General features: G+C 52.1%; 33 protein-coding genes and 1 pseudogene. 9 read left to right on the top strand and 25 right to left on the bottom strand.

Translation table 11 applies throughout. From position 1 onward, the window contains the following. Positions 1–294: 294 nt before the first annotated feature. From ACY1JZ_RS25860 to ACY1JZ_RS25850, 3 genes are all read right to left on the bottom strand, one after another. A complete protein-coding gene (locus ACY1JZ_RS25860; protein WP_462631645.1) occupies positions 295–1,917 on the bottom strand; it encodes a response regulator transcription factor in 1,623 nt (540 codons plus the stop codon). Between the two features lie 136 nt (positions 1,918–2,053). Then, the gene (locus tag ACY1JZ_RS25855; RefSeq protein WP_462631643.1) at positions 2,054–3,352 is read right to left on the bottom strand and encodes an ABC transporter substrate-binding protein; all 1,299 of its coding nucleotides are present in this window, start codon (positions 3,350–3,352) and stop codon (positions 2,054–2,056) included. Between the two features lie 148 nt (positions 3,353–3,500). Further along, positions 3,501–5,252: a cache domain-containing sensor histidine kinase gene (locus ACY1JZ_RS25850; RefSeq protein WP_462631641.1), complete on the bottom strand. Its 1,752-nt coding sequence runs from the start codon at positions 5,250–5,252 to the stop codon at positions 3,501–3,503. 178 nt (positions 5,253–5,430) lie between these two features. Here ACY1JZ_RS25850 and ACY1JZ_RS25845 point away from each other — a divergent pair, with 178 nt between their 5' ends. Then, complete coding sequence (locus ACY1JZ_RS25845) at positions 5,431–6,696, top strand: TraB/GumN family protein (protein ID WP_462631640.1); 1,266 nt, start codon at positions 5,431–5,433, stop codon at positions 6,694–6,696. A gap of 316 nt (positions 6,697–7,012) precedes the next feature. On the opposite strand, the gene ACY1JZ_RS25840 is transcribed toward ACY1JZ_RS25845, so the two are convergent. Together ACY1JZ_RS25840 and ACY1JZ_RS25835 are read right to left on the bottom strand one after the other, a co-directional pair. Beyond that, the gene (locus ACY1JZ_RS25840; RefSeq protein WP_462631638.1) at positions 7,013–7,855 is read right to left on the bottom strand and encodes a carbohydrate ABC transporter permease; all 843 of its coding nucleotides are present in this window, start codon (positions 7,853–7,855) and stop codon (positions 7,013–7,015) included. Next, complete coding sequence (locus ACY1JZ_RS25835) at positions 7,852–8,811, bottom strand: carbohydrate ABC transporter permease (RefSeq protein WP_270169039.1); 960 nt, start codon at positions 8,809–8,811, stop codon at positions 7,852–7,854. The genes ACY1JZ_RS25840 and ACY1JZ_RS25835 overlap by 4 nt, the downstream gene beginning before the upstream one ends. A 177-nt stretch (positions 8,812–8,988) precedes the next feature. Between ACY1JZ_RS25835 and ACY1JZ_RS25830 the strand changes: the two genes are divergently transcribed. Next, positions 8,989–9,153 carry a hypothetical protein gene (locus ACY1JZ_RS25830; protein ID WP_270169037.1) on the top strand — a complete coding sequence of 55 codons (165 nt, stop codon included), beginning with the start codon at positions 8,989–8,991 and terminating at the stop codon, positions 9,151–9,153. On the opposite strand, the gene ACY1JZ_RS25825 is transcribed toward ACY1JZ_RS25830, so the two are convergent. Continuing rightward, positions 9,150–11,216 (bottom strand): alpha-glucuronidase family glycosyl hydrolase, encoded by a 2,067-nt coding sequence (locus tag ACY1JZ_RS25825; protein ID WP_462631636.1) that lies wholly within the window; start codon positions 11,214–11,216, stop codon positions 9,150–9,152. The genes ACY1JZ_RS25830 and ACY1JZ_RS25825 overlap by 4 nt on opposite strands. A 104-nt stretch (positions 11,217–11,320) precedes the next feature. Then, positions 11,321–13,555, bottom strand: coding sequence for a glycoside hydrolase family 52 protein (locus ACY1JZ_RS25820; RefSeq protein ID WP_462631635.1), 2,235 nt, complete (start codon positions 13,553–13,555; stop codon positions 11,321–11,323). Positions 13,556–13,734: 179 nt separating this feature from the next. Here ACY1JZ_RS25820 and ACY1JZ_RS25815 point away from each other — a divergent pair, with 179 nt between their 5' ends. From ACY1JZ_RS25815 to ACY1JZ_RS25795, 5 genes are all read left to right on the top strand, one after another. Beyond that, positions 13,735–14,664, top strand: coding sequence for an AraC family transcriptional regulator (locus ACY1JZ_RS25815; RefSeq protein ID WP_462631634.1), 930 nt, complete (start codon positions 13,735–13,737; stop codon positions 14,662–14,664). Between the two features lie 232 nt (positions 14,665–14,896). After that, positions 14,897–15,586, top strand: coding sequence for a GntR family transcriptional regulator (locus ACY1JZ_RS25810; RefSeq protein WP_462631632.1), 690 nt, complete (start codon positions 14,897–14,899; stop codon positions 15,584–15,586). Between the two features lie 67 nt (positions 15,587–15,653). After that, positions 15,654–16,751: a mannonate dehydratase gene (uxuA, locus tag ACY1JZ_RS25805; protein WP_462631630.1), complete on the top strand. Its 1,098-nt coding sequence runs from the start codon at positions 15,654–15,656 to the stop codon at positions 16,749–16,751. After that, positions 16,748–17,599, top strand: coding sequence for an SDR family oxidoreductase (locus tag ACY1JZ_RS25800; RefSeq protein WP_462631629.1), 852 nt, complete (start codon positions 16,748–16,750; stop codon positions 17,597–17,599). The genes uxuA and ACY1JZ_RS25800 overlap by 4 nt, the downstream gene beginning before the upstream one ends. A 347-nt stretch (positions 17,600–17,946) precedes the next feature. After that, a complete protein-coding gene (locus ACY1JZ_RS25795; protein WP_462631628.1) occupies positions 17,947–19,548 on the top strand; it encodes a M14 family zinc carboxypeptidase in 1,602 nt (533 codons plus the stop codon). 31 nt (positions 19,549–19,579) lie between these two features. Here the strand turns inward: ACY1JZ_RS25795 and ACY1JZ_RS25790 are convergent, their stop codons facing one another. The 3 genes from ACY1JZ_RS25790 to ACY1JZ_RS25780 all read right to left on the bottom strand — a co-directional run bounded on the left by ACY1JZ_RS25790 (position 19,580) and on the right by ACY1JZ_RS25780 (position 26,601). Further along, a complete protein-coding gene (locus ACY1JZ_RS25790; RefSeq protein ID WP_462631626.1) occupies positions 19,580–22,891 on the bottom strand; it encodes a DEAD/DEAH box helicase in 3,312 nt (1,103 codons plus the stop codon). A 73-nt stretch (positions 22,892–22,964) separates the two neighbouring features. Next, positions 22,965–24,821, bottom strand: a complete 1,857-nt coding sequence (locus ACY1JZ_RS25785; protein ID WP_462631624.1) for an ABC transporter ATP-binding protein — start codon at positions 24,819–24,821, stop codon at positions 22,965–22,967. Further along, the gene (locus ACY1JZ_RS25780; protein ID WP_462631622.1) at positions 24,814–26,601 is read right to left on the bottom strand and encodes an ABC transporter ATP-binding protein; all 1,788 of its coding nucleotides are present in this window, start codon (positions 26,599–26,601) and stop codon (positions 24,814–24,816) included. Before ACY1JZ_RS25780 ends, ACY1JZ_RS25785 begins: the two co-directional genes overlap by 8 nt. Positions 26,602–26,837: 236 nt before the next feature. Here ACY1JZ_RS25780 and ACY1JZ_RS25775 point away from each other — a divergent pair, with 236 nt between their 5' ends. Further along, positions 26,838–27,257 carry an Rrf2 family transcriptional regulator gene (locus tag ACY1JZ_RS25775; protein WP_462631620.1) on the top strand — a complete coding sequence of 140 codons (420 nt, stop codon included), beginning with the start codon at positions 26,838–26,840 and terminating at the stop codon, positions 27,255–27,257. 154 nt (positions 27,258–27,411) lie between these two features. Here ACY1JZ_RS25775 and ACY1JZ_RS25770 read toward each other — a convergent pair whose 3' ends face one another. Next, positions 27,412–27,792, bottom strand: a complete 381-nt coding sequence (locus tag ACY1JZ_RS25770; protein WP_462631618.1) for a hypothetical protein — start codon at positions 27,790–27,792, stop codon at positions 27,412–27,414. 506 nt (positions 27,793–28,298) lie between these two features. Between ACY1JZ_RS25770 and ACY1JZ_RS25765 the strand changes: the two genes are divergently transcribed. Beyond that, positions 28,299–29,540, top strand: a complete 1,242-nt coding sequence (locus ACY1JZ_RS25765) for a TerD family protein (RefSeq protein WP_462631617.1) — start codon at positions 28,299–28,301, stop codon at positions 29,538–29,540. 75 nt (positions 29,541–29,615) lie between these two features. Here ACY1JZ_RS25765 and ACY1JZ_RS25760 read toward each other — a convergent pair whose 3' ends face one another. The 14 genes and pseudogenes from ACY1JZ_RS25760 to ACY1JZ_RS25695 form a co-directional block, all read right to left on the bottom strand. After that, a complete protein-coding gene (locus tag ACY1JZ_RS25760) occupies positions 29,616–30,677 on the bottom strand; it encodes an NAD(P)/FAD-dependent oxidoreductase (RefSeq protein WP_462631615.1) in 1,062 nt (353 codons plus the stop codon). Positions 30,678–30,694: 17 nt separating this feature from the next. After that, positions 30,695–32,419 carry an ABC transporter ATP-binding protein gene (locus ACY1JZ_RS25755; protein WP_462631613.1) on the bottom strand — a complete coding sequence of 575 codons (1,725 nt, stop codon included), beginning with the start codon at positions 32,417–32,419 and terminating at the stop codon, positions 30,695–30,697. Between the two features lie 101 nt (positions 32,420–32,520). After that, the gene (locus ACY1JZ_RS25750) at positions 32,521–33,534 is read right to left on the bottom strand and encodes a FecCD family ABC transporter permease (protein ID WP_462631611.1); all 1,014 of its coding nucleotides are present in this window, start codon (positions 33,532–33,534) and stop codon (positions 32,521–32,523) included. Continuing rightward, positions 33,531–34,556, bottom strand: a complete 1,026-nt coding sequence (locus ACY1JZ_RS25745) for a FecCD family ABC transporter permease (protein ID WP_462631609.1) — start codon at positions 34,554–34,556, stop codon at positions 33,531–33,533. The genes ACY1JZ_RS25750 and ACY1JZ_RS25745 overlap by 4 nt, the downstream gene beginning before the upstream one ends. A 12-nt stretch (positions 34,557–34,568) precedes the next feature. Beyond that, positions 34,569–36,521 carry a helix-turn-helix domain-containing protein gene (locus ACY1JZ_RS25740; protein ID WP_462631608.1) on the bottom strand — a complete coding sequence of 651 codons (1,953 nt, stop codon included), beginning with the start codon at positions 36,519–36,521 and terminating at the stop codon, positions 34,569–34,571. Between the two features lie 480 nt (positions 36,522–37,001). Next, entirely contained in the window at positions 37,002–37,490 is a 489-nt protein-coding gene (locus ACY1JZ_RS25735; protein WP_462631607.1) for a hypothetical protein, read from the bottom strand. A gap of 325 nt (positions 37,491–37,815) precedes the next feature. Beyond that, the gene (cdiI, locus tag ACY1JZ_RS25730; protein ID WP_462631605.1) at positions 37,816–38,145 is read right to left on the bottom strand and encodes a ribonuclease toxin immunity protein CdiI; all 330 of its coding nucleotides are present in this window, start codon (positions 38,143–38,145) and stop codon (positions 37,816–37,818) included. Between the two features lie 18 nt (positions 38,146–38,163). Further along, on the bottom strand, positions 38,164–38,631 hold the full coding sequence (locus tag ACY1JZ_RS25725; protein WP_462631604.1) for a hypothetical protein: 468 nt from the start codon (positions 38,629–38,631) through the stop codon (positions 38,164–38,166). 70 nt (positions 38,632–38,701) lie between these two features. Further along, entirely contained in the window at positions 38,702–39,361 is a 660-nt protein-coding gene (locus tag ACY1JZ_RS25720) for a hypothetical protein (RefSeq protein WP_462631602.1), read from the bottom strand. Between the two features lie 302 nt (positions 39,362–39,663). Beyond that, positions 39,664–40,137 carry a hypothetical protein gene (locus ACY1JZ_RS25715; protein ID WP_462631600.1) on the bottom strand — a complete coding sequence of 158 codons (474 nt, stop codon included), beginning with the start codon at positions 40,135–40,137 and terminating at the stop codon, positions 39,664–39,666. Positions 40,138–40,372: 235 nt separating this feature from the next. Then, positions 40,373–40,573, bottom strand: coding sequence for a hypothetical protein (locus tag ACY1JZ_RS25710; protein WP_462631598.1), 201 nt, complete (start codon positions 40,571–40,573; stop codon positions 40,373–40,375). Positions 40,574–41,105: 532 nt separating this feature from the next. Further along, positions 41,106–41,318 (bottom strand): annotated as a pseudogene (gene cdiI, locus ACY1JZ_RS25705) (ribonuclease toxin immunity protein CdiI); the annotation flags it as partial. 55 nt (positions 41,319–41,373) lie between these two features. After that, a complete protein-coding gene (locus ACY1JZ_RS25700) occupies positions 41,374–41,868 on the bottom strand; it encodes a SitI3 family protein (protein ID WP_462631597.1) in 495 nt (164 codons plus the stop codon). Between the two features lie 17 nt (positions 41,869–41,885). After that, positions 41,886–43,575, bottom strand: a 1,690-nt coding sequence (locus tag ACY1JZ_RS25695; protein WP_462631596.1) for a CdiA C-terminal domain-containing protein, incomplete at its 5' end; no start/stop codon positions are given.

Genomic DNA, 43,575 nt, shown 5'->3' with positions numbered 1-43,575 from the left:
TACTCTGTTGTATCTTGGCAAGCTTTTTTTTAAAACTTTTTTCAGCTTGCTTTCTTGCTTCCTGACGAATGGGCATATGTCCAAACTCCAGATTTATAATATACGACAAATACTTCGCTTTGTCTACATCTTTTTTATAAGAATATGAAAGAACGAATGTTTGTTAACCATTAACCAGTCTGAAATATAGAGCAGCGTTGGCCGCCTTGCAGTCCTACGATTTACTTTCGATATGCGCAGTATAAGGCCGCTTGCATTCCATGCCTTGACGGCCCTATCCTCCACCATAAGGGGTCATTTGACTAATTCGGTCGGGTTCATTCCAGTGTACTTCTTGAACAGCGTGCTGAAATACGGTACATTTCGGTAGCCAACCTGTTCCGCGACTTCATAGACGAGCATATTTTTCTCCATGATTAATTCCTTCGCCCTTTCAATCCGCACACGTGTCAGATAGGTGTTGAAGGTTTCCCCCGTCATGTTCTTGAAGATGATCGCCAGATAATTACGGGATATATATACCTTGTCTGCCAGCTCACTTAATGTGATGTCCTCTGTGTAGTGCTCATGAATATATTGAATCATAAAATCAACGGCTTGCCGGTGCTTGCTGTTGCCACGCCACTGGCGACTACTGCAGATGACTGTTATTTTGTCCTTCAGCCACTCCCTCAGTTGATCGATGCGGCTGATCCCCGCAAGTTCTTTGGCAATCTGATGATTCGGAAAGATATCATCCAGCACCATCCCCACCTCATGCAAGCAATAAGCAAAAATTCCCCATAGCTCCCCAGCAAGCATCTGCAAATACTCTGGAGAGATTCCATCCTGTCCTTCTAGCTGCTCCATATACCCGCTAACAATCTGGTGAGCCATCGCTTCCTGGCTGGTCTTAATCGCCCCTGCAAGCTCTGCATAGAGCTTCACAGGGCGTAGCGGAGGTCCGCCTGATCCCTGGTTCTCATCTGTAAGGGCGGCATATCGGTACAAATAATAGCCGTTCTCTCCCCCGATTTCTCGACTCTCGATAGCGTGGAAGGCTTCCTCCGTGGAATCCGGTATCTGCTGCCATGCCTGCTTCAAGCCGCCGATTCCCACACGGATGACCAGCTTTAGGTAGCTTTGCATGCAATCGATCAGTTCGGTGCCAAGCCGATCCATACGCTGCGCAAGCATAGCCGGATCACTCCCCCGCTCTGGATGCAGCAACAGCACGGAACGTGTCCCGTGCATCTCCGCATATTCATATTTCAGCCCTGTGCCCTGCGCTACCTCGCACACGATGTTGCGCAATGCGAATCGGAACAGATTCCAATCCGGGAGACTTAATTCACTGGCTCTAACATCACGTACCAGTTCGATACCGATGACCAGATGTTCCTGCTCGGTCCAGTATTGGTAGGGCTCCGGCAGATCTCCGCTTTGATAGGAACGATCCAATGTGCCGGTTACAGCCGAACTGACCCATTCCTTCTCCACAAAAGGCTCATATCGCTTCAGCTTATCTGCCAGCTCGTTATGACGATTACGCGCCTCCTCCTCCTCAGCCAGCTCTTGCAGCGCCTTGCCAAGCACCGAGTTGAGCGTCGGGAGACTGATTGGCTTGGACATATAATCACTTACATGAAGGCGAAGCGCCTGGCGGGCATATTCGAAGTCGGAGTATCCACTTAAGATAATAATTTTCCCCCCATACTCCTCCTCTCGCAACTGCTCGATCATGTCCAGTCCATTCATAACAGGCATATAGATGTCAGTTATGACAACGTCCGGCTCCACTCGGCGAATCAGCTCCAGTCCGTCAGCACCATTCAGAGCGTCGCCCGCCCATTCCGCATTTAGCTCCTCCCACGGAATCGCACGCTTCATGCCTTGCAGCACCTGTCTGTCATCGTCAATAATTGCGATCTTCCACATATGACTTTCCACCTCTCTGCCGAGTATACCCTCCGTTGCCGTTGCTGGCTGACAGATGGCTAATGATGAAATAGAACAGAACAGCCCATGCACGGGGCATTGCTCCCGCGTGCATGGCTGTTCTCTCTTTTAAACCTTATTCGTACTCCGCAGCGGCCTGCTTCAGCTTCTCATAGGCTTCTTCTGGAGTCGTCTTGCCGAAGCTCAGTTCATCCCGAACCAGCGGCCAATCTTTGTCGATAAAGTTGGTCCAGCCCTTGGCGCCAGCGCTGAAGGTCTGTCCATCCTTCTCGGTCGCACGCAGCAGCTCCAGCCCAGCCTTATCCGTATCACTCAGTTGTGCTTCAAGCGTAGTCGCGATCTCGCTATTTACCGGCATGCCGCGAGCAGTCTTCAGCACGCCTGCTGCATCAGGACTATTAATGAACCAGTCCACGAACTTCTTCGCTTCCTCAGCATGCTTGGAGGTAGCCGAGATGCCGAAGAACATCGATGGCTTCAGCCAACCGCCCGCCTCAACCGCACGAGGCATCGTCACCAGCGCATATGCGCCTTCCTTCAGACTGTTCCATGCGCCCAGGTTGTTGGAGAAGGATAGACGGATAACAATCTTCCCTGATACGAGCAGGTCCATCGTTGGATCAAACTCTTTATCGGAAGCGTTCAGGTCAGCCGGAGGCACGATTCCCTCCTTGCGCAGCTCCTCGAATTGCTTCGTCCAGGCCAGGAAGGTATCCTGGTCTACATTAAATACACCTTCATCTGTAACGACTTTCCCTTTGCCTTGTGCATACTGGTATGCACTGTACGCGAAGTAGTCGCCCGCATAATCCTTCGTGAAGTATTGCCCCTCAGGCAACTTGCCCTTCATCTCCTTCGCCATCGCGAAGAAATCATCCCAGCTCCAGCCGTTGGAAGGAGCCGGTACTCCCACCTTCTCGAGAGCAGCCTTGTCATAGATCATACCATATGCAACCGAGCCGAGCGGAATGGCATACTGCGTCCCATTATATTGTCCGCCAGAGAGCACCTTCTGATCCACATTGGACAAGTTGATTCCCGAAGAGAGGTCCGCTAATTGATTGCGTGCCGACCAGTCCGAGATCCAGCCCGGATCGAGTTGGATCACATCCGGCGCATTATTGGCAGCCGCTTGGGTCGACAGCTTATCCAGATAACCATCCATGCCGGAATATTCCGGGTCGAAAGTTACATGCGGATTCGCTTTCGTATACATATCGAGCACAGCCAACGTTGCTTCATGACGCTCCTGCGACCCCCACCACATGATGCGGAGCTTGACATCCCCATTGCTGGCTGCTTCCCCTCCAGTTGATGGAGCCTGTTGTTCCTTATTGCCATTACCACATGCTGCCAACGAGATAACAACCGCAGCAGCGATGAATAGTGTTAGGTAACGCTTCCATTTCGGCATAGTGTTCCTTCCCCCTGTATCTGCTTAGTTTGTGCACATGTCTATGTTATCAATTACATGAGGGGCTTTATATAAGAGAAATGCACAATTTATTATAAAATAATCCGAATCTTCCCGCCGCAGCCAGCCCGATCTGCGCTAGCCGCTGCTATCCTCCTTTCCCGTCACGGACGGCCTCGGGACGCTCTGCAACAAGCGGCAGTACGATCGTAACGCACGTTCCGCCCTCTGCACGCGCGCTAAGCTCTGCACCGTAGGGATCGCCAAAGTACGCGGCGATCCGCTCGCGTACATTACGGATACCGTAGCCGCCTGTCTTGCGTCTGGGCTCCTCCTCCACCTTCCGCAGCAGACCGCTGCCATCATCCTCGATCGTAATGATCAGACGCTCCCCTTCCTGCTCGATCCGAATGCCGATCCAACCGCTGCTGCGTGCGTTAAAGCCGTGCACGACTGAATTTTCCACAAAGGGCTGCAGCAGCATCTTCGGGATATACAGCTTGCGCAGCGCGGGAGATGCGGTCAGTGTATATTCCAGCCCACTCCCCCAGCGCAACTGCTGAATCTCCAGGTAGCATGAAATATGCGTCATCTCATCCTCAATTGTGATGAACGGCTCTCCATTCGACAAGCCGATGCGGAACATCCGTCCCATCAGCTCCAATATGCGACTCATCTCATGCTGCCCGGACGCAATGGCCATCCAATTCAACTGATCCAGTGTATTATAGAGGAAATGCGGATTAATATTGGCCTGCAACGCTTCAATCTCAGCCTTGCGCTGCTGCTCGTGTCGCTCGCGCAGCGACAGATAGAGCGCCTCGATCCGCTCATTCTGCTTGCGGTATCCTGCGAACAGATAGCCGAACTCATTCTCGTAATCGAAGGGCAGCTCCGTCTTCTTCCCTGTCACCGAGTAGGAGCCCATCGCCTCCACTAATTGCTTGATCGGCCTTGTAAACTGGCGGCTTAGCAGATGGGTCAGAATGAGCGCCAGCAGCACGGCAGCAATACCGATCAAGCCGATAACCTCGGCTAGTCGAATGCTGCCTGCGGTGATCTGCTGCCATGGCGTGACCTCCACCAGCATCCAGTTCGAGTCCGACAGCTTGGAGTAGACGAGCAGCGTATCCTTGCGCCCATGAGCACTGTCGATTTGCGCTGTACCGGACTGTCCAACGTTGCCGCTGACCCATTCGGACAGCTCCGACTCGGAGGGCACTTCCCCAATTGTGAGCAATTGCCTTCCTGCAGCATCGATCATCATCCGGTTCGCCGTTCCATTCTGCCCTGCCAGCATCGCTCCTATATTAGCAGCCTTCACATGAATGACGAGTGTGCCGATATAGCTGTCATCGTACACCAATTGCCGTATGAAGCTGATAACCGGAACATCGCCCTGAAAGCTTCGCACCGTATGCTCGCGAGACCAGGCGAAATCATTGTTCTGCAGCGCATCATACCAGACCTGCTCCGTCACCTCGCTAACATCCTTAAACTGTATATAACTGCGTGTATCGGTGCGCCACGGTTCCTTCATATAGAGATCAATCCCCTGGATCAGCGGAATGGAGTAGGTAAGATTCGCCAATGCCTGCTCTACGCTCTTGGATTGCCGGTAGCGGTCATACTTATCCTGCTTGCCAGCTAGCAGCGTGAGCAGCTCGTTATCCCGCGAGGTGGACAGGGAGATCTGCTCAATCGTAATCAGTCGGGCTGAAATCTCACTATTCAACTCGTCCAGTAGTTGTTGCTGGTAATAGGAGGTCGTCTTGGCTAGCTCCGCCGAGGAGATTCGATAGCTGGCCCAGACGGTACAGCCCAGCACGAGGATGATAAACAAGCTGAAGCTTCTGAAAAAAAAGTGGTCGACCTTATATTTTTTAAATGGATTGATCATCTACTCTTCCCCCATCCAACGTGCACTTCATAATTGCATATAAATTTGTTAATATTTGAAACCACTTTCCTTGCCGATACGTACTACTATAATAGTATGCCCTGACGCAGCCGCATAGACAAGCAGGCAGGAATAGCTTCAGGTGCCTTCATATATTACAAATTGTAAGGAGCTAACCATGCACAAGAAAAAAATCATCGCACTATTTGTATCGTTGTTCATGCTAATGTCGATCTTCTCTACTGCACAGGCGGCAGAGAAATCCATCTCCGTTATGCTGGACGGCAAGCAACTGGAGCTTGGCCAGGCTGAGCCCATTGTAGAGAAGGGCACAACGCTTGCACCGATGCAACCGCTGCTGGAGCAGCTTGGCGCAACCTACAGTTGGGATGAGAAGACGAAGACCGCCAGCGCTTCCAAGTCCGAGCTGACGATGGAGTTTCAGTTAGGCAGTCAGGAGGCTAAGGTTAATGGCGAGACGCTGCAATTAGCTCTTGCACCGAAGCAAGTGAAGGGTGTCACGTATGTCCCGGTTCGCTTCGTCGGCGAGGCGCTGGGCTACACCGTCAGTTGGAGCCAGGCCGACCGGGCTGTATTGCTCACATCAGAGATGGCTACGCAAGCAGAAGCAGGCCGCGGCTTTCTCTGGAAGGTAGAGAACAAGGGGAATACCGTCTACCTGCTCGGTTCAATCCACGTTGCGAAGAAGGACATGTATCCGCTGCGCGACGAGATTGAGAATGCGCTGATTGCAGCGGACAAGCTGAGTGTCGAGATTGATCTGACCCGGATCGATCAGAATGCGCTGGCTGCTACAACTCTAGCGCTGGCTCAGTACAATGATGGGACAACACTGAAGGATCATATCTCTGCTGATACCTATGCGAAGGTCCAGAAGTTCCTGAAGGATAATGGCGCGCCAACCAACGCGCTGGATGGCTTCAAGCCATGGGCAGTAACTCAAACCATCTCCTCCAGCCAGATTGCCGCTGCCGGCTATCAGCCAGAGATTGGCATTGATATGTATCTGATGAACAAGGCGAATGAAATGAAGAAGCCGATCATCTCCTTGGAATCTGTTGATTCCCAGTTGAATATGTTCAACAACTTCTCTGACCCGCTGCAAGAGAAGATCCTGCTGCAAACACTGGAGGCCGGTGAAGGAGAAGATTCCTCGCAAGGCATCGATATGTTGACCAAGATGTGGGCTGAAGGGGATGAAGAGGTGCTGCTTCAGTTGACCCAGGCTCTAGGATGGGATAAGGAATACTACAAGGGCATGCTCACAGACCGCAACATCGCAATGACGGAGCAGATCATTGACTATCTGAACAGCGATAAGAAGGAAACCCACCTGGTTGTCGTCGGCTCGCTCCATATGGTGGACAAGGATGGTCTCGTTACACTGCTGGAGAAGGCCGGGTTCGAGGTAGAGAAGCAATAATTGCAAGCTTCTTTTTGTTTAGAGGAGTCACCTCTATGCTATCTATCGATAGTATAGAGGGCGGCTCCTTTTTTTGTGCATCCGAAGAAGGCTCGCCTATAGTCAAGTCATACCTTTGCAGCCGAAGCGAACAGACTGTCGCTATCTACTCTCTAGCCACTGCCGAATTCGATATACGGAAGCCCCGACTCGCTATGTGAGCGAAAGCCGGGGCTTGAGAGACATTCTATTCATCGCAAGATCCAGGCTGCCAGAGTACCGCAGCCCCTCCCTGCAATCAGCAGACATCATCAGGAAGCTGCAATCAGCGTGATATCTAGCCCTTGATGCCTGTGGTCGCGATGCCTTCCACAAAGTATTTCTGCAGGAACATGAACACCAGTGTCGCCGGCATGATGGAGACAAGCGACATGGCCAGTAGTTGTCCCCATTGCTGACCTGCCTGTGAATCGTTAATCATCCGCAGGGCCAGACCGACCGTGTACTTCTCGACGGAGTTGATATAGAGCAGATGGCCGAGGAAGTCATCCCAGTTCCAGAGGAAGCAGAAGATCATGACGGTTACAATCGCCGGCTTTGTCAGCGGCATGACGATACGCCAGTAGATGCCGAACCACGAGCAGCCGTCAATTTTAGCCGACTCATCCAGCTCCTTCGGAATTCCCCGCACGAACTGGATGAGCAGGAAGACGAAGAAGGTGCCGCCTGCCCCGCCTGCCAGCAAGTGAGGGACGATGAATGGCCAGTACGTATTGACCCAGCCTAGCTGGTGAAACATCGCATACTGTGGAATGATGAGCACCTGTCCTGGCAGCATCAGCGTCAGCATCAGCAGTGCGAACCAGAACCGCTTGAGCGGAAAATCCAGCCGCCCGAAGCCGAAGGCCACCAACGTACAGGAGAGCAGCGTAGCAATGAGCACCGCAATTTCAAGCTGGAATGTATTGAGATAGAAATCCGTGAAGGTCCGTCCCGGAATCGCCTTCCAGCCATCCGTGAAATTGCTCCATTGCGGGATGGATGGGAAAATGTTCGGTGAGCTCAGCTCGCTGTTCGTCTTGAGCGACGCGCCTACCCACCAGATGATCGGGTACACCATGATCAAGCTGAAAACAATCATAAACAGATGGCGAACTGCCTGCTTCCATTTAACCGTCATTTGCCTTTCCTCCCCCCGCCATCATTTTCGTAGAATACCCAGTACTTGGAGCTGACCGCGATCAGCGCCGCAACCACCACGATCATAATCAGCATAATCCAGGCCAGAGCCGAAGCGTAGCCAAGCTGATAACGGCTAAAGGCCCGTTCATACAGATACAAGGCATACACATAGGTCGAGTTCATCGGCCCGCCCTTCGTAATCACATACGCCGAGGTAAACATCTGGAACGCATTAATGACACCCATGATCAGGTTGAAGTAGATTGTCGGCGACAGCATTGGCAGCGTAACCTTGAAAAATTGCACGAACCGGTTCGCCCCATCCACCGAGGACGCTTCATACAGATCATTTGGAATCTGCTTCAAGCCCGCAAGGAAAATAACCATTGAGGAGCCGAATTGCCATACGGTCAGCATAATCAACGTCCATAAAGCCGTGTCTGGACTGGTGACCCAGCCTTGACCCTGAATACCGATGGCCGCCAGGATTTTGTTGAAGAAGCCATCTACACCGAACATATTGCTCCACAGCAGCGATACAGCGATGCTTCCCCCGATCAGGGAAGGAAAGTAGATCGCCGTGCGATAAGCCGAGATACCGCGCACTGCCCTGTTCAGAATAATCGCCACCAACAGCGCGGCGACCAGCTTGAGCGGTACGGAAGCAAGCACATACAGGAAGGTAACCTTCACAGATTGCACAAATTTCCCGTCATTATTGAAGATTTTCTCGTAATTCTCTAGCCCGACCCAGCTTACCTGCTCCATTAAGGTATAATCCGTAAATGAATAATACAGGGATAACAGCATCGGATACGCGGTCAGCCCGATGAAGCCGAGCAGCCACGGGGATATAAACAGATAGCCCGCTATGGGCGCATCCCACCGCTTCAGGAAGGAGCTTCTGTGCTTCGAACGGCCGGTTCCAGCCGCAGCAGATGCAGAACGGTTCATGAATGATCACCTCTTTAACAGTATCACAGCAACAGTATGCTCTAAGTATATAGGCCGCTCCGCGCCCGCTAAAGGAGAGAAATGCTCTAATTCTTTCAAAATAATACGAAAATATCATCGTTGATGAAAACGTATGCGGATAGAGTGCCGAAGTGCCGGTGAAGGAGCCAGCGCCGTGTGGAACGCAGCAAGCGAGATAAGCAGGCACATAAAAAGGCTGGATGGAAAACCTTGCGTTTTCTCGTCCAGCCAATTTATTTAAGGGAAATTCCAGACAGCTCCCTCGTATTTATGCCTGTGCCTGAGCCTGTAGCTAGCAGCCCATCGCAGGCGCAAGCTTAGTAGATTGTTCGTCCCTGCCCATCAGCAATGCCGCTCTTGCGCAGGAAGTACGTATTGATGATGTCGCGCCATTCCTTGGCATGCTCCGCCTGCTCCGACAGCCGCTCTGCAACTTGTGCATAGATTTGGTCATCCAGCACACTCTCCAGCTCGCCCCAGCGCTCCACCAACTGCGCCGCGCGCTCTGCACCGTCGAAATGCGTGTTGTAGATATGCTGAATGACAGTGACGCCGGAATGAAGCTTGTGCGTATACGGCACATGATGGAAGAAGAGCAGCAGCTCATCCGGGCAATTCTCCAGCGACTCATAGGCTACCGCGTTCGCGCCTTGATACTGCCCTGCATAGCCGGTGCCGCTCGCTACCGTGCGATCGACTCCGATGCCGTGGCAGTCGGCAAAATGGTAAGTCCCCCATTTATCATACTCATAGCCGTCCACATTCGGGCCATAGTGATGGTTCGGGTTAACCATCCAGCCGACGCCGAGCGGTGCGGTGTACGATTCGTAAATATCGAGCGAATCTAGCAGAATGCCGCACACGGTGCGAATCACCTGCTCACTGCGCGACAGGGCCAGCATCACCCATTCGCGAGCGAGCTGCTCCGATGTAGCCTCAGGATTCCAAGCCAGACGACCAAAGCCGTATAGATTGGCCTGCGCCAGCAGATGTCCTGTCCAGTTGGAATCTGCTCCGATATTGGATACGGCGGCAAAGCCGTTATGACGCCGCTGGAACACGCTGCCGTCTACGATGCGCTTGACTGGCGAAGCTTCGCCCTTCGCATACGTGTTGAAGTCGAGCACTTCCTTCCACTGCGGCACCAGATAGCAGACATGGCGCTGCTGCCCGGTGTACTCCTGTGTAACCTGGAACTCGATGACCTGGTTCGTATGCTCCATTGCGCCGAATAGCGGCGATACCGGCTCACGCACCTGGAAGTCCATCGGACCATTCTTGATCTGCAGGATGACATTATCCATGAAACGGCCGTCAAGCGGCTTGAAATGGTCATATGCAGCGCGCGCCCGGTCGGTCGAGCGATCTCGCCAGTCCTGCTTGCAGTTATACACAAAGCAACGCCAGATGACGAGGCCGCCGTAAGGGAGCAGCGCTTCAGCCAGCATGTTCGCGCCGTCCGCATGATCGCGGTCATAGGAGAACGGCCCCGGGCGATTCTCTGAATCCGCCTTGACGAGGAAGCCTCCAAAGTCTGGAATAGCAGCATACACCTCCGCCGCCTTCGCCTTCCACCACTCGCGGACAGCCGGGGCGAGCGGATCGGCTGTCGACAAGCCGCCAATCTCCAGCGGGCTGGCATAGTTGATGCTCAGGAACAGCTTGATGCCGTAAACTCTGAACACATCCGCCAGCGCAGCGATCTGCGGCAGATAGCGATCCGTCAGGAACATCGTCTCGTACTTATGGACATTGACATTATTGATCGCAATCGCATTCAGCCCAACCGAGGACAGCAGACGCGCATAGTCGCGAATCCGATCCAGATCGGTTGTAATCTCATCCTGGTCATAGAATATCGATCTTCCGGCATAGCCGCGCTCGATGCTCCCATCGATATTGTCCCACTGATTGATCATACGCAGACCATTGGCTGGGCGCTCAGTCACATCCAGCGCGTCCAGCGGCTCGCCCGAGCCGATCATACGCAGCAGATGAAAGGCGCCGTATAACACGCCTGCTGCGGAATGGGCACCAATTACGATGCGTCCGCTCTCCGTGCGGATGGCATAGCCGTCCTCCCCGATATCCGGCAGCTCCGACTTCCAGACTGCGGCGATCTGCTCGTTGCCGCCGAACGTACCAAGCACGATGCCGCCTTCGCCTGGCTCTGATGTGACAGCAGGCTTCGCGCCGAGCAGGGAGCCAATGCCCCGCTCCAGTTCGGCGGCTGCCGCCCGAATCGTCTCGTGAGTTTCATTCGTACTGATCCGGCTGCACCACGCAGCATAGCGCTGCCGCTGATCCGCATCTGTAATTTCTTGATAAGCCAGCCAGGCGTGGTAGCCTGAGCCGTATGGATACGATATCGATTGCGTTGTCATCTTGTACCTCCCAATCTAGTTTACAGCCGCCTCAATGCGAGATTCGTTCCTTACCCGAATGAATATCGCACGGAAGCAGCCGAATGTGCCATAGGAATCTGCCTTCAGACGGGTACTTCTCCTGTCAACTGCTTATTCTTGCCTGCTCCCTCCAACAGCCAGAGGATCGCGGTAACGCCGCGCGGATAATATTTGCTGCCGATGATCCGACCGGACAAAATCTGGTCGCTCCAGCACCAGTAGGACAGCTCGGGGTGCAGCAGCCAGTTCACATGAGCCGCATCCGCCGCGGCTCCCTCCTCTTCCCAAGCCAGCCCAAGAATCTCGCGGGCGATGAATTGGGAGAGATAGATTTTGCTTAACCAGGAGTTATTGCTCGTCGAAGACAATTTCCATGCCCCATCCTCGAACAGGCAGGTGCCCTGCACCAGCACTGTCTGCAGATGCGTCCTTAATGATTTCAAATAAACACCAAATCGACCATTCATGTCAAGTGCAGAGCGACAGCCGGTGAAGAATGGGAAGACTAAGCCTTCGATCGCAGGGATGATGCGCGAATCGTTATTCTCCTTGATCACCGCAGGAATATAGCCCCCTTCTGTCAGCTCGGCGGCTACGGATGCCGCGCATCTGTCCGCTTGTGCGCCCGCCTCCTGCGCCAGCTCGTCCAGGCCCCGGTCGGCGAACAGCTTCTCCAGTGCCACATAGACCGCCCAGCATTTGCCCGCAAGATAGATATTATTGCGTGACTGTCCAAGCGACACATCCAGCGAGTCATAGGTTGTAATCTCTGCTCCGCCCTCGGTGCGCGTGCTGTCCAGCCCCATCAGCCCATTGCGCAAGCTGGCATCCGGGTGATCGCGGCGCAGCATGCTCTCGAAGCTGTCGCGAATGACTGGCAGCATACGCTCTGCAAATGCCTCGTCCTTCGTCTGCTCGATGTAGACGAGCGCGCAGCAGAGCCAATTCACCAATTCCTCGTGGCTCATGAACGAGAAGCAGTCATCCAGTCCGGCCAGCTCGTAGGCTGAATATTCTGGACGGGAGAATACATTGGCAACCCCCATATCATGTGTGAACGTCAGGCCGCCTGGATGGTCAGCCTCCTCTCCAGGGAAGCGGACGCGATCCGTATAGCTGTAACGGCTAACGAACAGCTCCAGCTCGTTGCGCACCGTCCATGGATTCACCATCAGCTCATAATAGAGCTGGTCGGCTGTCAGATCCAGTGTGTTCATCATCCGGTATTCGCCCTCATTGACGACCCAGATCGGCTTCCCATCGGCCTCTAGCAGTTGCGTGCTGCCATAGTAGCTGTGGATGGCATGAGCTAGCATAAAGGTCTGGTCGGCGGACAAGCCCGCCCCCTCGATCCAGCGGTCAGCCTGCTCGCAAGCCGCCGTCAGCTCGGCAAAATGCTGCAGCGCGTAAGCCCCCACCGCTTCGATATTGGCGAAGTAGCGGGTGTAGTAATAGGATGCATCGATGCCCGTGGTCGCAATGCCGCCGCGATAGAAGCAGATGGCGAATCGGAAGGTTCGCTTCTCACCCGCAGGCACATCCATAAGCAACGCTCCAGTGCCCCCAAGTCCGAAGGACAGATTATGACCCTCGCCAGTCTCCAGCACCTTCTCCATCGTGAAGCCGAGTCCGCTGCGCACGCCTGGCTCATTCGTGACAATCGCGGTCAGTCTGCCCTGACCCACTCCCTCGAAGCGACCGCCGCTCGTATCTCCAAGCCGCCGCATAGCGCTGTACGGATCATTGCCTTCATAGCCGAAGAAGCCAGTGCGCGCAATGCTTCCTTGCGTATTATCCAGTGTCAGCTCGGCGAACACCGCTGGCACAATCGCTGCCTTGAGCGCCTCGGAGTCGCCCTCCATTTCCGGGTCTGGGACAGAGCGCACAGGCGAATAGAGACGGAAGGTCAGATCGCCTGCCTGCCAGGTGTCGGTGCCCGTTCCGAAGCTGCGCGAGATGGCCCTATCAGCGAATGGCTTGATCGCTGCCGCCCGCTGGCCAGGCTCAGCCTGCACGCCCGCCTGAGCCTCCGCAGCAGTAGCAGCCTCTCCCGAAACAGAGGCTTCCTTATCCTTTTCCGTGTCATCCAGCTTCTCCACGTCATAGCGTGCGCTCGCGTCCTCTACCGCCTCGAAGAACGGCAGCGCCTCATAGCCTATACCATCCCTAGCTTGAAATCCGATATATATATTCTGATCCGCCGGCTTGCCCAGCTCCAGACCCAATCCACCGCTTTTTCCTTTGAATCCCAAGGTAAAGCTTGCAAATGCTCCAATTGGCGCATGCTGCGCATTAAAAAAACGATTGCGTTCCGCCATCATTCCTATCCCCTCTCATCATCAACTGCTACCCATCTGAGTTGTCCTGCTCCCGTTCATGGTAGCAAAGGCGGTAGTGAATGACCATTGTCAAATCAATCGGATATTTACCCAAATCGGGACGGATAAGGTATACTTGAGAAGAACGCATACTTATATTAAACCAGGAGGTCTTGTGTATGGCTGCTCCCCTTAATCCGCCCGAATCGGCGCACAGCATCAGCGAGATTATGATCCCCGATGTGAAGACGACGGTCAATCTGTTCGGCATGCATCTGCGCAGCGTCAATCGTGAATGGCACTATCCGCTGCATGAACATCCGCAGTATGAGATTAACTATGTGCTGGATGGCGAGCAGTTGTTCCAGGTGTCCGGCGCGAGCTATGAGCAGCGTCCCGGCGATCTGATGCTGCTGCGCCCAGGTGTGGAGCATGGCAGCCGCAGCGGGAAGGACGAGCCCTTCACGTACTTCTGCATTCATTTCAACATAGATGACCAGTTGTTTCTGTCTCTCCTAAGCCGCATCGAGCAGGTTCATTTCCCATCCAGCAGCCTGCTGGCGAGGCGCGTACACCCCACGCTCTTGCGGCTGATCGAGATCGCTCGCCATGAGAGCGAGGGAACGATCGCCCAGCGGATGCGGCTGCAGTCGGCGATCTTCGAGCTGTTCGCCCATCTCTGGGAGGCGATCTCCGATGAAGCGGTCGCCCTCTCCGCAGATGGCTATGAGAAGGTCGAGCTCGCCCATCAGATTCGCAATCTGGTGCAGGGACTGGTCAATCAGAGCTTCCACCACGCTACGACTGCGGAGGGGCACTATGGCATTGACGATATTGCCGCCAAGCTGGGAATCAGCGCTTCTCACTGCAATCGCGTCTTCCGTCATGTATTTGGCATCTCCCCGCGCGCCTACCTGTCGGCTCTGGTGCTGGATGAGGCGAAGCTGCTGCTCGCCAATCCACGACTTTCGATCCAGCATATTGCCTCCATTTTCGGCTATCGCGATATTGCTCATTTCAGCCGCCAGTTCAAGCGCTGGTCCGGCCAGTCTCCCAGTGAATACCGCAAGCAGCATATGGGCAGAGCCTTATCTGAATCCAGATTGTAAGCTCCTATCATTAAGAAGAGGCTGTCGTACCCGTACCCGCCCTGGTCCCAGCTATTTGCGGCTTGGCAGTCAGCTTGCACAGGACTTGTCGCTGCCGGGGAGGTGGTGCAGAATGGTCAGCAGACAGCAAAATGAAAGCGTAATAAAAAATTTTCTCCCACCACTACCATACTACCATACAAGTATGGTAGTATGGATTTAAGCTTAGCACATATGAGGAGGTAACGGCCATATGTTTATCAAACCGCCCCAGCCTGCCTCAACACGCGAGGTGGTCTACAGCACGCTGAGAGACAAAATTTTAAGTCTGGAACTTCCCCCCGGCACCGGGCTGTCCGAGAAGGAAATTTCGCTGCAGTTCAATGTGAGCCGCACCCCGGTACGGGAGAGCTTCGTCCGTCTGGCCCAGGAAGGACTGCTGGATATCTATCCGCAGCGCGGCACCTTCGTCTCGTTGATCGATACGACGCTTGTCGAGGAGGCGCGCTTCATGCGCGAGCAGTTGGAGCGTGCGGTCATCAAGCTTGCCTGCGACAGCTTCCCCGAGCAGCAGCTTGCTCAGCTTCAGTCGAATCTGGCAGAGCAGAAGGCTTCCATTGAACAGCATGATTACAAAGGGATGTTCGAGCTGGATGAGCGCTTCCACCGCACGATATTCGATGGCTGCGGCAAGAGCAATACATGGACGGTTATTCAGCAGATGAATGTGCATCTTAATCGCAGCCGTATGCTGCGGCTTGCAGCAGACTACAATTGGAGCCATATCTATACCCAGCATGAACAGATGGCGGTCGCCATCCGCAATCATGATGCGCAAGGCGCTGACAGGCTGATGCAGGAGCATCTCAGCTTGTCGATTGCTGACCAATCGCTGCTGCAGGAGAAATTCCCAGCCTATTTCACTACGTCAGGGCAGCCGTAAGTACAGCCCGGCGTTGCTATGTATGTATAATCTATCGTTCCTACTTCAAGAAAGGCGGTATTTAAACATGAGAATGGTATTCCGTTGGTTTGGTGAGGGCAACGACACGGTATCGCTGGCGCATATTCGTCAGATTCCAGGCGTAGAAGGGATCGTCTGGGCGCTGCATGATGTCCCGGCAGGCGAGGAGTGGCCGATGGACAAAATCATGGAGGTCAAGCAAGCGGCTGACGCTGCCGGACTGCATATTCAGGTCGTCGAGAGTGTGAACATTCATGAGGATATTAAGCTGGGTCTTCCATCGCGCGATGTGTATATCGAGAACTATAAGAAGACGATCGTCAAGCTGGCACAGGTTGGCGTGAAGGTCATCTGCTATAATTTCATGCCTATCTTCGACTGGCTGCGCACCGATATGTTCAAGGAGATGAGCGACGGCTCCACGGCGCTATTCTTCGAGAAAGCAAGAATTACGGACATCGATCCATTCGATCTGGTGCGGCAGATCAGTGAAAACACCGAGCTGACTATGCCAGGCTGGGAGCCGGAGCGGCTGCAGCATCTCACGAAGCTGTTCGAAGCCTACAAAGGGGTTACTGAGGAGCATCTGTGGGAAAATGCACGCTACTTCCTGAATGAGATTATTCCGGTCGCCGAGGCCAATGGCATCAAGATGGCCATTCACCCGGATGACCCACCATTCTCGATCTTCGGACTGCCGCGCATTATTACCAGTCAAGATAATCTGCGTCGCTATCTGGCGCTCCATGACAGTCCGTCGAATGGCCTGACGCTGTGTAGCGGCTCGCTGGGTGCGAATCCAGCCAATGATATCGTGTCGATGATTCATGAGTTTGCCGACCGTATTCCATTCACTCATATCCGCAATGTCAAGGTGTACGAGAACGGTGACTTCATCGAGACTTCGCACCGCACGCAGGACGGTAGTGTCGATATTGAAGGCATCGTGCAGGCCTACCATCAGGAGGGCTTCACGGGCTTCTGCCGCCCCGATCATGGCCGCCATATCTTCGATGAGCAATGCCGTCCAGGCTACGGACTCTATGACCGGGCGCTAGGCATCATGTATCTATGGGGATTATGGGATGCATACAGCAAGCAAGCCAGCCAGCAGCCAGTAGATCGGAAGGTGAGCCAAGCATGAGCCTGCCCATCCATACTTCCCTGCAAGGCAAAACCGTCGTCATCACTGGCGGCGCGGGCGTACTGTGCCGCTCCATGGCCATCGAGCTGGCTCGGCAGGGAGCTCGCATCGCGATCCTGAATCGTACAGTGGAGAAGGGGCAAAAGGTTGCGGATGACATCAAGCAGGCTGGAGGCATCGCAGTCGCCATTGCCTGTGATGTCACCTCTGCCGACAGCGTAGCCTCAGCAGCGGCCGCTGTGCTGGAGCAGCTCGGCCCATGCGATATTCTAATTAATGGCGCAGGCGGCAACCATCCGAGCGCCAACACGACGAATGAAATCTTCAAGCCGGCGGATCTGGACAATCCAGAGCTTACCACCTTCTTCACGCTGAGCATCGACGGGTTCCGCAACGTACTGGATCTGAATTTTGTCGGCAGCCTCATTCCGTCCCAAGCGTTCACACGGCAGATGCTGGGCAGAGAAGGCGCGACCATCATTAATATTTCTTCAATGAGCGCCCCTTCCCCGATGACGAAGGTGCCGGCTTACAGTGCGGCGAAGGCAGCGATCAACAATTTCACACAATGGCTGGCAGTCCATCTGGCAGAGTCAGGCATCCGTGTCAATGCACTCGCTCCCGGCTTCTTCCTGACCGAACAGAATGAGCGGCTGCTGCTTCATGAGGACGGCTCGCTCACGGAACGCTCGCACAAGATCATTACGCATACCCCAATGCGCCGCTTCGGCAAGCCTGAGGATCTGCTTGGCACGCTGCTCTGGCTCGCTGACCATGAAACCTCCGGCTTCGTGACGGGAACGACGATCCCTGTTGATGGCGGCTTTATGGCCTACTCTGGCGTATAGGCTGCAAGCATCCCGCCCATTGGCAAGACGGGCCGAACGTCCATTAATATATTGTGGGCAACAAGCACACCCCACGGAAGGCTGAGAAGACGGCTTTCCAAGGTGTGCTTGTTTGCATTATTGAATACCAATCTATCAAGCTGAGAAGCTGCTCCATCGCCAAGGCGCCACGCCATCTCGGGATGATCTCCCTTGCGTGCGCCTTGGCTTTTTTTTGCGGATCACCAAGCCGCTTCCCGTCATGCAGCTTCCTCATGGGGCTATGCAAAGGGAAAATGGCGTTATTTGTCGAAATATAGTAAGTGCCTATCATGGCCAATATGAATCTGGGAGAGAGATTGATAGAAATGATGAAACTCAAGTCATACGATCGGTTGACCTGGCGCCTCCTGCTGCCTTGCCTCAGCCTGCTGCTGGTGCTGGTCGCGACCGCGCCGCCGGCTTTTGCTGCCCCGATCGTTCAACCGAAGCAGGTCTACACCTATGAGACGATGACTCGCGACATGAAGGCGCTCGTGGAACGATACCCGCAGTTAATCACGATGTCCTCGATCGGGACAAGCGAATATAACCGCGAGCTATGGAAGCTGACGATAGGGAATGGACCAGCAGTAATTCTGCTTAACGGCTCGCATCATGCCCGCGAATGGATGACGACTACGCTGCTGATGAAGATGGCCGAGCAGTATGCCGAAGGGTATACCAGCAGCAGTTCTTATGAGCAGATTCAGTTGAAGGAGCTGCTGGAGAGAACAACTGTCGTCCTGGTGCCGATGGTCAATCCCGATGGTGTCACCCTGCAGCAGAAGGGGCTGTCCGCCTTCCCTGAGGAGGCACACGCCGCACTGATCCAGATGAATGGCGGGAGCGACAATTTTACACGCTGGAAGGCAAATGCCAAGGGCATCGACCTGAACCGCCAATACCCTGCGGGCTGGGAAACCATCCGCAATAATCGGTCTACATACAGTTATATGAACTATAAAGGATCAAAGCCGCTGCAGGCGAAGGAAGCAGCCGCTATGGCCGCCCTCGCTCGCGAGCTGCAGCCGCAGCTTGCGATGTCCTATCATTCCTCCGGCGAGGTTATCTACTGGAACTACAAGACCAAGCAGAGCAATCTCGCTAGAGACCGCGCACTCGCGGGAGCCTATGCGAGCATGACGGGCTATCGGCTGGTGCAGCCCTCTGCCAACCCATCCGGCGGCGGCTTCACTGACTGGTTCATCACTGAATTCGAACGACCGGCGATGACGCCCGAGATTGCCAGAGCGGTCTCCGAGCGCCATGTGCCGCTCTCCGAATGGGATCGCATCTGGAGCCAGCATAAGCAGTCAGCCTGGATGCTGCTGTACGAAGGCTACCAGCTATGGATGAGCACACAGAAGGCTGAGTCTGCAATTAGCGAAGTCTATATGCCCGCGCAGACGACGCTCTATCAATATCCTGGATGGAAGCAAAAGGAGATCGGGACAGCAGCCGCAGGATTCTATAAGCAGTTGCGAACCAAAGGCGATTGGATAGAGCTGCAGACTGGAGAGGGTCGGGGCTGGGTCAGCGCGAATGCGCTCCTGAGCGGGATTGAGCCTGTAGAGGATATGATGCTTCAACTGGGGGATGGCACCTCTGTCTATGCTTCACCATTGCAGGACAGACCGACCTCGCTGCGCTATGACGGTCAGAAGCTCAAGCCGCTGCTCGCCTGGCAAGATTGGTATATGGTTGAGGCATCCGGCACCCCGCGCTGGGTACGCGCCTCTCAGGTAACCGTCATCCCGGCCGCTAGTGAGGAGCAGCCGCAGGATAACGGCAGCGGGGAGATGAATGAGGGCAACGGGGCGAAACCAGACGAAGGCGGCGCCGATGAGGCTACGCAGCCTGGACAAGCCGATGCCGATGGCTCCAACGATGCGCAGACGCCGCCATGGCTGGCGACTGGCGCATCATAGGCGCCAGCCCAAAGGTGCCTGCTGTCTCTTCCTATAGCATCAGCAGTTCTCGAATCTCTGCTTCTGTAAGTGCGGTTAGCGGCTCCTGACCGGAGGGGATGACCTGCTGCACGAGCTGTAATTTGCGTTGTTGCAGCTCATGCATCTTCTCCTCGACTGTTCCTTCGGCGACAAGACGGATGACCTGTACCACCTTGCGCTGACCGATGCGATGCGCGCGGTCGGCAGCCTGCTGCTCCACCGCAGGGTTCCACCATAGATCATAGAGGATGACAGTATCGGCTCCGGTCAGATTCAGGCCGGTTCCTCCCGCCTTCAACGAGAGGAGGAACACGTCACGCTGTCCTTGATTGAACCGCTCGCACAGCTCCACCCGCTCGGCAGCCGGTGTCCGCCCATCCAGATAAAAGAATGGCACGCCCTGATCGCCAAGCTCTCGCGAGATCAGCGTCAGCATGGACGTGAATTGCGAGAAGAGCAGCACCCGCCTCCCGGCTGCGCGACATTCCTCGAGCAGTTCAAGCAACTGCTCGAATTTGCCCGAGCTGCCGCTATACCCCTCCACGAACAAGGAGGGGTGACAGCATAGCTGGCGCAGCCGGGTCAGCCCGGCCAGGATGCGGATGCGCTCCTGACGGAAGCTGTCCTTGTCCAGATGCTTGACCGTCTCCTCCTGCAACTGCGCCAGATAGGCCACATACAGTCGCTTCTGCTCCGGTAGCAGTTGGGAGACCTGCACCGATTCGATCTTCTCAGGCAGCTCGCCGAGCACCTCGTTCTTCAGGCGGCGCAGCAGGAACGGCTTGATCGTTCTGGCGATCTGATCGCGTCTCATCTCAAGGAATTCGCTACGCGACGGGAACAGCTCCGGACAGACGGCGCGGCAGATCGACCATAGCTCCTCAAGCGAATTCTCGATGGGCGTTCCAGTCAGCGCGAAGCGGTAGCTGGCCTGCAAGGCCAGGACGGCCTGTGCGGTCTGGGTCGAGCTGTTCTTCACCGCCTGCGCCTCATCCAGGATCAGGATATGGAACGGCGAGCTGGCATACAGGCTAACATCACGGCGCAGCAGCGGATAAGAGGTAATGACCACATCCACCTGCTCCCCCTGATGGGCCCCTGTCAGACGCTGTGCCAGCGCCAAGCGCTCGCTCTGAGTGCCGTCCTGGATTACCACACGCAGCCCCGGAGCGAAGCGCTTCATCTCATTGCGCCAGTTATACATAAGCGAGGCAGGACAGACGATGAAGGCCGGCTGCCCCCGCCTGCGAATCTCCTGCTGCTCCGATAGAATATAGGCGATCGCCTGCAATGTCTTGCCCAGTCCCATATCATCTGCCAGAATACCGCCCAAGCGGTAATGCGCCAAGCTTCTGAACCATTGATAGCCATACTTCTGATAGTCGCGCAGCACAGGCTCAAGCGGCTCAGGAAGCGGAAACTCCAGATTGTCCGGGTTGCGCATATTATCCAGGAAACGGCGCAGCGCTCTCCCCCGCCGAAGCTCCCCGCTTCCTCCCTCTTCCCCTCGCAGCCTGAGCGCGCGCAGTGCAGGCAGCCGCAGCAGTGCCCCCTCCAGATCGCGAGCCTGAGCGCCCAGATCCTCCATCATCTCTTGAATGCGAGCAAAGTCGGCTGTATCGAGCGGCACAAAGGCGCCCTTGGGCAAACGATAATAACGCCGTTTCTCCTGCAACGCCTGGAGTATCCCGCGAATGTCCTGCTCGGAGATCCCGTCCATGCTGAAGGTGAATGTCAGCCAATTCGTCCGTTCATCGAGCTCGGCCCGGACGGCTGGCACGACTGGCTCGGGCAGCAGTCTGACCTTGACCGCGGAGGTGGCGTGCACCTCCAGCAGCGTCTCCAGCTCCGGTAGCACATCATAGAAAAAAGCATATTCCAATTGCTCCTGATCCAGAAAGCAACTGCCGGACGTCCTGGCGAACCCCGCATGCTCCAGCAGACCGAGAATACGCTGCTCCCGCTCTCCATCACGCACCAGGATTCGCCCCTCTGCCGCGCCGGAGCTGCCATACTCTAGTGGTCGGATGACGATATCACCATACTGGAACTCCAGCCCGGCGAGCAGACGGTTCCGAACTCTGTCCAGATACAGCCTGGCCTGAAGCTTGGTCTGCACGACCTGACCCGCAATGTCCGCACCAATCTCGACCGTGCCTAATTGGCGCAGCCAAGGCATCGCCTTCGCCATGAAGGCATCCATCTGCTCCTGCGGCAGTTGGATTCGGCTTAGACGATAACTCTCAACGAGCTGACGAAGCTCCGCTAAGTACCGCAGTTGTCGCTCGCTCATCGGATAGAGCTTGCCGTCTGCAATGACAGTTCGGTAGGCCTCCAGCACCTCCAGCCTGCCGAGCCCGGTAACCTCCAGCTCATAACCATCGCCATCGGCACCGCCCAGCTTGAACCGGATGGGTAGAGGGCCTTCGGCAAGCTCCAGACCATCATAGACAGCCACCCCCTGCTCCAGCTTCACGCCGGGCGCCGCAACGAGCAGCGGCAGCAGCGCCTCCCATTCCAGCGGAGGGAGGATGAGTGCGCGCTCCTTGCCCCCGCCGCGGCTGGCATGCATCGGGGACTGCAGGCTGTCCCGCAGCACCTCCTCGCTGGCATGAATCAGCGCCAGTCGCTGCAGAAGCTGCTCAGACTGGGCAGTTAGCGCATGCACACGGGGATCATAGGTAAATGCTGCAGTGAAGCGATAGGAATGCCCCCATTGCACCGCTTGCAAAAACTGACGGATGTCTTGAACGATATAGAGCCGCTTCACTCCCAGCCTCAGCTCGATGGCCAGAACAGCCTGCCGGGTTTTCGTGCTTCGGACACTGCATCTGTATTCCACCTGCAGCAACTCACGCGAATCGGCAAGCAATGAAGACGCCGAGGCAGGCGGTGCAGATGGCTGCTCGAACAGCTCCATCAGGCGCGCCGTCATCTGCGCCTCCCTTCCAGTCCTCTGCCCATCCTGCCTTTCACTCCCCTGCGGTCTCTCCGATCGCGCTGCCCCGTGAGTCCATCCCTCCGTCCTCGCGGCTTCCAGCCGCTGGATAATGACGAGCAGCACTGCCGCGCAGTGGCAACAATACTCATCTGTCGCTCGGGAGGAAGAACAGGAGCATTGCGCTCTGACCGTACCGGGTGGAATTAGTTCTACGCTAACTGCCAGCATCTCTGCGTCGCTGACCTCTGCTACAACATATCCCTGCTCCCAGTCCTCTGCCTGAATCCGAACACGACCATCGCGATAGAGCCTCACTCCGTGTTCGTAGTCAAGCGAGCCACATAAGACCCGCACAAGCCAGTCCGTCAGCTCAAAATCCACGCCATTCCCTCCCCCTCATCGCCATCGCTTCAGACCCTTGCCTTAGCCAGGCACGACCTTATTCCTCCTACGCCTATCCATTCAGTGCGCCCTCTTGAACTCTTAACTGCCCCTCATATAATTCACTATAAAATCCACCGCGCCGCAGCAACTCGTCATGCGAGCCCTGCTCGATCAGCCTGCCGCCCTGAAGCACCAAGATGCGATCGGCATTGCGAATCGTGTTCAATCGGTGAGCAATCACGAGGCTTGTACGCCCCTGCATCAATCGTCTGAGCCCCTGTTGAATAGTGATTTCCGTCACGGTATCAATACTGCTCGTCGCCTCATCGAGCACGAGAATCGACGGATTCGCCAAAATTGCCCGGGAAATCGCCAGCAACTGCTTTTGCCCCTGGCTAATGCCACTGCCCCCGCTGTCCAGCATCTTCTCATAGCCGCCCTGCATACGTTGAATGAAGCTCTCCGCGCCAGCCAGCCTGGCGGCCTCCTCCACCTCCGCATCCGTAGCATCCAGCCTGCCAAAGCGGATATTGTCCCGAATCGTTCCCTGGAACAAGAAGGTGTCCTGCAGCACAAAGGCCATCTGCGAGCGCAGGCTTGCACGGCGAAGCTTGCGAATATCCTGACCATCGATTAGGATGGACCCGCCATCCGCATCATAAAAGCGCGACAGCAGTTGAATCAGCGTCGTCTTGCCCGCGCCTGTCGGCCCGACGAGCGCGATCATCTCTCCGGGCTGCGCCGTAAAGCTGATATCCTGCAGCGTGCTTCTTCCCGCCTCATAGCCGAAGCAAACCCGTTCAAATTGCACCTTGCCTGCTAATTGCCCTACCTCTATGGCATGCTGTTCATCGCTCTCCTCGACCGGCTCGTCCATAATCTCAAAGACCCGCTCCGCACCTGCAATCGCTGCAAGCAGCGTATTCCACTGGTTCGCCAGATCGTTCAACGGCCGAGTAAACTGGCGCGCATATTCCACGAAGACCAGAATGACACCGACCGTAATCGTGCCTTGAATCGCCAGAATGCCTCCTGCTCCGGCAATCAGGGCGAAGCTCAGATTATTAAGTCCATTCATCAGCTTCGGGATGAAGCCGGAGATGGTCTGCGCCCAAAAGCCTGCCGCACGGATACGCGCATTGCGCTGCCGGAACTCTGCGAGCACTCGCTCCTCCTGGGCAAAGGATTTGATAATCCGCTGCCCGGACAGCGTCTCCTCGACATAGCCGTTCAGGTCGCCCATATTGCGCTGGCGTTCCTTGAACAGCGGGCCGGTGCGGTTCGTAATCCATCTCATCCCCAGTGCCATTAACGGCACGACAAGAAAGGTAATGAGCGTCAGCAGCGGGCTGAGCCATAGCATGACCGATACGGTTCCAGCCAGTGTAAGCACACTGGAGAAGAGCTGAATCGCTGAGCTATTAAGCGTCGAGCTGATGTTCTCTATATCATTGGTGACACGGCTCATCAGCTCCCCCTGCTGGCGCTTGCTGAAGAACGGTATCGGCAGACGGTGCAACTGCGCGAACAGGTCACGGCGCAATTGGTACACCGTCTCCTGCGCAATCCCGATCATCCATATGCTTTGCAGCCAGGTCGACAAGGAGAGGAAGATGGTGAGCGCACCCAGGCCCGCCAAGAAAAAGCCCCAGCCTCCCCCGCCGCCATCGATGAAACGGTCAATGGCCACGCCGATCATGTAGGGGCCAAGCAGCGCCAGCGCTGAGCTGATAACCACCATAAGCAGCACCAGCGCGAGCTTGAGCTTGCGCCCGGCAAGATAGCGCCATAATCTGCCGAGTGTACTGGCCCAGTTGCGAACTCGGGCCTTCGGCTTGCCGCCCCCTTGGGTTGCAGGTGCGCCACCCTGCTGCGCTGCCGTCTTGGGAAACGGCTGGCGAAACGGCTCCAGCAATTGTCTACGCATGACGAGCCTCCTCCCCATACTGGGATTGATAGATGCTGCGGTACAAGGCCGAGGCTGCGAGCAGCTCCTCATGTCTCCCCTGTGCGATCAACCGCCCGCCGTCGAGCAGGAGGATCAGATCCGCTGTCGCCGCCGAGCTGATCTTCTGCGTCACCATAATAGTCGTACATGACAGCTCCTTGAGCGCTTCCAGCAGTGCTGATTCGGTGCGCACATCGAGCGCACTGGTGCTGTCGTCCAGAATCAGAATGGCTGGCTTGCGAACGAGCGCCCGGGCAATCATTAGCCGCTGCTTCTGTCCGCCGGACAGATTGATGCCGCGCTGACCGAGCAGCGTCTCATAGCCATGAGGCAGCGATTCAATCGTGTCCGCAATCTGCGCCTGGCGGGCGGCGGCGCGCACCTCCTCCATTGTCGCCTCCTCGCGGCCCCATGCGATATTGTCGCGCACCGTGCCGGAGAACAGCAGCATTTCCTGCGGCACATAGCCGATGGAAGCACGTAGCTGTGCTTCTGCCAGATGACGTATATCCACGCCATCGATCCGCACGCTGCCTTCAGTCGGCTCATATAGCCGTGGAAGGAGCTGCACAAGGGAAGACTTGCCAGAGCCCGTCGCTCCCAGGATCGCCACCCGCTGACCCGCACGCACGCGGAACGAAACCCCGCCAAGCGCTGCAAAGCTGCTATCGGAATACAGGAAGCCTACGCCCTCATATTCAATATCGCCGGCCAGCCTGTCCTGTGCACGCGCTGTCCCCGCGCCACGCTCGTTCCGCTTCTTGTTCTCTGGCTTCCCCTTGGTCATCGCCTCCTCCGGCGTATCCAGCACCTCGACAATCCGCCGTCCAGAGGCACTGGCGCGCGAGAAGGACGCGACCAGCCAGGACAGCGCTGACAGCGCACCGACCGACCGCAGCGAGTAGTTGATGACCGCTACAACCTCCCCCACTGTCGCCTCGCCGGTGGCGATGTCCTGTTGCCCGAACCAGAGCACCGCTATAATACCGGCATTCATCAGCAGCAGGATGAACGGCAGTGTCGCCTCGGTCAGCCGTAGCGCACCGATCGTATCTTGCATCAGCTTGCCGCTGGCGCGTGAGAAACGCTCCAGCTCATGCCCCATACGAACGAATACCCGAACGAGCCGAATGCCGGTCAGATTCTCCTGAATGACGCTGTTAACTCCATCCAGACGCTGCTGAACCTGGCGAAACAGGGCAACCGCGCGCCTCGTCATCCATACGGCGAAGCCGAACAACAGCGGCACGGTAAGCGCAAGCAGCAGACCCAGCTTCAGATTTACGACCAATGCCATGATGATGCTTCCCACCACGACTAGCGGAACCCGGGTCATGAAGCGCAAGGCCATGAAGACCAGGTCCTGCACCTGGTTCACATCCGCGGTCAGCCGCGTAATCAGGGAAGAGGCGGCAAAGCGGCTGAAGGCCGCATACGATAGGCGCTGCACCTTCTCGTACAGCGTATCCCGCAGATCAAAGCCGAAGCCCTGGCTGGCATGGGCGGCAAAAAAAGAACTGGCGATTCCCGCAGCAAATGCGATCGCGGTACTAAGGAGCAGCACCCCGCCCCATAGCCACACAATCTGCAAATTATGCTGTTGGATGCCAAGGTCGATTATTTTCGATATGAGATAGGGCTGCATCAGCTCCACAGCCAGCTCCAGCAGCATCATGAGCAGCGCGGCTCCTGCAGCAATCTTGTATTTACTCAGATAAGGAAATAGCTTGAACAACTTCCCCACATTCCCCTCTGCCATCCGGCGTTCATTAGGCTGTTCTTTCTATTATAACGCAATTCGCATAGGAGCGCAGACAGTAAGCAGTTGACCCCAAGCACACGCTTCCCGAGCCTTGTCCTTCCTCGCCGTGTCGGCTATGATAGAGAATATTGCTGGGCTGCCATCCAATGCGGACGTATGAGGCAGCCGTACCTATTCGAATGAGCAAGGATACCAGGCGCTCAGGCGCCGTGGTTAAGGAGTGAGCTACACAGATGATTAATACAAGACTATCCGTTGCCATACACATATTGTCTCTCGTAGCGACCGAGCCGCATCTATCCTCGGATAGAATAGCTAGCAGCGTCACTACGAACCCCGTCGTCATCCGCCGGATTAGCGGCGAGCTGCGAAGAGCCGGGTTGCTGGCCTCTCGAGCCGGTGTTCCTGGATTTACTTTGACCAAGGGCCCGGAGGAGATCACGCTGCTCGACATTTATAAGGCTGTTAATCTGGAGAAGGAGCTATTCGCCATTCATGACAAGCCTAATCCTAATTGCCAGATTGGACGAGAGATTCAGCATACGCTTGATCTGACCTTCGACAGCGTCCGCCAAGCGATGGAGAATGAACTGAATAGCAAGACACTGCAGGATGTCCTGCAGCAACTGCAACAGAATATTCGAAACCGATGAATATCCTGCTTCGTATCATGGATGGCAGATTAATCATAGTGGTCTAATCTCATCTAGGAGGCTGGTTGCATGTCCATGTTCAAACGAATGCACTGGCAGAAGCCAGGAAGCGCGGGTTCCCCGCTGCTTCCTGGCTTCTCTCCATTACTTTCTTCTATTGCACGATGGTTCGAGTCAGACCCGTAGCCTGGTCTCGAAAGACGTAGATGACGTCCCGTTCCTCACTCGACTGCTTATAGCATAGCTCAAGCTGTCCGACGAACAGCATCGGCCTTCCATGAACGAATGGCCATGCCGGATGGCGCAGCCAGCGCGGCTTGCCCTCTCGTCCCGTGAAGTCCTTGGCAATTATTGAACGCAGCCTGTCCACCCGTTCATCTTCATTCGCCTCTTGATGCTTGCTTAATAGTCCGGCGAAATAGCGGCGGCTTTCCTCGCAGGATACAGGATCAAATCCAAACTCCATCCCGAGTGTTAATAGTATCTTCATCTCATGTTCCGGTATTTCCGTTATCGTATCCTTATGCTCGCGCATGTCTACCTCCATGATGTCTTCAATTGCCTATCTTCGAAGTATACATGATCCCATGCTAGCGTGCATTATACTCCCCATGACTCAAGCGCCGGGACTGACAGCCGCTGGCTGCCATCTCTCCTTCGTTGGTTATGCCTTCAAGCATAGACGAATTTACCTATTCAGGGTAATAGTCCAATCGATTCATATTTTTCCCTGAACCTCACATAGAAGACTAGGTCGTGTCTGAAAACCCGTTCAAGGGCATCTCTCCCCGCCTTTTCGCCCCATGCTGCGTTGCTTTTTCGCAGACGCACCCCCGGTACGCCTGCGAAAAAGCGCCTTGCCTGGAACGAAAATTCAGCCAGATCTGTTCCGTTCAGAGTGTTCAGACACGCCCTAATTTATCGTGATATTCACGATGTGAAGACCGATTCAAGCGCCTACAGACCTATCCATTATCTTGCAACGCTGACGAACTCCATCTCGTATTACTTGATATGTAATTGAGGATAGGAGTGACTAACTTGAACATCACGAAAGGACAAAAAATAGACCTCACCAAAGGTCGCAGCCTTCCTAGCATCACCATTGGACTTACCTGGCAATCGGCATTCAGCGAGCTGGACATTAATGCATCGGCTTTTTTGCTTAATGCTGCCGGCAAGTGCGCTGGAGATGAGGATATGATCTTTTACAACCAGCAGACCAGTCGACAGCAGGCGGTGCAGCACTTGGAGCAAGAGGCGGGAATGCGCGAGGCTGTACACATTTCGTTCGGGCAGATGCCAGCAGATATTGCCAGGATTGCCCTGACCTTGACGATTCATGAAGGGGAGTGGAATGGCAGCACCTTCTCGCAAGTAAAGGATACGCTATGCCGGCTTTATAATCCGATGAACGGGGAGACGCTGGGCACATTCAATTTTGGAGAAGGCTTGGACAAGGAGACAGCGATTGTCATCGGGGAGTTGTATCTACATCAGGGGGAGTGGAAATTCGCAGCAATAGGCAGCGGCTTTCACGGCGGACTTCCCGCGCTCGTCACTCATTATGGCCTGGAGTTGGCAGGAGAAGCGCAATCGCAGGCAGCAGCTACCGCCGAGACGGCCAAGCCACCTGCCAATACTGCACCGTCAGCGGGAAGTTCAAGTGCGGCTGTAGCTGAATCTGATGCCGCTGAGGCGGGGACAGCATCTAGTACACGGGTAGGGCAATTCACACTGGACAAGAAGCAAAGCATCAGCATTAGCAAGTCGAGCAGAGTAACAGCCTCCCTCGAATGGCAGAAAAAACGCGATCTCGATTTGTACTGCTTCTATATTACGCAGGATAACCAGGCAGGTACCATCTATTACCGCAATCTGGGGGCCGCGGGCGGTTTTCCTTATATCACACTCGATGGTGACTCGAAGACCAATGGCAAGGAAACGATCATTATTCATCGTCCAGATACGCTCAAGTATGTTCTCTTTGCCGCATACAGCGCATTAAGCAACGGCATTGGCAGCTTTCGCTCGATGAAGGTGCGCGCTGTCATTGACAATCATCAAGGCCAGGTCGTCACCACGCCATTGCACCAAAGGAATCTCTTCTCCTATTGGGTAGCCATTGCCCATATCGACTTCACGGATAGGCAGCATATGCGCATCAGCCATGTAGAGAGCTACTCCAAAAGCCACCAGGAGCGCAGTCCGATGCTCTTCAAGGATGGGACCTTCAAGATGGATGTCGGCCCGATCGAGTTCAAGAGCAACGAATGGTTCTAGCGCTCACGATGCTCGTATACTTTAAGCCTGATCACAGCACAGATGTGTCAGGCTTCTCCCCTGCGACTTTCACCTTTATGCATCTTCCTCCGGAACTCCCAGAGCCTTGTTCTTTTCCTTAAAGATACTGTTATGCGAGGATACTCTCGCCATCCCGCTTGCTTCTGGATCCATGTATTTCTTGGCACTGTTTACAGCAAGAACTGCATCGGTGAATGCCCCGGCAATCAGCCGAACCTTGGTGACATAGTCGGCTGTGTCACCAGCAACAAAGATCCCGGGCAGATTCGAGGACAACTTGTCATTGACGGGAATATCCCATTCCCCCATCGCCATCCCCCAGTCCTTGATTGAACCAAAATCGCCGCGCAAGCCGTGGTTCACGATCACCTCGTCTACCTCCAGGCGCTCCGTCTCACTCTCTAATTCCCCTTGCGCATTCACCAAAGCGATGGTTACCGCCTCAATCGCATCACCGGCCTCATTCCCGTACAATTGGGATAATGCATATGGGGTGCGAACATCCACCGTCGATTCCTTCATGCGCCTCACGTTCTTCTCATGGCCGCCGAAATGCTCCCGTCTATGAACAACCGTCACACTAGCTGCGATCGACTCCAACTCGTTGGCCCAATCCACAGCCGAGTCACCGCCGCCTGAGATCAGCACACGTTTGTCTCTAAAATGCTCCAATTCCTGCACGGTGTAGTGCAGGTTAGTCAACTCATAGCGATCCGCTCCTTCGATGTCCAGCTTGGCCATCTTCAATACCCCATAGCCGAGTGCCAGGATGAGGGTACGTGTATGATGTCGCTCGCCGCTTTCTGATGTCACCATCATGGTGCCATCCGCCAACCGCTCCATATCGCTGATCTGCTGTCCGAGTACAATCGTGGGCTCGAAGGTATTCGCCTGTTGAATCAACTGTCGAATCAATTGCTCGCAGCGAATCGGTGTTACGCCGCCCACATCCCAGATCATCTTCTCCGGGTAAAGCAGCAGCCGTCCACCCAATTCCTCCTTCGCCTCGATCAGCTTCACCTTCATATCGCGCATGCCGCTGTAGAAGGCAGCATAGAGTCCTGCCGGACCGCCGCCAATAATCGTTACGTCGTAAAGCTCTAATTCCGTTTTCATGATGATCTCCTCTCTTTCTATGAAGCCTGAGCCGAATACAATCTGGCATACGTTCCGCCGCACTGCAATAATTCCTCGTGTGTCCCCATTTCAGCAATGCCTGTTCCTTCAAGAACGACAATCAGATCAGCATGGCGTATCGTCGACAAGCGGTGCGCAATTACCAACGTCGTGCGATCTTTCGAGATTTCATCGAGCGCCTGCTGAATCTCCTGCTCCGTCTTCGTATCCAAAGCCGACGTCGCCTCATCCAGGATCAGGACAGGGGCATTGCGCAAAATCGCCCGTGCAATAGATAACCGCTGCTTCTGTCCGCCAGACAGACGCACACCGCGCTCCCCGATGATCGTATCGTAGCCTTGTTCCATTTGCACAATAAAGTCATGGGCTTTTGCGGCCTTTGCAGCAGCGAGCACAGCTTCACGGGTCGCATCCTGCCAGCCATACGCAATATTGTCGTACACCGAGCCATCAAACAAGAACGTATCCTGCAGCACCATCGATATATTATTGCGCAAGCTATGGAGCGTAACATCACGAATATCCGTACCATCCATCAGGATCGAACCTTCTTGTGGATCATAAAAACGATTCACCAGACTAACCAGCGTCGTTTTGCCCACACCAGTTGTCCCCACCAACGCCACCGTGCGTCCCGGCTCGATCGTCAGATTCAACTTCTCCAGTATAGGAGATCCGTCCTGATGCGAGAACGTCACCTGCTGAAATGTGATCTGTCCTTGTACGCGCGGCAAGGTCGATGCATGACGCTTTTCCTTCACATCCGCTTCTTCGTCCAGCACCTCATACACCCGGCGAAGCCCCGCAGCAGCGCGTCCAGCCATTTCGACCAATCCCGAGAATGACTTCACAGGGCCATAGAACATGCCCAGATAGGCAATAAAACCGACAATATCCGCAATCGTCACTTCTCCCGTGCCGACCAGGCGACCACCAAAAATAACAACGAATACGGTTCCCAGCGCCGTAACAAAAGCGAGCAACGGTACTGATGTTTCATAATATTTACTGGCTCGCAAATACGTTTTTGTATGCTTCAAGGCCAGGTGATGGACTCTTCGTTGTTCTTCTTCTTGACGGTTGAAGATTTGAATTTCCTTCATCCCCGACAAGTTTTCCTGTACTTTACCGGATATCTCTCCCCGTGCCTTGGAGTTTTCTCCCCATAGCGGTGCCAGAAACCGGCTTTGCCACACCGTAATCGCAAGTAATATCGGTATCGTAATTAAACTGATTAGTGCCAGCTTCACATTAATTGTCAGAAGCAGAATTCCGACACCCACAAAAGTTAAACCATTGACGACAAACTCTGGAATGACGTGAGCAATAAAAATTTCCGCCTCCATTGCGTCATTGACGACACGCCCCGTCAAATCGCCCGTTCTGCTGCGGTTAAAATAGCGCAAGCTCATTTGCTGATATTTGCGATACAAGCGTGTGCGCAAATCAGCTACACAATGAAGGGCAGTATAGTGATTCATATACCCAGACAAAGAGGTGCCTATCGCTTGCAGCGTGGTTGCTCCTAGCAGCAGCAAGCCGATCGTAAGCGCCTCTGTGGCAAAACTAGCGGTGCCATCCATCGCTAACTGGGTTAAGGTGCGCAGCGCCCAGGGCAAGTAAAAACCCGCAACCGTAGCGATTGCAAGGCCAATAAAGCCCAGGCTGTACTGCAGCCAATATTTGCGTGCGCCCGTAAGGACGAGCCAAGTTATTTTCATGTCGCTACCGCCTCCTGCTCTCTTATGAATGTGTGGAGATGCTACGCCTTTTCCATGAATACAATCCATGGAGTCTGTTGTGCCGCTACCATCGCAAAATCCTAATTCGCCTTCGCTAATAAATAGAGAAAATACGGCACACTGATGATCGTAATCACGATTCCCGTCGGCACGTCTCCACCCAGACTGATCGTGCGCGTAATCGTATCGGCCAACACGACAATCAAGGCCCCCGTTAGGCTTGCCGCCGGAATCAATAGCTTATGATCCGGCCCTACAAGCCTGCGCGCCAGATGAGGGGCAATCAAGCCAATAAAGAAAAAGCTGCCGCCCAAAGCAACACTGCCCGAGGACAGCGCCACTGCAGCAATCGACAACCCCAGAAACTCCGGCTTCACCGCAAGTCCCAACCCTTCTGCCATCTGGTTGCCAAGATTGAGCGTGTTGAGTATGCGCGCCTTGTAAAAAATATAAGCAAGCAGGATGAAGATCCATGGAGTCAAAATGGCAATATACCGCCAATCGTCTCCCCACAAGCTGCCCGCCAGCCAGCGCAGCATAAAGTTCATCTGGCTATCGTCAAGCTTCAGTGTCAAAAAGGTAGTCAACGCCCCGTAGCCGCTGCCTAGCGCGACTCCCGTCATAATCAAGCCAATCGGCGAAATGGCTCGCCCGCGCTGGTAAGAAAGCAAAAATATCATCCCAGCCGCCAGCATCCCCCCCACAAAGGCCAGCAGAGGCAACAAAATAAATGAACTCGTACCGACGGATGCGATGTATACCACAAAGAACAAGACAAATAAACCTGATCCTGCGCTAATGCCCAATGTCCCTGGACTGGCCATATCATTGCGCAGCAAGCTTTGCATCACGACTCCAGCGGCTCCCATCCCGAGGCCGACCAAAATCGCCAGCACGATACGCGGCAAACGGAAATCTAACACAATCAAATTTTGCTGATCCGTGCCCTTTCCTAGCAGCACATGAAGCACATCTATCGGAGATACGTTCATTTTGCCCGAAATCACACTGATGGCAGCGATAGCAAAAATCATCACCAAGAGCAATACATTGACGAAGATGCCGCGCTGCATGCTAAATCTAGGCTTGCTCATCCTAACTCCCTCCTTTGTCTGCGTGCCAAAAAGAGGAAGTACGGAACACCAATAATGGAGAAAACAATGCCGATTGGCGTCTCGAACGGTTTATTAACTAGCCGCCCGGCCAAGTCGGCAGTAACCGTCAGCAACGCTCCATACACCGCAGCGGCAGGAATAATGTAGCGATAATCGACACCGACCATATAGCGTACAATATGCGGTGTAATCAACCCGACAAAACCGACAGGCCCAACGACAACCACGGAAAGCCCGGTAAGAACCAGCACAATAATGGTCGATAGTCCCTTGATCAGACCGCTGCGAATTCCGAGCCCTCCAGCTACATCCTCCCCCAGGCTAAGTAGGGTGACCGATGGCGAAAGAGCCAACGCAAGCAGTACACCACCAACAAACAACGGGAAGATCACGAATAATTCTCCCCACTTCGCCCCCGCCGTGCTCCCTGCTGTCCAGAATGCAAGCGCACGCCCCAGATTGTAATTGATCGCCAAATATTGACTGAGTGCGCTGAACAGCATGGAAATGGACAAACCGGCCAGTACCAACCGCTGGGGAGTCATCCCTCGCTTGCCCAATGAAGCGATAAAATACGTCATCCCGGTTGCCAGAGCAGCACCGAGACAAGCAAATAGCATCATCTGTCCATACGTGTAGCCTGGCAAAAAGGCCAGGCACAGCGCAATCGCAAAAGCAGCTCCCGAGCTGATCCCCATCAGTCCCGAATCTGCAAGCGGATTGCGCGTTGTCCCTTGCATGATCGCTCCGCATACCGCCAGGCTGCATCCGACAACGAGATCTGCGACTGTGCGTGGAAGTCGCAACGTTTGTATAATCTGGTGTTCTCTTAGCGTTGGATCAAAACGGAATATAGCCTCCCAAGCAGTCGCAATTCGCATATCAGCGGCGCCGAAGCTAATCGACAACGCCGACATGAGAACGGTCAACATAAGCCCGACCACAATATACACTATAAAGTTGATTGCCCCACGCGGCTTTGACAGAAGTTTGTTCGTCATCACGATTTTCCTTTAATTTTTAGTCTCTTCCAACCGACGCAACAGTTCTGATGAGACTGTTTTAATTTGAGCGATAGTCGAATAAATGTCTGTATAAAAATTCAACCCAAATTTAATCTCAATGACACGATTATTCTGGACAGCCTCCAGCGAGTTCCAGATCGCATCGTCAGATAAATCAACCATCCCTTCATAGCTATTGCGAATAATAAAGTCGCCGCTATAATTAGCCAATACTTCAAAAGACAAGCCCTCTTTGGAAATCCCTTTATCCAGAATAGCGGTCTGAACAGTCTCTGGCGCACGCAGACCCAATGAGGCGTAAACGACACTTCCCGCACCAAATTTGTCACCAAAGACAAACATGGTTGCATCGGAGCCTCCTTCAAAGACAGATACCGAATAATTGTCAAAACCAGCCTGCTTCAGGTTCAACCTAGCCGTCTCTACCGCCGTTTTATACTCCTCAATCGCTGCAGCCGCAGCTTCCTGCCTGTTCAACACCTCGCCCATAAATGTAATCCGCTCATCCTGTGTCATATCAATCAACGGCACTAACACCGTAGGCGCAATTTTGGAAAGCTTATCCACATAATCCTCTCCAATAACAATAATAAGATCCGGCTGCAGCTTCATCACATCTTCCCCGTCCCAATCAGGCATCCATTCCAGAACAGTAATATCAGATACCTGCTCGGCAAAGGCCGCGCCATCGTAGACGTCCGAAATGCCAACCGGCTTAATACCGAGTGCGACTACATCGCCCATTAAATATTGCACGACAACACGCTGCGGATTTACAGGCACCTCGATATCACCCCGCACCGTGCTTATCGTTCTTGTTTCGTTGCTTGTTTCGTTCCCCTTGGACTCTGCATTTGCCGCTTCATTCTGATTCGTTGGCGTCGATGATGAGCACGCTGATAACAACATCATGAGACACATCATCGCAGCGACGATAAACTCCTTGCTCTTTATTTCCTGAAGCATTCTGTAATCCCCATCTCTCTGAAATTTGACTATATCCTCTAACCCTTTTTCATTGTAGATATGTTGAGAATGGTTATCAATATCACAATCGTGCATCGCAGCTATCTTTTTGTTCCGATATTCGCTTGGCGTCATCCGATAATATTTTTTAAATAGACGTATTAGATTAAGCTCTTCCACCATGCCACAGCTCATCGCCACTTCCTTGATGGTTGCATTGGTGTAAAGCAATCCCTCAGAGGCCGCTTTAAGCCGCTTCAGCGTCACATACTCCTGCAGACTCATCCCGAATCTTCTTTTGAACAGCCGTGTCAATTGCCCTCTGCTTATAGCAAACATATCGGCTATTTCTTCAAAAAGCACAGGATTCATATATTGTTCGTCCAAATAACGCTTGGTAGAACTCACAGGGTCGGGTTGTAAAAGCTTCAAGCGATCGGTACGCAAATCATTGTAGATCTCGCGAACCGATTGATATAACAAAGTTTTGGCATGTAACTGCTCCAATGGCGAGACAAGCAGCCAATGATCGTTCATCTGTTGAAACAAGCTCTTGAGCATGATCGGATTGCTTGGAACACAACCAAACTGCTGACTGAATGGGTTGATTTGCTCCATCAAGCAACAGACATCTTCACTCCGTTTAGCTGGCAGCTCTGCTTTGTATAGCACCATGAACACATCAATAGAACCGTCTAGCGCCCATATACTGAGCTTTGTACCCTTGCCGCCATGAAACACGGCAAAACGATCCACTGCATAGACCGTATGATTTAATTGCACGTTAGCCATTCCACCGCTAATAAATATCTGGATACTGGTTGGCATGCGATAGTTGATCAATGGAGTTCCAGAGTGGAGGTGACTCAACCGCACGTCAACCAATGTGATGAGCGAACGAGCCCATAGTTGTGCCATCTTGTCTATCCCATCAGAACTGAACCATTCATTTACTTCCCTAGCTGGTTGAATCATCATCCACTCCCCTTATCAATGTCTGTAGTCTGACTGGCATCATAACAGTTTATTATTGATTTTGATTATCAATATCGATTTTATGAAATAGTATACCATCATTTCGCTTAAATAAGGGAACTTTCGACGTTAATGGAAACGAAGATACCCGTGCAAATTCTAATGCCTTTTCATCCAACCATCGGGGAGGTGTATTGTACAGTTGCGAGTAAAATTGAAAAAACGCAAGAAAACGAAGATAACAAAAAACAGATCAATTTATCTGACCATAATCGACCTGTTCAGTGTAACGGAATAGCGTTATTTAGGTTATAAAATTATGGCTCAAACCAGAAATCAGTGCTTGACTTGGGCCGAGATGAGACGCTACGGGACAGAGGGTTCTTCCGATCGCTGTTAAAGCCCGATTCCTTTTATGAGGACTATGGTGGAATCCCTCCGCCCCTCCGCTTAGCTCTGTTTTCTGTCAAGCACTGATTATTAGGTTGAGCCAAAATTAAAGCATTTGATGTGCGTACAACCGAATTGCATATACTCTCGTTTAAAATCTTCATAAATTAAAAATGCATCAGCTAATAATTCTTTCAATTCTTCGTAATTACGGAATACTGGCTTCCTCACTTTATCATTTTCCAGACCATCTAGTTGTTCTTTTAATATTCCCCACGTCCCACCGATCCTAAGTTCGGAATTTTCCCATACAGACCATATAAATTCAGCTACACCATATTTTAAAGAGATAACATATTGAAACTTATAATTATTCTGCGTTTCTGTAATTTTAAAGAACTTTTCCTTCTTATTAAACGAGGAATCGTATCCTAATTCACTAATAATTTTTACTACTTGGTTACTTTCATAGTCTTCGAAACTTTCACTAACATTAAATTGATACTTTGTGGCTAGATTCTTATACCTTTCAATAAATTTTATCTTCTCAAAAGTGTATTTAGTATGTTTATCTATCATATTTACTCCTCCCTAAATCTGATTTCAATCCCATATTTATTCTTTGCCAAATCATCCTCCCTATCAGGGCGGCGTATTCTACAGTTGCGAGTAATTTTGAAAAAAATCGCAGATAACGAAGATAACAAAAAACATGTCAATTACGGAGGTATCTGACCATAGTCAACCTGTTTGATGCAACGGAATAGCGTTATTTAGATTATAAAACTAAAGCATTTGCTGTACGTACAATCAGAATGGAGAAATATTTATATGGGTATTACATGGATTAGATGTGTTATTGGTTGAATGATGGATTCATTCGACACTAGGTAGCCCCAACTACTTATACAATTTTAAACTTTCGTTTAATTTCGTATAATCGGGATTCAACTACATCCTTATCATCAGAATGCCCTAACAAATATAATTCACTTGCTTCTTTAAGATAAACATAGAAACTGGAGTAATCTAATACGATGGTTACATCTTCATCAACTGCAGGACGGTCACAAAAATAGCAAACCCCCTCTTCTCCGAAGTACCCTTCTTCCCACTCTTCTAGTTCACCTGCAAATAGACACCAGATATGCTCATTACCAAAACTCTGCCCGTTACAATACTTTTCCAACGCTTTAATAAAGTTCCCATCTCCGATAGACCCAGCATCAAACAAGCATTCTTTAGCTCGCTTTTAGTTTGGCAACTCCTGAAAAATATAAGGATATCGTAATAAAGAAATTATCTTATTTGATAGATACTTTTTCTGATATTGATCGAGTTTTGTATTTATGATTACAGTAGCATTTTCTTTTCTGAATATTTGATCTGTACCATTTTCTACAAAAACCATGTCAGGATTAAAAGCCATTAAAATATTACCGAAAATTTTAAACAATACTTCTAATCCTTCTTCAAATAATTTTCCGAATAATTGAATTGCAATTTCCACATTAATTCCCATCTCATATTCTTCTCTTAAATAAGAGATACTAATAATATCTTTTGTTTCAATATCAAGTGTGAAGTACTTACAACTAAGACGGGAAAAATCTTCGTAGTTAGTTACTTTATCTTCAACTGTATCGCTTACTATATCATAAATTGTTTTTTCAAGTGCTTCCTCATCCAAATCTGAGACTAAGAATAACGTACAGTCCATCTCACTTCTAACCTCCAAATACTCTTGTAATCTTTGCATCCTTCACTAGAATTAATTCTTCTAGTCTTTTTTAATCCCCATTCGGATTTGCTTTTCTCAAAATTGTTTCGATAATTTCCTTATACACTTCTGCCGCTCGGTTTCGCTCCGGCTGCGCTGATGTGGTTTCCCTTGTCAATCCGATGCCCTGCTTCAGCTCCAGGATCGCTTTCCCCCGCACTCCCGAATCTTTGAATCGCTTCATCCATCGCTCCAGGGCTGCTTCATCGCCTCGAAATGAATTCTTCAGCAAGCTCTCTCGGATTTTCTCATAGGCTTGACTTCCTTCGGACACCATCTGCAGCTCGATTATATTCAGATCAATCTCACTCTTTGTCTCATATGTTCCGTCCAGATATTCCGTGTAAGCCTTCATCGTCCGATTGATCATCGCCTCATCATCCAGCCTCGCTGGATCGATTAACAGCGTATCCGCTACCCCGGGAGTCGAGACGGGCTTCGTGGTCTCCTCAGGTACCCAACGGGCTCTTGCCGCTGAACGCCTGTTCATCTCCTCCATCAATTGCCTTAACAGCTCGGACCAGCTCCAGTGCTGCTGGATCTTCCGCGCCAGTGTCACCACATCCCCGATGTCCAGTGGCTGTCCCTGCTTCAGCGCGATCAGCAGCGCGGCTCCTGTCTTCGGCAGCATGCCTAGCGACGGCTCGTATACGGGCGGCAGCGGCTTCACCGTACATGCTTCTTCGCGCGCCCCTCCTGCTTCAGCAGCGGGGTTTTGACATGGCTCTCCCCATCCAGCACCACGCTGCTCGCTTTTAAAAAATCGGTGTGAAAGCGAAGATAACAAAAAACAAGTCAATCGTGGTGGTATCTAACCATAATCAACCTGTTCAACGTAACGGAATAGCGTTATTTAGGTTATAGAATTAAAGCATTTGATGTGTGCGTACAATTAAAATGGAGAAATCTTCACACGGGTATTACGTGAGTTATATGTGCTACTGGTTGAATGATGGATGCATTCGGGACATCTTAGTTTGACAATTCTTTTTCAATGTAAGGACGGTCAAATAGACTAAGTAGACTTGTGGTCAAATATTTCCTCTGATACTGATCTAAAGCGTTATTGACAATTAGCTGACCATTCTCAATTCTAAGCAACTGAGCTGAACCATCTTCTAGAAATAATAGATTTCCATCAATATGTCTTATAAGCCTTCCCATAATTTTGAACAAAAGTTCTAGTCCTTGACAAAACGTATTGCCGAATAATTGAATTCTAATACAAACATTTACATCTAAGTTATAATGATTTCTAACAAAAGCGATATCAGAAATATCTTCAATTTCAAGAGCCAATGAAAATAGCTCAGACCCAATAACTATTTCCTCATCGTTACAAATCAATGATGCCTTCTTGTTCGCATACTCAGTCGTAAATCTTTCCAGCATCTCACCTAATGAATTATTACTTACATTAGATAGTAAAAACAATTCATAATCCATTCACTTGTATCCCCCAAATACTCGTGTAATTTCCCCATATTTAATAATAAATAGTTCTTTTAAGTTCTTCAAATCACCGTTTGGATTTGTTTTTAGGGCTTGCTTCTTGGTCTTATTTACGTTAGCATTTTTACTTCAAGAGGGTTTACACAAAAAGCTTTACAGACCCGCTTTTTCTCTGCCAGCGTTGCAATATGACGTTCTACGGACTTGGAACTGCATCCTAGATTTCGGGCTATCTCATATACGCTACAATATCGACGAGAATCAGCTTCTCATACGGACTTAAACCGTAACACCGATGGAGTTTATGCGACAGGATGGTATATCCTTTGTGATGCCCTGTAAAGTTGCTCTCCTTGGCAACTTCGTCCATGTACGCATTAGCGGCTCTGTTATTCTTAGTCAACCAGAAGTCGCTGTACTTCGTTTTCATATGCTCCCATCCTTCTTTCTTGTGCTGTTATGCCGCTACTGGGCGGCTATGGAGTAGGGAAGGCGGCTAACCTGACACGTATCCTTACCTGTTCTATGTCAACTGGTCGTCACCAGATTGTTCGTTCACTGTAACCATCGCGGCAATTAGCCCATTAGTTGCGGATAATTTGCATATAAGTCCTGATAATATTAATGGTCGGGCTATCTATCTCAAAAGATGCTTTACCTGTTCACCCTCCCTATCGGGGCGGCGTATGCTAAAGTTGCATAACATTTTAAAAATCCTGTGAGAAAGCGAACATAACAAAAAACAGATCAATTATGGTAGTATCTGACCATAATCGACCTGCTTCGCGTATCGCAATAGCTTTATTTAGGTTACAGAATTAAAGCATTTGATGTGCGTACAAACGAAAAGGAGAAATCTTTATACGGGTAGTACATGGGTTATATGTGTTATTAGTTGAATGATGGGTTCATTAGGCACTGTGTGGTGCTATTTCATCAGCAGCATCATGTTAATGTTTGTATCAACTAACTAAATTATGCTTCTCTTTAATTTGCTTCAGGTAACCCTCAATAACATCCTTAACATTTGGTGCATCTTCCAAATATACTGAACAGGCTATCCGAAGATAATAAAAAAATGTACGATAATTTACTGCGACTTCTTCATCATGTAGTGAGAACATGACACCGTCAAACGTATCTTCATCAGGGTCTAAATCATCAGGGAATAGACATACTGTTGCATTAGTTTACAAATAATCAGCAAAGATGATTTATCAACAACCTATTCTAAAGTTTTTCATTAGGTTTTAAAAACATGAATTCTCTATGTTTGATAATTTCTTTGAAGTTCTCATTATCCCAAAATCCAGTATTATTATTAATATAGATCACTTCATTTAACCTTACTAAATAAACTGTATCACCATTAAACTCAAAAATGCAGTTAGTGCTGACCTTATCCATGATTTCAAAAACAATAGTTAACATATTAACTATTGCTTTTTCCCATTCAAAGAACTTGTTAATTCTAAAACTTAAATCTTGTCGATTGATGAATTCATCCAAGAAGTACTCCGACTCATAACCGTAAAGTGACTTAGAAGTATCCATTAGCGCCAATGAAAATCCAAGCCTATCATATGTTTCAGTTATTTGAATCCCTTCTGACATTTTTTCTATTTTGTTCACCTCTAGTATTACACCCAATTTTTCCAGTTCAATACTGATATCATTATTGGTTAATTGTATCTCTTCTAACATAAATGAATATTCTAGAGCCATTATTATAACCCCCCGTTTTATGGAAGTAAGTGAATTACCTTTTTATCTTTAGTTATTACGATGACTTCATCTAAATTCTTTATAGGCCAATCAATAAATTGCTTTTTCAGTTCACTTAGATTTCCATTCCAGTCTCCAAGATTGAGTACAATTCTTCTTGTTTGGCCTTCTTTAATTTTCTTCTTCTCTAGTTGTGAAGCGATACCACGTGGACTTGTCGTATCTTTAGGTGAATAACAATCAAATATAGTATCATTGATTAAATAGTCAGGATCTTTATTAGTATCCGGTATTTTTGGATTCTGCTCAACATTATATCCGTTTTTAGCTAAAATCTCGGCTGCTTCATTCTCTCGTGACAACGAACGCTTAGTCTCTAAATCCATATTTTCTCTTATTGTAGTTTTATACCCTTTTGGCTGTGCATTTGGATTAGGAGCATTTATTGGCTTTGTTACCTGCCCAGGACTTCCCCAATGTCCTCCACCTTCTGCTTGACTTGGGATTTTACCCGTCTCCTCACTACCACTCTTCTTCTCCCCTTCGCCACTCTTGCCGGATTTCCCTCCCTCTCCGTCGTTTTTCCCTTTCACTTCGCCTGCCGAAGGCTCTCCAGTCTGTGGCTTTGTCGGTGTGGCACTGTCTGGTTTCCCTGCATTCGGTTGCTGCTTATCGGCTTCCCCTTTTTCCTTCTCTCTCTGCTCTATCCGCTTCTGCCGATCCTGCTCTTGAAATTCCTCTCGCGTCATCGTTCGCTCTCCAGGCTTCGGTTGGTATCCTCTCGTCTCTAGACCCGTCGAGCTATCCACGCCCACCTTCCCCCTCGGTTTCAATGGGCCTCCTCTACCAAAAGAGAACAAACCAAAGGTGCTTAAATAATGATCCGCTGAACCCGGATTCTCCGGCGCGAACGCTCCACTCAATGTGTCCACTCCACCACTGCTGATCCAGTTCATCCAATCTTTTACCGAATCGTTTCGCTTTGATGCTCGATCATTTGCACCATCCCACCACCCCGTCGCCGCTCCATACGTCCAATAATCTATAAACGCTGGCACACTATCGAGCATTTCATTGAACCGACGGTTCTGATCCTCTCTCAATCCATTAAATGCTTCCGCGAAACTTTGTCCCGTATATTGAAAGCTGTCGATCATGGCATTCCATTCATTCCCTATCCCCGTTGCACCACGATCCCACACTCCTTGGACATTTTTCCAGAAGCTTCCCCATCCCCAACCGTTATCCGCTTCCGCCTCCGGTTCAGGTGCAGGGCAGCCCAAGATGACACGCTGGGCTGAACGCCTGTTCATCTCCTCCATCAATTGCCTTAACAGCTCGGACCAGCTCCAGTGCTGCTGGATCTTCCGCGCCAGCGTCACCACATCCCCGATGTCCAGCGGCTGTCCCTGCTTCAGCGCGATCAGCAGCGCGGCAAGATCCGACCACACGCCGCCTCCGCTGCCTCCGGCGGACGGAGCCCCTGCTCGCATGCCGACCACCGCGCCTATGGACGCGGCTCCTGTCCTCGGCAGCATGCCCAGCGCCGTCAAGCCTACTGTCATCGCTCCCTTCAGCACACCGCCAATCACCGGGATCATTCCTACCAGCGCCAGTCCTGCGCTCAGCAGTGATCCCGCCTTCGCCCCCAGCAGACCCGCTCCCGCAGCTCCAGCCCCTACCGCTCCGATCCCGGCTGCCGCGGCT

The sequence above is a fragment of the Paenibacillus sp. J5 genome (assembly GCF_054955055.1).
This window is presented reverse-complemented; position numbering and strand designations above follow the sequence as displayed.

Bases quoted from the DNA above. Each gene is read 5' to 3' on its own strand.
- ACY1JZ_RS25740 (WP_462631608.1), bottom strand. From the start codon at position 36,521: ATGATTCAACCAGCTAGGGAAGTAAATGAATGGTTCAGTTCTGATGGG.
- ACY1JZ_RS25770 (WP_462631618.1), bottom strand. From the start codon at position 27,792: ATGCGCGAGCATAAGGATACGATAACGGAAATACCGGAACATGAGATG.
- ACY1JZ_RS25775 (WP_462631620.1), top strand. From the start codon at position 26,838: ATGATTAATACAAGACTATCCGTTGCCATACACATATTGTCTCTCGTA.
- ACY1JZ_RS25785 (WP_462631624.1), bottom strand. From the start codon at position 24,821: ATGCGTAGACAATTGCTGGAGCCGTTTCGCCAGCCGTTTCCCAAGACG.
- ACY1JZ_RS25855 (WP_462631643.1), bottom strand. From the start codon at position 3,352: ATGCCGAAATGGAAGCGTTACCTAACACTATTCATCGCTGCTGCGGTT.
- ACY1JZ_RS25860 (WP_462631645.1), bottom strand. From the start codon at position 1,917: ATGTGGAAGATCGCAATTATTGACGATGACAGACAGGTGCTGCAAGGC.
- ACY1JZ_RS25835 (WP_270169039.1), bottom strand. From the start codon at position 8,811: ATGAACCGTTCTGCATCTGCTGCGGCTGGAACCGGCCGTTCGAAGCAC.
- ACY1JZ_RS25850 (WP_462631641.1), bottom strand. From the start codon at position 5,252: ATGATCAATCCATTTAAAAAATATAAGGTCGACCACTTTTTTTTCAGA.
- ACY1JZ_RS25815 (WP_462631634.1), top strand. From the start codon at position 13,735: ATGGCTGCTCCCCTTAATCCGCCCGAATCGGCGCACAGCATCAGCGAG.
- ACY1JZ_RS25820 (WP_462631635.1), bottom strand. From the start codon at position 13,555: ATGGCGGAACGCAATCGTTTTTTTAATGCGCAGCATGCGCCAATTGGA.
- ACY1JZ_RS25810 (WP_462631632.1), top strand. From the start codon at position 14,897: ATGTTTATCAAACCGCCCCAGCCTGCCTCAACACGCGAGGTGGTCTAC.
- ACY1JZ_RS25825 (WP_462631636.1), bottom strand. From the start codon at position 11,216: ATGACAACGCAATCGATATCGTATCCATACGGCTCAGGCTACCACGCC.
- ACY1JZ_RS25840 (WP_462631638.1), bottom strand. From the start codon at position 7,855: ATGACGGTTAAATGGAAGCAGGCAGTTCGCCATCTGTTTATGATTGTT.
- ACY1JZ_RS25715 (WP_462631600.1), bottom strand. From the start codon at position 40,137: ATGGATTATGAATTGTTTTTACTATCTAATGTAAGTAATAATTCATTA.
- ACY1JZ_RS25795 (WP_462631628.1), top strand. From the start codon at position 17,947: ATGATGAAACTCAAGTCATACGATCGGTTGACCTGGCGCCTCCTGCTG.
- ACY1JZ_RS25750 (WP_462631611.1), bottom strand. From the start codon at position 33,534: ATGAGCAAGCCTAGATTTAGCATGCAGCGCGGCATCTTCGTCAATGTA.
- ACY1JZ_RS25735 (WP_462631607.1), bottom strand. From the start codon at position 37,490: ATGATAGATAAACATACTAAATACACTTTTGAGAAGATAAAATTTATT.
- ACY1JZ_RS25760 (WP_462631615.1), bottom strand. From the start codon at position 30,677: ATGAAAACGGAATTAGAGCTTTACGACGTAACGATTATTGGCGGCGGT.
- uxuA (WP_462631630.1), top strand. From the start codon at position 15,654: ATGAGAATGGTATTCCGTTGGTTTGGTGAGGGCAACGACACGGTATCG.
- ACY1JZ_RS25800 (WP_462631629.1), top strand. From the start codon at position 16,748: ATGAGCCTGCCCATCCATACTTCCCTGCAAGGCAAAACCGTCGTCATC.
- ACY1JZ_RS25845 (WP_462631640.1), top strand. From the start codon at position 5,431: ATGCACAAGAAAAAAATCATCGCACTATTTGTATCGTTGTTCATGCTA.
- ACY1JZ_RS25725 (WP_462631604.1), bottom strand. From the start codon at position 38,631: ATGGACTGTACGTTATTCTTAGTCTCAGATTTGGATGAGGAAGCACTT.
- ACY1JZ_RS25700 (WP_462631597.1), bottom strand. From the start codon at position 41,868: ATGGCTCTAGAATATTCATTTATGTTAGAAGAGATACAATTAACCAAT.
- ACY1JZ_RS25745 (WP_462631609.1), bottom strand. From the start codon at position 34,556: ATGACGAACAAACTTCTGTCAAAGCCGCGTGGGGCAATCAACTTTATA.
- ACY1JZ_RS25755 (WP_462631613.1), bottom strand. From the start codon at position 32,419: ATGAAAATAACTTGGCTCGTCCTTACGGGCGCACGCAAATATTGGCTG.
- ACY1JZ_RS25780 (WP_462631622.1), bottom strand. From the start codon at position 26,601: ATGGCAGAGGGGAATGTGGGGAAGTTGTTCAAGCTATTTCCTTATCTG.
- ACY1JZ_RS25710 (WP_462631598.1), bottom strand. From the start codon at position 40,573: ATGAAAACGAAGTACAGCGACTTCTGGTTGACTAAGAATAACAGAGCC.